Annotated in this window: 54 protein-coding genes (2 of these 54 running past the window's edge); 27 read left to right on the top strand and 27 right to left on the bottom strand. The window is 56.6% G+C overall.

All coding sequences use genetic code 11. From position 1 onward, the window contains the following. The 10 genes from radC to FDK21_RS02790 all read left to right on the top strand — a co-directional run. Positions 1-665: the 3' portion of a DNA repair protein RadC gene (gene radC / locus FDK21_RS02835; protein WP_114009275.1), read on the top strand. 34 nt of this gene lie to the left of the window's left edge; 665 of the gene's 699 nt are visible here — the last part of the coding sequence; the start codon falls outside the window, past its left edge; it ends in the stop codon at positions 663-665. 461 nt (positions 666-1,126) lie between these two features. Next, positions 1,127-2,041, top strand: a complete 915-nt coding sequence (locus tag FDK21_RS02830) for a branched-chain amino acid ABC transporter permease LivH (RefSeq protein WP_114009276.1) — start codon at positions 1,127-1,129, stop codon at positions 2,039-2,041. Between the two features lies 1 nt (position 2,042). Next, positions 2,043-3,335 (top strand): high-affinity branched-chain amino acid ABC transporter permease LivM, encoded by a 1,293-nt coding sequence (gene livM / locus FDK21_RS02825; protein ID WP_138147436.1) that lies wholly within the window; start codon positions 2,043-2,045, stop codon positions 3,333-3,335. After that, positions 3,332-4,201, top strand: a complete 870-nt coding sequence (locus FDK21_RS02820) for an ABC transporter ATP-binding protein (RefSeq protein ID WP_114009278.1) — start codon at positions 3,332-3,334, stop codon at positions 4,199-4,201. Before livM ends, FDK21_RS02820 begins: the two co-directional genes overlap by 4 nt. Next, the gene (locus tag FDK21_RS02815) at positions 4,198-4,923 is read left to right on the top strand and encodes an ABC transporter ATP-binding protein (RefSeq protein ID WP_114009279.1); all 726 of its coding nucleotides are present in this window, start codon (positions 4,198-4,200) and stop codon (positions 4,921-4,923) included. The genes FDK21_RS02820 and FDK21_RS02815 overlap by 4 nt, the downstream gene beginning before the upstream one ends. A 17-nt stretch (positions 4,924-4,940) precedes the next feature. Then, positions 4,941-5,285 (top strand): DUF6867 family protein, encoded by a 345-nt coding sequence (locus FDK21_RS02810; RefSeq protein ID WP_114009280.1) that lies wholly within the window; start codon positions 4,941-4,943, stop codon positions 5,283-5,285. A gap of 225 nt (positions 5,286-5,510) precedes the next feature. Then, entirely contained in the window at positions 5,511-6,617 is a 1,107-nt protein-coding gene (locus tag FDK21_RS02805) for a branched-chain amino acid ABC transporter substrate-binding protein (protein WP_114009692.1), read from the top strand. A gap of 136 nt (positions 6,618-6,753) precedes the next feature. Further along, positions 6,754-7,677 (top strand): DMT family transporter, encoded by a 924-nt coding sequence (locus FDK21_RS02800; RefSeq protein ID WP_114009281.1) that lies wholly within the window; start codon positions 6,754-6,756, stop codon positions 7,675-7,677. Between the two features lie 4 nt (positions 7,678-7,681). After that, the gene (locus tag FDK21_RS02795) at positions 7,682-8,722 is read left to right on the top strand and encodes a P1 family peptidase (RefSeq protein WP_138147435.1); all 1,041 of its coding nucleotides are present in this window, start codon (positions 7,682-7,684) and stop codon (positions 8,720-8,722) included. A gap of 239 nt (positions 8,723-8,961) precedes the next feature. Further along, positions 8,962-9,435: an Lrp/AsnC family transcriptional regulator gene (locus FDK21_RS02790; RefSeq protein WP_114009283.1), complete on the top strand. Its 474-nt coding sequence runs from the start codon at positions 8,962-8,964 to the stop codon at positions 9,433-9,435. Between the two features lie 6 nt (positions 9,436-9,441). Here the strand turns inward: FDK21_RS02790 and FDK21_RS02785 are convergent, their stop codons facing one another. Then, positions 9,442-10,695 (bottom strand): FAD-binding oxidoreductase, encoded by a 1,254-nt coding sequence (locus tag FDK21_RS02785; protein WP_171021920.1) that lies wholly within the window; start codon positions 10,693-10,695, stop codon positions 9,442-9,444. 370 nt (positions 10,696-11,065) lie between these two features. On the opposite strand from FDK21_RS02785, the gene rpe reads away from it, so the two are divergent. The 3 genes from rpe to FDK21_RS02770 all read left to right on the top strand — a co-directional run bounded on the left by rpe (position 11,066) and on the right by FDK21_RS02770 (position 13,830). Beyond that, positions 11,066-11,743 carry a ribulose-phosphate 3-epimerase gene (gene rpe, locus FDK21_RS02780; protein WP_138147433.1) on the top strand — a complete coding sequence of 226 codons (678 nt, stop codon included), beginning with the start codon at positions 11,066-11,068 and terminating at the stop codon, positions 11,741-11,743. Positions 11,744-11,815: 72 nt separating this feature from the next. Then, positions 11,816-13,147, top strand: a complete 1,332-nt coding sequence (gene purB, locus FDK21_RS02775) for an adenylosuccinate lyase (protein WP_114009286.1) — start codon at positions 11,816-11,818, stop codon at positions 13,145-13,147. Between the two features lie 125 nt (positions 13,148-13,272). Further along, entirely contained in the window at positions 13,273-13,830 is a 558-nt protein-coding gene (locus tag FDK21_RS02770; RefSeq protein ID WP_138147432.1) for an alpha/beta fold hydrolase, read from the top strand. Between the two features lie 70 nt (positions 13,831-13,900). Here the strand turns inward: FDK21_RS02770 and FDK21_RS02765 are convergent, their stop codons facing one another. The 3 genes from FDK21_RS02765 to FDK21_RS02755 form a co-directional block, all read right to left on the bottom strand. Continuing rightward, positions 13,901-14,122: a hypothetical protein gene (locus FDK21_RS02765; RefSeq protein WP_114009288.1), complete on the bottom strand. Its 222-nt coding sequence runs from the start codon at positions 14,120-14,122 to the stop codon at positions 13,901-13,903. A 165-nt stretch (positions 14,123-14,287) separates the two neighbouring features. Next, positions 14,288-15,079, bottom strand: a complete 792-nt coding sequence (locus FDK21_RS02760) for an aldolase/citrate lyase family protein (RefSeq protein WP_114009289.1) — start codon at positions 15,077-15,079, stop codon at positions 14,288-14,290. Between the two features lie 207 nt (positions 15,080-15,286). After that, complete coding sequence (locus FDK21_RS02755) at positions 15,287-15,610, bottom strand: DUF1476 domain-containing protein (protein WP_114009290.1); 324 nt, start codon at positions 15,608-15,610, stop codon at positions 15,287-15,289. Positions 15,611-16,218: 608 nt separating this feature from the next. Between FDK21_RS02755 and purC the strand changes: the two genes are divergently transcribed. The 7 genes from purC to grxD all read left to right on the top strand — a co-directional run bounded on the left by purC (position 16,219) and on the right by grxD (position 21,441). Next, positions 16,219-16,986 (top strand): phosphoribosylaminoimidazolesuccinocarboxamide synthase, encoded by a 768-nt coding sequence (purC, locus tag FDK21_RS02750; RefSeq protein WP_114009291.1) that lies wholly within the window; start codon positions 16,219-16,221, stop codon positions 16,984-16,986. Positions 16,987-17,091: 105 nt separating this feature from the next. After that, on the top strand, positions 17,092-17,334 hold the full coding sequence (gene purS / locus FDK21_RS02745) for a phosphoribosylformylglycinamidine synthase subunit PurS (RefSeq protein WP_138147431.1): 243 nt from the start codon (positions 17,092-17,094) through the stop codon (positions 17,332-17,334). 54 nt (positions 17,335-17,388) lie between these two features. Then, a complete protein-coding gene (locus FDK21_RS02740; protein WP_138147430.1) occupies positions 17,389-17,577 on the top strand; it encodes a phosphoribosylformylglycinamidine synthase-associated small membrane protein in 189 nt (62 codons plus the stop codon). 40 nt (positions 17,578-17,617) lie between these two features. Then, positions 17,618-18,307: a phosphoribosylformylglycinamidine synthase subunit PurQ gene (gene purQ / locus FDK21_RS02735; protein WP_138147429.1), complete on the top strand. Its 690-nt coding sequence runs from the start codon at positions 17,618-17,620 to the stop codon at positions 18,305-18,307. Further along, complete coding sequence (gene purL, locus FDK21_RS02730) at positions 18,304-20,508, top strand: phosphoribosylformylglycinamidine synthase subunit PurL (protein ID WP_138147428.1); 2,205 nt, start codon at positions 18,304-18,306, stop codon at positions 20,506-20,508. The genes purQ and purL overlap by 4 nt, the downstream gene beginning before the upstream one ends. Positions 20,509-20,788: 280 nt before the next feature. Beyond that, complete coding sequence (locus FDK21_RS02725) at positions 20,789-21,022, top strand: BolA family transcriptional regulator (RefSeq protein WP_114009694.1); 234 nt, start codon at positions 20,789-20,791, stop codon at positions 21,020-21,022. A 98-nt stretch (positions 21,023-21,120) separates the two neighbouring features. Beyond that, a complete protein-coding gene (gene grxD, locus FDK21_RS02720; protein WP_114009295.1) occupies positions 21,121-21,441 on the top strand; it encodes a Grx4 family monothiol glutaredoxin in 321 nt (106 codons plus the stop codon). Between the two features lie 330 nt (positions 21,442-21,771). Here the strand turns inward: grxD and ttcA are convergent, their stop codons facing one another. From ttcA to FDK21_RS02700, 4 genes are all read right to left on the bottom strand, one after another. After that, positions 21,772-22,656, bottom strand: coding sequence for a tRNA 2-thiocytidine(32) synthetase TtcA (gene ttcA / locus FDK21_RS02715; protein WP_246657505.1), 885 nt, complete (start codon positions 22,654-22,656; stop codon positions 21,772-21,774). Between the two features lie 226 nt (positions 22,657-22,882). Further along, on the bottom strand, positions 22,883-23,500 hold the full coding sequence (gene rpsD, locus FDK21_RS02710) for a 30S ribosomal protein S4 (protein ID WP_114009297.1): 618 nt from the start codon (positions 23,498-23,500) through the stop codon (positions 22,883-22,885). A 270-nt stretch (positions 23,501-23,770) separates the two neighbouring features. Continuing rightward, a complete protein-coding gene (gene murI, locus FDK21_RS02705) occupies positions 23,771-24,589 on the bottom strand; it encodes a glutamate racemase (RefSeq protein ID WP_138147426.1) in 819 nt (272 codons plus the stop codon). 44 nt (positions 24,590-24,633) lie between these two features. Continuing rightward, a complete protein-coding gene (locus FDK21_RS02700) occupies positions 24,634-25,371 on the bottom strand; it encodes an RNA methyltransferase (protein WP_138147425.1) in 738 nt (245 codons plus the stop codon). Positions 25,372-25,676: 305 nt separating this feature from the next. On the opposite strand from FDK21_RS02700, the gene FDK21_RS02695 reads away from it, so the two are divergent. Beyond that, positions 25,677-26,888 carry an NADP-dependent isocitrate dehydrogenase gene (locus tag FDK21_RS02695; RefSeq protein WP_138147424.1) on the top strand — a complete coding sequence of 404 codons (1,212 nt, stop codon included), beginning with the start codon at positions 25,677-25,679 and terminating at the stop codon, positions 26,886-26,888. Between the two features lie 708 nt (positions 26,889-27,596). On the opposite strand, the gene alaS is transcribed toward FDK21_RS02695, so the two are convergent. The 3 genes from alaS to FDK21_RS02680 form a co-directional block, all read right to left on the bottom strand. Then, a complete protein-coding gene (gene alaS / locus FDK21_RS02690) occupies positions 27,597-30,257 on the bottom strand; it encodes an alanine--tRNA ligase (protein WP_138147423.1) in 2,661 nt (886 codons plus the stop codon). Between the two features lie 466 nt (positions 30,258-30,723). Then, positions 30,724-31,788, bottom strand: a complete 1,065-nt coding sequence (gene recA / locus FDK21_RS02685) for a recombinase RecA (RefSeq protein WP_138147422.1) — start codon at positions 31,786-31,788, stop codon at positions 30,724-30,726. Positions 31,789-32,049: 261 nt separating this feature from the next. Then, positions 32,050-33,297 carry a urate hydroxylase PuuD gene (locus tag FDK21_RS02680; protein ID WP_281405404.1) on the bottom strand — a complete coding sequence of 416 codons (1,248 nt, stop codon included), beginning with the start codon at positions 33,295-33,297 and terminating at the stop codon, positions 32,050-32,052. Positions 33,298-33,459: 162 nt separating this feature from the next. On the opposite strand from FDK21_RS02680, the gene FDK21_RS02675 reads away from it, so the two are divergent. Beyond that, positions 33,460-34,398, top strand: coding sequence for a LysR family transcriptional regulator (locus FDK21_RS02675; protein WP_138147421.1), 939 nt, complete (start codon positions 33,460-33,462; stop codon positions 34,396-34,398). Here FDK21_RS02675 and uraH read toward each other — a convergent pair. Beyond that, positions 34,395-34,748: a hydroxyisourate hydrolase gene (gene uraH, locus FDK21_RS02670; RefSeq protein WP_138147420.1), complete on the bottom strand. Its 354-nt coding sequence runs from the start codon at positions 34,746-34,748 to the stop codon at positions 34,395-34,397. The genes FDK21_RS02675 and uraH overlap by 4 nt on opposite strands. Before the next feature lie 200 nt (positions 34,749-34,948). On the opposite strand from uraH, the gene puuE reads away from it, so the two are divergent. The 3 genes from puuE (at position 34,949) to FDK21_RS02655 (ending at position 38,399) form a co-directional block, all read left to right on the top strand. Then, complete coding sequence (gene puuE / locus FDK21_RS02665) at positions 34,949-36,367, top strand: allantoinase PuuE (RefSeq protein WP_171021969.1); 1,419 nt, start codon at positions 34,949-34,951, stop codon at positions 36,365-36,367. After that, the gene (locus FDK21_RS02660; protein WP_138147418.1) at positions 36,364-36,870 is read left to right on the top strand and encodes an ureidoglycolate lyase; all 507 of its coding nucleotides are present in this window, start codon (positions 36,364-36,366) and stop codon (positions 36,868-36,870) included. Before puuE ends, FDK21_RS02660 begins: the two co-directional genes overlap by 4 nt. 101 nt (positions 36,871-36,971) lie before the next feature. Then, on the top strand, positions 36,972-38,399 hold the full coding sequence (locus tag FDK21_RS02655) for a nucleobase:cation symporter-2 family protein (RefSeq protein ID WP_138147417.1): 1,428 nt from the start codon (positions 36,972-36,974) through the stop codon (positions 38,397-38,399). Positions 38,400-38,463: 64 nt separating this feature from the next. On the opposite strand, the gene xdhC is transcribed toward FDK21_RS02655, so the two are convergent. The 5 genes from xdhC to FDK21_RS02630 form a co-directional block, all read right to left on the bottom strand. Further along, complete coding sequence (gene xdhC, locus FDK21_RS02650; protein ID WP_138147416.1) at positions 38,464-39,297, bottom strand: xanthine dehydrogenase accessory protein XdhC; 834 nt, start codon at positions 39,295-39,297, stop codon at positions 38,464-38,466. Further along, on the bottom strand, positions 39,290-41,647 hold the full coding sequence (gene xdhB / locus FDK21_RS02645) for a xanthine dehydrogenase molybdopterin binding subunit (RefSeq protein ID WP_138147415.1): 2,358 nt from the start codon (positions 41,645-41,647) through the stop codon (positions 39,290-39,292). The genes xdhC and xdhB overlap by 8 nt, the downstream gene beginning before the upstream one ends. Continuing rightward, the gene (gene xdhA / locus FDK21_RS02640) at positions 41,644-43,104 is read right to left on the bottom strand and encodes a xanthine dehydrogenase small subunit (RefSeq protein ID WP_138147414.1); all 1,461 of its coding nucleotides are present in this window, start codon (positions 43,102-43,104) and stop codon (positions 41,644-41,646) included. Before xdhA ends, xdhB begins: the two co-directional genes overlap by 4 nt. Positions 43,105-43,333: 229 nt before the next feature. Further along, positions 43,334-44,155 carry a bifunctional allantoicase/(S)-ureidoglycine aminohydrolase gene (locus FDK21_RS02635; RefSeq protein ID WP_138147413.1) on the bottom strand — a complete coding sequence of 274 codons (822 nt, stop codon included), beginning with the start codon at positions 44,153-44,155 and terminating at the stop codon, positions 43,334-43,336. A gap of 207 nt (positions 44,156-44,362) precedes the next feature. After that, positions 44,363-45,208: a fumarylacetoacetate hydrolase family protein gene (locus tag FDK21_RS02630; RefSeq protein WP_138147412.1), complete on the bottom strand. Its 846-nt coding sequence runs from the start codon at positions 45,206-45,208 to the stop codon at positions 44,363-44,365. A 184-nt stretch (positions 45,209-45,392) separates the two neighbouring features. Here FDK21_RS02630 and FDK21_RS02625 point away from each other — a divergent pair, with 184 nt between their 5' ends. After that, the gene (locus FDK21_RS02625) at positions 45,393-45,737 is read left to right on the top strand and encodes a hypothetical protein (protein ID WP_138147411.1); all 345 of its coding nucleotides are present in this window, start codon (positions 45,393-45,395) and stop codon (positions 45,735-45,737) included. Between the two features lie 101 nt (positions 45,738-45,838). Next, entirely contained in the window at positions 45,839-46,297 is a 459-nt protein-coding gene (locus FDK21_RS02620; protein ID WP_138147410.1) for a DUF411 domain-containing protein, read from the top strand. A gap of 20 nt (positions 46,298-46,317) precedes the next feature. On the opposite strand, the gene FDK21_RS02615 is transcribed toward FDK21_RS02620, so the two are convergent. The 10 genes from FDK21_RS02615 to FDK21_RS02570 form a co-directional block, all read right to left on the bottom strand. Next, complete coding sequence (locus FDK21_RS02615; protein ID WP_138147409.1) at positions 46,318-48,249, bottom strand: beta-galactosidase; 1,932 nt, start codon at positions 48,247-48,249, stop codon at positions 46,318-46,320. After that, positions 48,246-49,106: an SMP-30/gluconolactonase/LRE family protein gene (locus FDK21_RS02610; RefSeq protein ID WP_138147408.1), complete on the bottom strand. Its 861-nt coding sequence runs from the start codon at positions 49,104-49,106 to the stop codon at positions 48,246-48,248. The genes FDK21_RS02615 and FDK21_RS02610 overlap by 4 nt, the downstream gene beginning before the upstream one ends. Positions 49,107-49,137: 31 nt before the next feature. Then, positions 49,138-49,743 carry a 2-dehydro-3-deoxy-6-phosphogalactonate aldolase gene (locus tag FDK21_RS02605; protein WP_138147407.1) on the bottom strand — a complete coding sequence of 202 codons (606 nt, stop codon included), beginning with the start codon at positions 49,741-49,743 and terminating at the stop codon, positions 49,138-49,140. Further along, positions 49,740-50,651: a 2-dehydro-3-deoxygalactonokinase gene (locus tag FDK21_RS02600; RefSeq protein ID WP_138147406.1), complete on the bottom strand. Its 912-nt coding sequence runs from the start codon at positions 50,649-50,651 to the stop codon at positions 49,740-49,742. The genes FDK21_RS02605 and FDK21_RS02600 overlap by 4 nt, the downstream gene beginning before the upstream one ends. Next, entirely contained in the window at positions 50,648-51,412 is a 765-nt protein-coding gene (locus tag FDK21_RS02595; protein WP_114009319.1) for an SDR family oxidoreductase, read from the bottom strand. Before FDK21_RS02595 ends, FDK21_RS02600 begins: the two co-directional genes overlap by 4 nt. Before the next feature lie 85 nt (positions 51,413-51,497). After that, positions 51,498-53,228, bottom strand: a complete 1,731-nt coding sequence (locus tag FDK21_RS02590) for an IlvD/Edd family dehydratase (protein WP_138147405.1) — start codon at positions 53,226-53,228, stop codon at positions 51,498-51,500. Further along, a complete protein-coding gene (locus FDK21_RS02585) occupies positions 53,225-55,312 on the bottom strand; it encodes an alpha-galactosidase (RefSeq protein WP_138147404.1) in 2,088 nt (695 codons plus the stop codon). Before FDK21_RS02585 ends, FDK21_RS02590 begins: the two co-directional genes overlap by 4 nt. Positions 55,313-55,383: 71 nt before the next feature. Next, a complete protein-coding gene (locus FDK21_RS02580) occupies positions 55,384-56,232 on the bottom strand; it encodes a carbohydrate ABC transporter permease (RefSeq protein ID WP_138147403.1) in 849 nt (282 codons plus the stop codon). After that, positions 56,232-57,152 (bottom strand): sugar ABC transporter permease, encoded by a 921-nt coding sequence (locus FDK21_RS02575; RefSeq protein WP_138147402.1) that lies wholly within the window; start codon positions 57,150-57,152, stop codon positions 56,232-56,234. The genes FDK21_RS02580 and FDK21_RS02575 overlap by 1 nt, the downstream gene beginning before the upstream one ends. 217 nt (positions 57,153-57,369) lie before the next feature. Continuing rightward, positions 57,370-57,671: the end of an ABC transporter substrate-binding protein gene (locus FDK21_RS02570; RefSeq protein ID WP_138147401.1), read on the bottom strand. The gene runs 946 nt beyond the window's last position; only the last 302 of its 1,248 coding nucleotides appear in the window; its start codon lies beyond the right edge, outside the window; it ends in the stop codon at positions 57,370-57,372.

Genomic DNA, 57,671 nt, shown 5'->3' with positions numbered 1-57,671 from the left:
ATTATGTGGGACACAGGGACAGGCTTCGTGGCAAATTTCGCGAAGCCGGTGCCGAAGCGCTGCATGATTACGAGTTGCTCGAGTTGCTTCTGTTTCGCAGCATTCCGCGCCGGGACACCAAACCACTGGCAAAAGCCCTGATCAACCGTTTCGGCTCATTCGCTGAAGTCCTCTCAGCCCCTGAAAAGTTGTTGCTGGAAATGGATGGCATTGGCCAGTCCGTTGTCACCGATCTAAAGCTCGTGCAGGCCGCCGCCGCCCGCTTTGCCTCGGATCAGGTCAAGGACCGCCCGGTTCTGTCCTCATGGCAGGCCGTGCTCGATCATTGCCGCACAGCAATGGCCTTTAACGACATCGAACAATTCCGCATTCTCTTTCTTGACAAGAAGAACGCCCTGATCGCCGACGAGGTGCAGCAGACCGGCACGGTCGATCATACCCCTGTCTATATCCGCGAAGTGGTCAAACGGGCGCTGGAACTGTCAGCCACTGCGATCATTATGGTCCACAATCACCCCAGCGGCGACCCCACCCCGTCACGGGCTGACATCGAGATGACCAAACAGGTAGCAGACGCTGCTGACCCCTTGGGCATTTCCCTCCATGACCACATCATTGTCGCCCGCAATGGTCACACAAGTTTCCGCGGTCTCGGCCTGATCTAACCTTTCAAATACTGCCCGAAACACAGATACGCACTATTGCTGCGACCAAATATCCTGCGCCGCACCCATTTTTATTTGCAATGCAGTATTTGCACGTGACCATCACCCAATTGCCAAGATTATCTAAGACTTTCGTCACAAAACACAGTGACCTTTGCACAATTTACAGCCAGCCGCGCGGATATATTCCACAAAAACCGACTATTTCGCAATCAACCTTCCAAAAGGCTGCTATTTCGACGCCATTTGTACCGAAAGCCCCATATCATTTGACCATATTTTGGGCACTTATCCCGAAAAACAGCAATAATGATCAAATTTAAGCTCGAAACATTTGTGTCCGTCCCCGCTTCTTGCTAAAAAGTTGTCCGGGACACAGATCTCAACACAAAAATAAGCATCACATTCCAAACAAAATAAGTGGTGACCAAGCCACCGAGACCTCAGGAACAGCGAGTCAAATGGAATATTTTATACAACAGCTGATCAATGGCATCACATTGGGGTCGATCTACGGCCTGATCGCCATTGGTTACACCATGGTTTATGGCATCATCGGCATGATCAACTTTGCCCATGGTGACATCTTCATGGTCGGTGCCTTTATTGCACTGATTACCCTTCTGGCCATCACCGCCATGGGCGTCACCTTTCTGCCGATTGCGCTGCTGATCGTGCTGATTGTTTCGATGCTGATGACCTCGGTTTGGGGCTGGAGCGTCGAACGCCTTGCTTACCGCCCGTTGCGCGGTTCGTTCCGACTGGCTCCACTCATCACCGCGATCGGCATGTCCATTGTGCTTCAGAACTTCGTTCAGATCGTTCAGGGCGCGCGCGTCAAGCCGCTGCCGCCCCAGATCACCGGCGGGTTCCAGTTGATGGAAAAAGACGGGTTCGTTGTTCAGCTGTCCTACATGCAGATCCTGATCATCGTCACCACGGTCTGCCTGATGGCCGGCTTCACATTGCTGATCAACAAGACCTCTCTTGGCCGCGCCCAGCGCGCCTGTGAGCAGGATCAGAAGATGGCAGCACTGCTTGGCGTCAATGTCGACCGCACCATCTCGCTGACCTTCGTTATGGGGGCGGCTCTGGCATCGGTCGCGGGCATCATGTTCCTGCTTTACTATGGCGTGATCGACTTCTTCATTGGCTTCTTGGCCGGGGTGAAGGCCTTCACCGCAGCGGTTCTGGGCGGCATTGGCTCTTTGCCGGGCGCAATGCTTGGCGGCCTGTTGATCGGCCTGATCGAGACCTTCTGGTCCGGTTACTTCTCCGTTGAATACAAGGATGTGGCAGCCTTCTCGATCCTGGCAATCGTCCTGATCTTCCTGCCATCCGGCTTGCTCGGCAAGCCAGAAGTGGAGAAGGTCTGATATGTCTGCAGCACCTCAAAGCCGCATCCAGTCCGCATTGAAAGATGCAGGTCTGGCGGCACTCGTCACCCTTGCGCTGGCCTGTATCATGGTCGGCATGAAAACCGAGACTGTCCCCGGTGGCCTCGCCCTCAAAACCGAGTGGCCCCTGGTTGCCACCATGGTTGCGGTGGTGTTTGCTGGTCGCCTGCTGATGGGCCTGTTCATCTGGCAGGGCAACAATGCCATCGCCGATGCCACCAAATCCTTGATGCCGAAAACCGACACCCTGACCAAGATCGGAACCTTAATTGGTCCGGCATTGTTGGTCTTCGCCGTCACCCTGCCCTTCTATGGCAACCGCTATGCGATTGACCTTGGCATTCTGGTTCTGACCTACATCATGCTTGGTTGGGGTCTGAACATCGTGGTTGGCCTGGCTGGCCTGCTCGATCTGGGCTATGTCGCCTTCTATGCCGTGGGGGCCTATTCCTACGCCCTGCTGGCCCAGTATTTTGACCTCTCCTTCTGGATTTGTCTGCCACTGGCCGGCATTCTTGCCGCATTTTGGGGCATCATCCTCGGTTTCCCGGTGCTGCGTTTGCGCGGCGATTACCTCGCCATCGTAACCTTGGCATTTGGTGAGATCATTCGTGTCGTGCTGCTCAACTGGTATGAGTTTACCGGAGGTCCGGACGGCATTTCGCGTATTCCGCGTCCCAGCTTCTTTGGTCTGGAATTCACTCGCAAGAACGGCTTTGCCGATTTCTTCGGGCTGGATTATTCCTCGCTGCACCGGGTGATCTTCCTGTTCTATCTCATCCTTGCGCTGGCCTTGTTGACCAACTTCATCACCATGCGCCTGCGTCGCCTGCCGATTGGCCGTGCATGGGAAGCTTTGCGCGAAGACGAGATTGCCTGTCGCTCGCTTGGCATCAACACCACCAACACCAAACTGACTGCCTTCTCGCTGGGCGCCATGTTTGGCGGCTTTGCCGGTGCCTTCTTTGCAACCCGTCAGGGTTTCATCTCACCGGAAAGCTTCACCTTCATCGAGTCGGCAATCATCCTCGCCATTGTGGTTCTGGGTGGTCTGGGCAGCCAGTTGGGTGTCGTCATTGCCTCGATCTTCATGATCGGCGGCTTTGAGGTCTTCCGAGAACTGGAAGAGCTGCGCATGCTGGTCTTCGGCCTTCTGATGGTTGTCATCATGGTTTGGAAACCGCGTGGTCTGGTTTCCAGTCGTCAGCCATCCGTCTATTTGAAAGAAAAGAAAGCCGTATCCGGCGATCTCGTTGCGGAGGGTGAAGGATGAGAAGCTGGCAAGACAACCCAATCCTCACCGTTGAGCATCTCACGATGCGCTTCGGTGGTCTGGTGGCGATCAACGACCTGTCCTTCGAGGTCGGTCGCAAGGACATCACCGCCCTGATCGGCCCCAACGGCGCTGGCAAGACCACGGTCTTCAACTGCGTCACCGGCTTCTACAAGCCGACCGAAGGCTGCATCACCATGAACAGGGCCAATGGCGAGCAATTCCTGCTGGAGCGGATGCCCGACTTCCAGATTTCCCACCATGCCCGCGTGGCAAGGACCTTCCAGAATATCCGCCTGTTTGGCGGCATGACCGTTCTGGAAAATCTGATGATTGCCCAGCATAACAAACTGATGGTCGATTCCCTCTTCACCATTGGTGGCGTACTGGGACTGGGCTCCTTCCGCCGCTCGGAACAGGACTCGATCGAGAAGGCCAAAACTTGGCTCGAACGCATCGATCTGATTGACCGGGCCGACGATCCGGCAGCGGACCTGCCTTACGGCGACCAGCGTCGCCTCGAGATTGCCCGTGCCATGTGCACCAATCCCGAGCTGCTCTGCCTCGACGAGCCCGCAGCTGGTCTTAACCCAAAGGAAACGCTGGAACTCAATCAGCTGCTTCTGTCTATCCGCGAACTTGACGACACCGCAGTTCTGCTGATCGAGCATGACATGTCGATGGTGATGCAGATTTCCGATCACGTGGTCGTGCTTGATTATGGCGTCAAGATCTCTGATGGGGACGCACAGTTCGTGCAGAATGACCCGCATGTCATCGCCGCCTATCTCGGTGTGGATGACGATGAGGTCGAGATTGCCGAAGCGGAAGCCCATATTGCCCACCAAGAGGAGACAATCTCATGAGCGAGCCACTCCTCAGCCTCAGAGGGATCAAAACCTACTATGGCAAGATCATCGCCCTTCGCGGCATCGATATCGATGTCAATGAAGGGGAGATCGTGACCATCATCGGAGCCAACGGTGCCGGCAAGTCCACCACCATGATGACCGTCTGCGGCATCGCCAAGGCTCGTGAAGGCACCATCACCTATAATGGCGAAGACATCACCCGTCTGCCGACCCACGAAATCGCTCATCGCTCGATTGCCCAGTCCCCGGAAGGCCGCCGCATTTTTGGCCGCATGACGGTGATGGAAAATCTGCTGATGGGGGCTTCGGTCATCAATTATGCGCATATGGACGAAGATCTGCGTATGGTGTACGACCTCTTCCCGATCCTCGAGAAGCGGCAAAACCAGCGCGGCGGCACCCTGTCCGGTGGCGAACAGCAGATGCTGGCGATTGCCCGCGCCCTGATGTCCCGCCCAAAACTGCTGATGCTCGACGAACCATCCCTTGGTCTTGCACCGCTGGTCGTCAAGCAGATCTTCGAGGTCATCAAGGAACTGAATGAAAAACAGGGCCTGACCGTTTTCCTCGTTGAGCAGAATGCCTTTCACGCCCTTCGCCTTGCCCATCGTGGCTATGTCATGATCAACGGGCAAATCACCCTTTCGGGTGGCGGCCATGAATTGCTGGAAAATCCAGAAGTTCAGGCAGCCTACCTCGAAGGCGGCAGACACTGAGACCAAGGAGAAACACCATGTCTTTGCTCTGGGAAAATTCCTTCTTGGCCTTTTTCTTTCTCACCGTCCTAATCGGCGGTGGTGCAGCCTGGATGTCCGGTCGGGGGATTGCCCTGTCCTGGCGTCCGCCCTTTCAAATCGCGATTTATATGCTGCTGCTGGCGCTTGTCGTTCGCTTTCTGCATTTCTCGCTGTTCGAAGGCACCCTACTCTCGCTGCATTTCTACATTATCGACTTTGCAGTCCTGCTGGCCGCCTGCTGGCTTGGTTACCGCTACACGCGGACCAATCAGATGGTCAACCAGTATAACTGGCTGTATGAGAAGGTGAGCCCGCTCAGCTGGCGGGACAAGCAGGGCTAATCCCCTGTAACGAGGTTGGAAGCGACGGCTACCCGCCGCTTCTCCGTCTCGGAACAAGACCATATTCCAATGGTTTAGCTCTAAAGACGACAAAAAAGGGATTGAATATTCAAAAAAATTCAGCCCTAATTCGACAGACCGTAAGGTTCAATAAAAAAATCACACCAGAATATTGTGGTCGACGCGATCGCAATGGAACGCACAAACATCTCACGGGAGATTTTCATGAAAAAAGCACTTTTGGCAGGCGTCGCACTTGCAGGCTCTCTGGCTTTGTCCAGCGCAGCTTATGCCGACATCATTATTGCTACCGCTGGCCCAATGACCGGTCAGTATGCATCCTTCGGTCAGCAGATGAAAATCGGCGCTGAGCAGGCTGTTGCCGACATCAACGCTGCCGGTGGCATCAATGGCGAAAAGCTCGTTCTGGAAGTTGGCGATGACGCCTGCGACCCGAAACAGGCTGTTGCTGTTGCCAACCAGATGGCAGGCAAAGGCGTGGTCTTCATGGCTGGCCACTTCTGCTCCGGTTCTTCTATCCCGGCTTCCGCTGTTTATGCTGAAGAAGGCATCGTCCAGATTTCGCCTGCTTCCACCAACCCGAAATTCACCGACGAGCGTCCAAATCCGGATGGCGGCACCTACCGTGTTTGCGGTCGTGATGACCAGCAGGGCGAAGTGGCAGGCAAACTGCTGTTTGAAGAGTTTGGCGACAAGAACATTGCTGTCATCCACGACAAAACCGCTTACGGCAAAGGCCTGGCTGACCAGACCCTCGCCAACCTTGAGAAGCTCGGCGGCAAGTCTATGATGTATGAAGCCTACACTGCAGGCGAGAAAGACTATACCGCACTGGTTTCCAAACTGAAGCAGGCCAAAATCGACGCGCTTTATGTCGGCGGCTATCACACCGAAGCCGGCCTGATCGTGCGTCAGATGCGTGAGCAGGGCATGGACACCGTGCTGATCTCCGGTGACGCTCTGGTGACCGACGAATATTGGTCCATCACCGGTGACGCTGGCGAAGGCACCCTGATGACCTTCTCGCCGAACCCATCTGACAACCCGGAAGCCGCTCCTGTTGTAGAGAAATTCAAAGCCGCTGGCAAAACCACCGAAGGCTATGTTCTTTACACCTACGCAGCAATCCAGGCTTGGGCTGATGCCGTCACCGCAGCTGGCTCCACGGATTATGACGCCGTGAATGCCGAACTGAACAAAGGCGATTTCTCCACCGTTCTGGGCAACCTCTCCTTCGACGAAAAAGGCGACGTGACCCTGCCAGGCTATGTCTGGTACAAGTGGAGCAAAGGCAAATACGACTATAAATAATCGGTTGATCAGCCTTGCTGATATCCCGACTTTCTAGTTGATCGCCACGAAGGCTCCCGAACAGTGTGTTTCGGGGGCCTTTTCCGTCCCGACCCCATCGCTCTGAGGGCCACTTCCGACACGTCAGAGAGGCACCATGCTCGCCTATCTCGCTCTCGCATCCGCCATGATGCTGACCGGCATCAATGTGGCTCTGGGCAAACTCATCATCGTGGAAATGTCTCCCGCTTCCTTCGCAATGCTCCGCTTTGTGGTGGCAAGCCTGTGTCTTGTGCCTCTGGCCATGCGCGAACGCGAAGGCTGGCAAAGCCTCAGAAGCCTGTCGCCAAGAGCCTGGGGTGAAATCGGCCTGTTGTCATTGTTCGGTGTCGTCGGCTTCACCACCCTGATGCTGATCGGCATCCAATATACCTCGGCCATCAATGCTGGCATCATCGCCTCGGCCTTGCCTGCCATTATCGCCCTTCTCAGTTGGCTGATCCTCAAGGAAGTGATTTCACGCCAAAAGGCCCTGTCGGTGTCCCTCGCGGTCCTGGGGATCGCCTGCCTCAATCTGGCCAGCCCCCACGGCGCGCCTCCAGCCGGTCTGAACAACGCCTCTAACTGGTTATTCACCCTGATCGGCAACGCCTTTATTTTGGCGGGCGTCACCTCCGAGGCGGTCTTTGCCATCCTCACCCGCCGCTACGCTGCCCGCATTCCGCCATGGACCCTGACGATGATCGTCCATCTGTTGGCGATCCCGATCACCATTCCCATCCTATTCATGCAAGACGGCGGCTGGCATTTGCCCGATACTGATTGGCACTTCTGGTTGCTCAGCCTCTATTACATCCTGACGGCAAGCGTCTTGTCCTTCTATCTCTGGTGCATTGGCATCAAGACCATTCCTGCATCCACCAGCGCCCTATTCACGGCACTGGTGCCGGTCACGGCCATGCTAATCGCCGTCTTGGTTCTTGGCGAACACCTCTCTATTGTGCAAATCATGGGTCTGCTGGCCATCTTGACGTCCCTCGCCATCGGACTCAAACCCGCCCCAACCTCACTCCGGGACTGACGACATGCTCAATCTGATCACCGACATTGAAGGCATCCGGATCGGTCATGCCAGCGACAAGACGCTCAAATCCGGCACGACTGCCCTTCTCTGCGACTGGCCTATGGTGGCCTCCTGTGCAGTCATGGGCGGTGCACCGGGCACCCGCGACACCGATTTGCTGAGCCCCGATCAGACGGTTGAAGCCGTCGACGGCCTTGTTCTGTCCGGCGGGTCTGCCTTTGGTCTTGATGCCGCTGGCGGCGTACAGGGATGGCTCAGGCAACAGGGGCGCGGCTTTGCCATCGGACCGGTCAATGTGCCCATCGTGCCAGCCGCCATCCTGTTTGACCTGATCAATGGCGGCAACAAGGAATGGGGGCGTCAGAGCCCCTATTGGGACATGGGCTGGCAAGCGGCAGAAGCCGCCAGTGACCGGTCATTCGACATCGGAACAGCAGGCGCCGGCACCGGCGCGCTGACAGCGGGCCTTAAGGGTGGCTTGGGCTCGGCCTCCGATGAAGACCAGCATGGCATCCGGATCGCCGCTCTGGTGGCCGTCAACGCCCTTGGCCGGGCCACCATGGGGGACAGTCGCCATTTCTGGGCAGCGCCCTTTGAACAGGGCAATGAATTTGGTGGGTTGGGCCTGCCCCCACACCTGACACCGGACATGCAGGCCCCCTTCACCAAAATGGACGCCATGCAGACCGGACTCTCTCTGGAAGGCCTTGAGACAGACGATCTGGGCAAACCGGGCGGCAACACCACCATCGGCATCATCGCCACAGATGCAGCCCTGACCAAGGCCCAGGCCAAGCGCCTGGCCATCATGGCCCACGATGGTTTTGCCCGCGCGCTCTGGCCCTCCCACACCCCACTTGATGGCGACATGATCTTTGCCCTTTCCAACGGGCAAAAACCGCTTCCCGCCGCAGACGACGCCTTCATCAACTTGGGCGCCCGCGCAGCAGCTGTCATGGCCCGCGCAATCGCCCGCGGCGTCTATGCCGCCAAAAGTGCACAAGGGGATCTCTTTCCCAGCTGGCAAGACAAGCATGGATGATTCAGCCCGGACAGGCCTACGGGACAGCCACAAGCAACGCGCAGGCATGACCTAGACAAAGGGCCAACGAAAAAGAAAGAAAACGCCGTTTGAGATGCCTTTTCCCTGATTTTTTTCACAATCACGGGCAATTGGAATCATAAAATTCCGCTCAAGGGACAAGGTTTGTATATTTAAATATATACAAACCCCTAGATTCTTTGTAGCGTTCGAATGAAATCTTCCCAAGAGAGCGAAATATGGAAAAATTGACACTCGATTCTGGCGATATTCGGATACTCAAGGTTTTGCAAAATGATGCATCCTTGTCGATCGCCGAAATTGCCAAGCTTGCCGGAATGTCCCAGACCCCATGCTGGCGCAGAATCAAGAAGCTGAAAGAAACAGGCGTCCTCAAGCAAGTCACCGCAATCATTGATCGCGAGTCCGTCGGGTTGGGATTCGTGTCCTACGCCTTTGTCAAACTGACCGTGCCAAGCCGCAAGAATATGGAAGAGTTCGACAAGCTCGTCGCCGTGTGGCCCGAAGTCGTAACCTGCGAGCGCATCACCGGCGCGGTGGACTATCTGGTCAAGGTGATCACCGAAGACATCAAGGCCTATGACAACTTTCTCTGCTACAAGCTGCTGAATTCAGAACTCGTCTCGGATGTGCAGTCACGCATCGTGGTTGCGACCGTCAAGGAAACGGCATCGCTGCCGCTCAGTGAGTGACCCCACTCACTTGAAGCGTTTGCTGGAAAAGGCGTTGCGATCCAGACCACCTTCTCTTCCAAGCATGAGGTCAGCCATCATGCGACCGGTCGCCGGGCCGGTTGCAAAGCCCATATGGCCGTGTCCGAAATTGAAGTAGAGACCGTCATGCTTGTCCGCCTTTTCAACCAGCGGCAGGGAATCGGGAAAACAGGGCCGTGATCCCATCCAGGGTTCTTCATCCACCGGTTTGCCAAGCGGATACAAATGCCGCGCATGATCTGTTGCACGATAGATTTGCGACGGTGTCTTGCGGCTGTCCCGATGCGCAAATTCAATGCCCGAGGTCAACCGGATGCCGCGCTCGGTCGGGGTCATCAAAAATCCGACATCCTCATCCACGATAGGCCGGTTGAGCACCGCCCCGTCACGACTTTCAAAATGCTGGTGATAGCCGCGTTTGGCCGCCAGCGGAAAGTGATAGCCCATCGGTTTGACCAGATCGAGGCTCCATGGCCCCAAAGCCACCACCACCTTCGGCGCAGTCAGATCACCGGTCTCGCCTGTCACCCGCCAGACATCACCGGCCTGCCGTAGTGTCTGGGCGTCTCCGGTGTAGAAGTCCCCACCACGCTTGATGAACAGCTCCGCATAAGCCTTGGTCACGCGCTTGGGTGAGCCGACATTGACACAGCCCTTCCAGAAGATGCCGTGATCGTCATCGCCAAAATCGATATAAGGTTCCAGCGCCTCAAGACCGCTTCTGTCCACCACCTCATAATCGACGCCAAACTCGTCTGCATAGCCGCGCGCAGTCGCCGTACCGGCAAAGGTCTTGGCGCAGTGATACAGATGGATCCAGCCTGTATGGCGAAATTCGCTGGCTATGTCGGCTTCCTTGGCAAAATAGGCATGTTCATCAGCCGAGCATTGCCGCAGGGGCTGAACCCCACGCGCATAGCGATCGATGCCCGCCGGGTTTGACAGCAGCCACATCCGAAAGAGCCAGCTCGTCAGCCGCGGCATGAAGGTCGGATGGTAATGCATGTGGATCTTGCGATTGGAGGCGAATTTCAGCACTTCAAGCGGATTGCTGGGAATGGTCAGAGGCACCATTCCGTCCTGTTCGATGATCCCGGCATTGCCGTGCGAGGTTTCTTCCCCCGGTCCGCGCCGATCCACCAGCGCCACATTCAACCCGCTCTCCTGCAGATGCAGCGCGGTGCTGATGCCGACCATTCCGGCACCCAAAATGATCACGTCATGGTTTATGTGGCTCATGGCTTTTCTCCTAAAGCTGCGACTGCGCGGCTGGTGGTCTGTGCTCCACCGGGCATCCACCTCTTCCAGTCCGACCTCACAAGTGCCAATCCTGTTCATCAGACGACAAACGGATGAAATTCAGCTGAGTGTGTCACGGAGAAAGAAGCAGGTCCAGACAAAAATGTATCCAATATCCAAAATGAGAAACAAGCTATACATACGACAAAGCTTGCCTTCTATAATCGATCTCATTATATCATCACATAGATATCATTTAGGCAACATAAGCAACAAGGACAAGGCCTTCTCTTCTTGCTCAACCTTGCCCCATATGCTAGGCGCATGACCAACACTTCTCTTTGATGTCAGACAGACAGGACCGCAGGCCATGGCACGCCCCATTCAGATCGCCCCATCCATTCTCGCCTCCGATTTCGCCCGCTTTGGCGAAGAGGTCAAAGCCATCGACGAAGCAGGCTGCGACTGGGTCCATGTGGACGTCATGGATGGTCATTTCGTGCCAAACATCACCTTCGGCCCGCACGTGGTCAAGGCGATCCGCCCTTATACCGATAAGATCATTGACACCCATCTGATGATCGCCCCGTGCGACCCGTATCTGGAAGATTTCGCCGCCGCTGGCTCTGACCTGATCACCGTGCATGCGGAAGCTGGACCGCATCTGGACCGCTCACTGCAGGCCATCAAGGCGCTTGGCAAAAAAGCGGGTGTTTCGCTCAACCCGGCCACCCCTGAAAATGTCATCGAATATGTGCTCGACAAGGTCGACATGGTGCTCTTGATGAGTGTTAATCCCGGCTTTGGCGGCCAGTCTTTCATCCCATCTACCGTGGAGAAAACCGCCCGCGTCAAGGCCATGATCGGTGATCGTGACATCGACATCCAGATTGATGGTGGCATCACCACCGAGACCGCTCCACTGGTTGCAGCTGCCGGGGCGAACATCCTTGTCGCTGGCTCTGCTGTCTTCAAAGGCCAAGGCGTTGAAGGATATCGTGAAAATATCGCCCGCATCCGCGAAGCGGCTGAAAAGGCCCAGAACTGATTTTTGTTTCAGGATGGCCGATCATTGGTTCGGCCCGCCCTTCCCTCTCACTTGCTATAGACAGGCTCGCTCATGATCCCTCGTTATTCCCGCCCCGCAATGGTCGACATCTGGTCGCCTGAAACCAAGTTCCGCATCTGGTTCGAAATCGAAGCTCATGCCTGTGACGCTTTGGCCAAACTCGGTGTCATTCCCGAGTCTGCCGCCAAGACCATCTGGGAAAAAGGCGGCGCGGCCACCTTCGATATCGACCGGATCGACGAAATCGAGCGCGAAACCAAGCATGACGTCATTGCTTTTCTCACCCATCTGGCTGAAATCGTTGGCGATGATGCCCGGTTCGTCCATCAGGGCATGACTTCCTCCGACGTGCTCGACACCTGCTTCAACGTCCAGCTGACCCGCGCCGCAGACCTGCTGCTGGCTGACATCGACGCCTTGCTGGCCGCGCTCAAGCGCCGTGCCATGGAACATAAAGACACCGTCTGCATCGGCCGCTCCCATGGCATCCATGCCGAACCTGTGACCTTTGGCCTCAAGATGGCTGAAGCCTATGCCGAGTTTGACCGTTGCAAGACCCGCCTGCTGGCAGCCCGCGAAGAAATCGCCACCTGTGCCATTTCCGGTGCGGTCGGCACCTTCGCCAACATCGACCCGGCGGTTGAAGAGCATGTGGCCGACGCCATGGGCCTTCAGCCGGAGCCTGTGTCCACGCAGGTCATCCCACGCGACCGCCATGCGCAATTCTTCGCCACTTTGGGTGTCATTGCTTCCTCCATCGAGCGCGTCTCGACCGAGATCCGTCACCTGCAGCGCACCGAAGTGCTCGAAGCAGAGGAATTCTTCTCCAAGGGCCAAAAGGGCTCTTCGGCCATGCCGCATAAGCGCAATCCGATTCTGACGGAAAATCTCACCGGCCTTGCACGCATTGTGCGCTCTGCCGTAACGCCTGCTCTGGAAAATGTCGCCCTGTGGCATGAGCGTGATATTTCCCACTCCTCTGTCGAGCGGATGATTGGCCCAGATGCGACCGTGACGCTTGATTTCGCCTTGGTGCGCCTGACCGGTGTCATCGACAAGCTGCTGGTCTATCCCGAGCGCATGCTGGGCAACATGAACAGCCTTGGTGGTCTGGTCCACTCCCAGCGCATCCTGCTGGCGCTGACACAGGCAGGCTCGTCTCGCGAAGACGCCTATCGCCTTGTCCAGCGCAACGCCATGAAGGTCTGGGAAAGCTATCACATGGCAGGCAACGCCACCGTCGATTTCCTCACCGAGCTTCTTGCGGACGAAGATGTCCGCAAATATCTCTCGGAAGAGCAAATCAAGGATCGCTTCGACCTTGGCTACCACACCAAGAATGTCGACGTGATCTTCAAGCGCGTCTTTGGTGCCAGCGAATAAGCAATTCTTGCGTGAAGACGGGCCGGGATTTTTTCCGGCCTGCCCTCCCTTCCAGCTTGTTGCTTGACAGTGCGCGCCACATCTGGTGATGACGCAGGACCAAATCAAACCGGCAGGACCCGATCATGAAAATTTCCCAAACTGACATTCTGCTGATCCCCGGCTATGGCGACACTTTGCCAGGCCATTGGCTCATGCGCTGGCGCGACAAGATGCCGACCGCCCGTGAAGTCAAGCAGGACGACGTCCATAATCCATCCAAGGATGCGTGGATGACCAATCTGCTGGCCGAAATCGAGGCCTCCAGCCGCCCTGTGGTTCTGGTGGCCCATTCGCTCGGCTGCATTCTGGTGGCCCATGGCGCTGAAAGCCTGAAAGGCAAGATCGCCGGTGCCTATCTGGTCGCCCCGAGCGACTGGGACCGAGAAGGTCTGATCGATGGCTTTGACGGTGGCGACTTCGTGCCAATCCCGAAGAATCCCCTGCCCTTCCCGGCCCATGTGGTCGGCAGCCGCAACGATCCCTATTGCGATCATCAACGCTCGCAGGAAATGGCCAAAGATTGGGGGGCGCATTTTCAGGATGCAGGCGACGCAGGCCATATCACGCTGGAAAGCGGCCATGGCCCGTGGCCCGAAGGCATGATGTCCTTTGCCGGCTTTCTCAGCAAGCTGGACGGCTAGCGCCTTTACAACAAAAAAAGCCTGCCCCAATCCCATGGAGCAGGCTTTTTTGTAAGCGAACCGTGGCCGGTCATGCCGTCGCAGCAGGTCCCTTCTTGCCAATCGCGGCATCAATACGCTTGGCCACAAACCACGACACCGGCATGGCCAGAATGGCGCCAGCAGCCACAAAACCGATAAAGAACATCGGATCGAAGTCCAGCGTCCCGGACATGGTCAGCGGCACAAGCGCGAAAATTCCCGCCAGTGTCGGGGCAATGATGATGTAAAACAGCACAGTCAGTTTCAGCATGATAGTCTCTCCCAAGGAACTGGGTGCAACCGGTCCTACTCTCCCCGAATGGCAGTTGCACACGCCAAATTCATATATGCACGATGGGTGCATAATAACTTGCACGCGCTGATCTATATCAAAGCAACCTGCGACCTTTTGGTCGCTTCTGCGTCCGGATCCGGCTCAGTCTGAGGCCAGATCTGCCATGGTCTGCTCGATACCCTGTGCTAGGAACCCCGCTTCCGACCCGACAGCAATCAACTGGAAGCCATAGCTGGCAAACAGCTTGGCATAATGGGCGTTGGTTGCATAAATCCCACACAACTTGCCATGCGCCTTGGCGGCCGCAATCACTCTTTTGAGCGCAGTGACCGTTACCTCATGGTCGAAGTCCACTGCCTTGCCCTCCAGCAATGTCAGCGACAGATCCGCCGGTCCGACAAACACTCCGTCAATCCCGTCAGTCGCCAGAATATCCTCCAGATTATCGAGCGCCTCACGGGTTTCGATCATCGCCAAGGCAAAACAGCTGTCATTGCCGTCGACCACATAATCAAACAGATTGCTAAAGCCATAGGTCCGGCAGGCCTGAAATGGTCCATAAGAGCGTTCGCCCAGCGGGGTATATTTCACCGCCTTGACCAAAGCTTCGGCCTGTTCCTTGGTGTTGATCATTGGCGCGACGATGGCTTGTGCACCAAAATCGAGCGCCCGCGACGCGGTGGCAAAATCCCCGACCGGAATGCGAACAATCGGTGCTGTGCCACAATGGGCAATCGCCCCGGTCATTTCCTGCGCATCGGAAAAGCCGATAGCCCCATGCTGCATGTCAACCAGCACGGCAGGAAAGCCCCCTTGAGCAAGAATCTCGGCAGCCTGCCGGCTGGCCAGCACACACCAGCCAAAATAGAGTGGCTCGTCCTTGTTAACCGCCGCATCGACTGCGCGACGCATTAAGGTGTGATTGTCCGTCATGATGAGCCTCCCCGTAGGATATCCGGTTCACAGGGCTTTGTGAGACAGCAGAGCAATGCCATCCAACTGGCGCGGCTGCGCGACAACAAAAGCGGTGAACCAGAGCAAGAAAAAAGGCTGATGAGTTGCTCATCAGCCTTTTCACAAAATCAAATTTACGGACCGTTGTCCAGTCACCCCCTGTGTCGCAGGGGGCACGAACAGCAATCAGGCTTCGCCCTTCAGCTGCTCGATGGCCACGGCCATCAACTCGGACATGGTACGGCGGATCTGATGCTCTGACTGATCAACTTTATACTCGGAAAAGTCGGCAACGATCTTGCGATAGACATCTTCCTCGCCTGGCTCTTCAAAGTCGGAACGCACCACTTCCTTGGCATATTCCACAGCGGCCACTTCATCGAGACCCATCTTTCCAGCCGCCCAAAGACCGAGCAATTTGTTCCGGCGAGCTGTCGCTTTGAAGCGCAGTTCTTCGTCATGCGCAAATCTGGCTTCAAATGCATCTTCTCGCTTGTCAAAAGTCGTCATATGGCTACTCCCCGATCCGACCGTTTTCGTCGCTCTGTTGCCCCCACCTATACTGAGCATAGGACAAAAGACAACAGGTGCGTCCTCTGTTTCCCACCGACTTTGGTCTGAGATTGGGCCCAGCTGGCCCAACGGACGGGGTTTCCTCCCCTTTTCGGTGAAACTCGATTATTACAGTTCCAATGTAGGGTGACTTATCCGCCTTCTCAACAGGCAATGAACGCATTTTCCAATCATCGGGCGATCATCCGCTGCTAAGCGGAGAGCAACCCATGCTTTCAGGCCAAAAACTCGCCGCAACAAGTGATTCAACGATTGTGATTTCATGCGGAATTCGCTAAGCAGCGAGCCATGGGGCCTATCAGAACGGCAGGGTTGAAGATCCATGATCAACACCCCCATATGCGCCCTCAAATAGGCTATAGTTCCGTAGCGCAAAGCCTGATTCTCCGGAACCGGAGAGTGTCCAAAGCGCTCCTGCCAGCCTGAAGACGCCCGACGTCGGTTGGCAGTCACAGTTTCAATGGGATCGGCCCACCTGACAACAGGCCCGGCTCCATACCAGCAAATCCGCCCACCTACGGGCTAAACAACATGGTAGAACGCTCATGAATCGTCGTCGCAGGATCTACGAAGGCAAAGCCAAAATTCTTTATGAAGGTCCAGAACCGGGCACCCTGGTCGCCCACTTCAAGGACGATGCCACCGCTTTCAACAACAAGAAGCATGAAGTCATTGACGGCAAGGGCGTTCTGAACAACCGCATCTCGGAATATATTTTTTCCAACCTCAACGAGATCGGCATCCAGACCCACTTCATCCGCCGCCTCAACATGCGTGAACAGCTGATCAAGGAATGCGAAATCATTCCTCTTGAGGTCATTGTCCGCAACGTGGCTGCAGGCTCCATTGCCAAACGTCTCGGCATTGAAGAAGGCACCCAGCTGCCTCGCTCGGTCATTGAATTCTGTTACAAGAATGACAGCCTCGATGACCCGATGGTGTCTGAGGAACACATCACCGCCTTTGGTTGGGCCAGCCCGCAGGAAATTGATGACATTATGGCACTGGCCATCCGCATCAACGACTATCTGTGTGGCATGTTCCGCGCTGTCGGCATCCGCCTTGTCGATTTCAAAATCGAATGTGGCCGCTACTTCGAAGGCGACACCATGCGTGTCATTCTCGCCGATGAGATTTCGCCCGATTCCTGCCGCCTGTGGGACATCGAATCCAACGACAAGCTGGACAAGGACCGCTTCCGCCGCGATATGGGCGGCATGCTGGAAGCCTATCAGGAAGTGGCCAAGCGCCTTGGCATCATGATCAACAGCAATCCTGAGCACAAGGGCACCGGCCCGGTTCTCGTCAAGTAAAGCGACCTATCAGAAGGCAGGGCCACCCCTGCCTTCTTCCATCCTACTCCGCCTCTTCTTTTCCGCCGCGCTATGGACGGTCAGGACAAAAAGGAACTCTCCAAAATGAAAGCACGTATCACCGTTACCCTGAAAAACGGCGTTCTCGACCCTCAGGGCAAAGCGATCGAAGGCGCTCTGGGTGCGCTGGGTTTTGATGGTGTTGACCAGGTTCGTCAGGGCAAGGTGATCGACATCGAGCTTGCCGACAGCACCGACAAGGCCGCAGCCGAGGCCAAACTGGCCGATATGTGCGAAAAGCTGCTCGCCAACACGGTGATCGAAAATTACCAGATCGACATCCTGTAATCCTTCAGGACTGTCATTTCGGTCTTTCGACGAGACGACAGAGACGGAAACAGCATGACCCTCAATGCCAATGACCAAGATCTGACCTCCGGCAGCCCCTCCCCGGTCAAAGCCGAAGAGACGCAGATCCTCGACCAGCGAGCGGAAGCGGCAAAAGCCATCCGCTTCATGGCCATCAAGGCAGCGATCTTCATTCTCATTCCGGTCATAGCCTCCGCGCTCGCCGTCTTTTTCCTTTTGTAGCTGGCCATCCCGTCAGCCCTTTCCTTCAGGAGCAGGACCCATGAAAACTGCGATCCTCGTTTTTCCCGGAACCAACCGTGAGCATGACATGGCAGCCGCTGTGCGCTCCGTCTCCGGCACAGACCCGATGATGGTCTGGCATGCTGAAACCGAAATTCCCGAGGCCGATTTGATCATTCTGCCCGGCGGCTTTTCCTATGGTGACTATCTGCGCTCCGGTGCCATTGCCGCCCGTTCGCCAATCGTTGCCGACCTTCTGGAAAAAGCAAAAAAAGGCGTCCGCATTCTGGGTGTCTGCAACGGCTTCCAGATCCTGACCGAAACCGGCATCCTGCCCGGTGCCCTGATGCGCAATGCGGGCCTGCATTTCATCTGCAAGGAAACTCTGCTGCGCGTCGAGCGCGCCGACACGATCTTTACCAAGGCCTATCAGCCAAATCAGGTGGTTCGATGCCCGGTCGCCCATCATGATGGCAATTTCTTTGCCGATGATGAGACCCTGAAAATGCTCGAAGGCGATGGCCGCGTGCTGTTCCGCTATTGCGATGCAGAAGGGGCAACCACCCCGGACGCCAACATCAATGGCTCGCTCAACAACATCGCTGGCATCATGAATGCCCGTGGCACCATCCTTGGCATGATGCCGCATCCGGAAAATCTGATCGAAGACCTGCATGGCGGCCTTGACGGTCGTGGCCTGTTTGAAAGCCTGTTGGAGAAGGTGGCATGATCCAGAACGAAATCCAGATCACCGACGAACTGATCGCCGCCCATGGCCTCAAGCCCAATGAATATGAGCATATTCTCGAGCTGATTGGTCGGACGCCAACCTTCACCGAACTTGGCATTTTCTCGGCCATGTGGAACGAGCATTGCTCTTACAAAAGTTCGAAAAAATGGCTCCGCACCCTTCCGACCAAAGGTCCGCGCGTGTTGCAAGGCCCCGGCGAGAATGCCGGTGTGGTCGACATTGATGATGGACAGGCCGTGGTCTTCAAAATGGAAAGCCACAACCACCCCTCCTACATCGAGCCTTATCAGGGCGCAGCCACCGGCGTTGGCGGCATCCTGCGCGACGTCTTCACCATGGGGGCCCGCCCGATTGCTGCGATGAATGCCCTGCGCTTTGGCATGCCCGATCATGAACGCACCCGACATGTGGTGTCCGGCGTCGTTGCCGGTGTCGGCGGCTATGGCAACAGCTTCGGCGTGCCGACCGTTGGCGGCGAAGTCAATTTTGACGCCTCTTACAATGGCAACTGTCTGGTGAATGCCTTTGCCGCAGGTCTTGCGGATGCTGACAAGATCTTCCTGTCCGAAGCCAAGGGTGTCGGCATGCCGGTTGTCTATCTTGGCGCCAAAACCGGCCGTGACGGCGTTGGCGGGGCGACCATGGCCTCAGCAGAGTTTGACGAGGACAGCGAAGAGAAGCGTCCTACCGTTCAGGTTGGCGACCCCTTCAGCGAAAAGCGCCTGATGGAAGCCACCCTCGAGTTGATGCAGACCGGTGCCGTTATCGCCATTCAGGATATGGGTGCCGCTGGCCTCACCTGTTCGGCCGTTGAAATGGGCGCGAAAGGCAATCTCGGCGTCGATCTGGACCTCAACAAGGTGCCAGTGCGCGAAGAGAATATGTCCGCCTATGAAATGATGCTGTCTGAATCGCAGGAACGCATGCTGATGGTTCTGCACCCAGAGAAGCGCGAAGCCGCCGAAGCGGTCTTCCGCAAATGGGAGCTGGACTTTGCCGAAGTGGGCGTCACCACCGACACTCTGCGCTTCCGCATCTATCACAATGGCGAAATGGTCGCCGACCTGCCGATCAAGGAACTGGGTGACGAAGCCCCGGAATATGATCGCCCATGGGTCGAAAGCCCGAAACTGGCCAAAATCGATAATGCCAGCGTCACCGCCCCAGCCGACCTGCTTGAAAGCCTCGTTAAGATGGTTGGCAGCCCGGATCTCTCCTCCCGCCGCTGGGTTTGGGAACAATATGACACTATGATTCAGGGCAACACCAAACAACGTCCGGGTGGCGATGCTGGTGTGATCCGCGTGAACGGCACCAACAAAGGCCTTGCCTTGACCGTTGACGTGACCCCGCGCTATTGCAAGGCCGACCCATTTGAAGGCGGCAAACAGGCCGTTGCTGAAAGCTGGCGCAACCTCAATGCCGTTGGCGCAGAACCACTGGCCACCACTGACAACCTCAATTTCGGCAATCCCGAAAAGCCCGAAATTATGGGCCAGTTTGTTGGCTGCATCAAAGGCCTTGGCGCTGCCTGCGAAGCGCTCGCCATGCCAATCGTCTCGGGCAATGTGTCGCTTTATAACGAGACCACCGGCGATGCCATTCTGCCGACCCCGGCCATTGGTGCTGTGGGCCTTTTGCCGGACGTTTCCGTCTCGGTCGGCAATGCCTTTGTCGCGGAGGGCGACGCCATCCTGTTGATCGGCGGTCATGGTGTGGAAATGGGCCAGAGCCTCTATCTGCGCGATATGCTGGGCCGGGAAGAAGGCGCACCACCACCGGTGGATCTGGCGCTTGAAAAACAGACCGGCGATTTTGTCCGCACCGCCATCCGCGCGGGTGAGATCAACGCAGCCCACGACATTTCCGATGGCGGCCTTGGCGTCGCTCTGGCGGAAATGGCCATGCGCTCTGCTCTTGGCTGTGCCGTGGAACTGCCCACAGAAGCGACACATATTGCCTTCTATGCCGAAGATCAGGCCCGCTATGTGGTCACCTGTGCGGCAGACAAGGCAGAAAGCGTGATGGCCAAGGCGAAAGAAGCTGGCATCCAGATCGACCAGCTTGGTCAGGTTGGCGGCGATGCCTTTGCCCTGATCGGTCATGGACAGATCACCGTGGACAGCCTGAAGGTCGCCCACGAGAGCTGGTTCCCAACCTTCATGGCAGGTGAGCTCTGATCGCTCAAATGGCGAAAACAAAGCCCGCCTGACCCGTAAGGTCCTATCCCGATTGGCGCGGGGCGACGAAGGAATGATCGTCGCCCCGCGCTTCATTGGGTATTGTCTGATATTTCATCTTGACCGGAACCGCTCAGTCGTAAGACCCTTGAATTGGCGAACATTCTTCCTGTCAAGCCTTGAAAGACGGACCGGACAGACCAAATTCAGACAAGATAGTGAATACGCGCAATTGCGTAATCAAATCTTCTCTGCCAAAATTGAAGACGAGGAGAGCAGCATGCCTATGGACGCAAGTGAAATTGAAAGCCTTATCAAGGAAGCCTTGCCCGACGCCAAAGTGGTGATCCGTGATCTCGCAGGAGATGGCGACCATTTTGCCGCCGAAGTGGTTTCGGAAAGCTTCCGCGACAAGTCTCGTGTTCAGCAACACCAGATGATCTATGACGCCCTGAAGGGCAATATGGGCGGTGCGCTGCATGCGCTCGCGCTTCAGACATCAGTCCCGGATTGATCCTTCAACCGGCATTCTGCCTCTGGACGATCACACCTTCCCCCCCGGCGGTACGTGATCGGACAATGAGCCCCCGAAGATACCCAAAGGACGGACATATGAGCGATATCCAGGCATGGATCGACAATGAAGTCAAAAGCAACGACATCGTGCTTTTCATGAAAGGCACCCCTTCTTTCCCGCAGTGCGGCTTTTCCGGTCAGGTAGCCCAGATCATGGACTATCTCGACGTGCCCTATAAAGGCGTCAACGTGCTGGAAAATGACGAAGTGCGTCAGGGCATCAAGGACTATTCCAACTGGCCAACCATCCCCCAGCTCTATGTGAAGGGTGAGTTTGTTGGCGGGTGCGACATCGTCCGCGAAATGTTCCAGACTCAGGAATTGCAGCAGCTGATCAATTCCAAAGTAACCGCCTGAATGGCCACCTGATACGGTTTCCAAAACGGCACGCAAAAGCCCGGTCCACATGGCCGGGCTTTTTTGTTACCTGTATCGCCTCAAAATACTGCCAGCCGCCAAAAAGCACAACACAAGGCCCATGACCATGCTTAACGGTTACCCCGTTAAGATCACCTTTTTGGAAACCGGGCATCAAAATCACAAAGATGAGTCATTTGAATCCCTTGCAATAGATTACTAACAAAGTGATTCAACTATAACTTACCAAGAGCAAGTATGGCGAGAGATCCAGTCACGAATCCGGTTTTCGGTTAAACCGCACACAAACCTTCTGCAAAACCACCTTGGTCAACGCTCATGCATGGTGAGGAAATCGCTTGTCAGCGCCGCCATGGCGCCACAGCCGTCATTGTCATCGCTATCGTCGCCGGCGCGGTCATCCTCGACAGACAGGCCAGCAAAGTCGAACAGTTTCGTATCGAGCATATGAGAGGGCCGAATGTTTGACAGAGCGCGGAACATCACCTGCGTCCGCCCCTTATGCTGCGCCTCAAAGCCCTGCAACATCGCTTTGACTTGCTGGCGCTGCAAACCATCCTGTGAGCCACACAGGTCGCATGGAATGATCGGGAATTGCATCAAATCGGCAAACTTGGCCAGATCCGCTTCCTCGCAATAGGCCAGCGGCCGGAACAGCATCAGATCCCCTTCTTCATTCTTCAGCTTCGGCGGCATCGTCGCCAAACGCCCCCCATGCAGCAGATTGAGGAAGAATGTCTCCAAAATATCGTCCCGATGATGACCGAGCAGCACCGCGTCACAGCCATGTTCCCGCGCCACACGATAGAGATTGCCGCGTCTGAGCCGCGAGCAGAGAGAGCAATAGGTATTGCCTTCCGGGATCTTCTCCTTGACGATCGAATAAGTGTCCTGCCGCTCGATATGATAAGGGATCTCGTGCTCTTCAAAAAAGCGCGGCAATACATCGGACGGGAAGCCCGGCTGCGCCTGATCCAGATTACAGGCCAACAGATCCGCATCGAGCAGACCACGCCATTTCAGATCGAGCAAGATCGCCAGAAGCGCATAGGAATCCTTGCCGCCCGACAGACAGACCAGCCATTTCTGCTTGGCGGTCGACATATTGTAATCATCCATTGCCGCGCGCACATTGCGCAGAAGCCGCTTCCTCAGCTTCTTGAAGGCAACCGAACTCGGCACCTTGCGAAACATCGGATGGCACAGATCATCCTCTTCCTCACGGCTGTCAGGATCTAGAATGGCGGATGGTGAAAGCTCGGTCATGAAGCGGATTCCCGGTCAGTGAAGTCGCGCTCGCTTTAGCAAAAGCCGGAGCGAAACACAAGGCGCAGGAGAAGGCGAGGAAAGGACCAGAACAGCAAAAAGGCCACCTGAACAGGCGGCCTTTTCGAATTCGGTAAGCGTGTTTCCAGTCCCATTAACGGGAGTAGAATTCGACCACGAGGTTTGGTTCCATGACAACAGGGTATGGAACGTCAGCCAGCTGTGGCATCGCTTTGTAGGTAGCGACCATTTTGTTGTGATCCGCTTCGATATAGTCAGGCACATCGCGCTCGGCCAGCTGGGTGGCTTCCAGAACGATAGCGAGCTGCTTGGAACGATCACGCACTTCCACAACATCGCCAACTTTCAGGCGGTAGGAAGGAATGTTGACGCGCTTGCCGTTCACTTTGACATGGCCGTGGTTGACGAACTGACGAGCAGCGAACACGGTCGGAACGAATTTTGCGCGGTATACGATCGCGTCCAGACGGGACTCGAGCAGACCAATCAGGTTCTCGGAGGTATCGCCCTTGATGCGGCTTGCTTCTTTGTAGATGCGCAGGAAGTGCTTCTCGGAGATGTTGCCGTAGTAGCCTTTCAGCTTCTGCTTTGCGCGGAGCTGCAGACCAAAGTCAGACAGTTTGCCTTTACGGCGCTGACCATGCTGGCCTGGGCCATATTCACGACGGTTAACCGGAGACTTAGGACGGCCCCAGATATTTTCGCCCATACGGCGGTCAATTTTGTATTTCTGCGAATGGCGCTTAGACATCGCGTGTTTTCCTTTTGGCTTCTTTTTGTAAGAAAACGCGCCCCTCCTAGAAACAAGACCCGAAAAAGGTCAGCTTCGACAGAGACAAGAAGATGCGCCCCTCTCGTCTCACGGGTGCGTTAAAATCAAAGGGGGCCCATCAGGAGCCCCGCAGCGATTGACAGGTGTTTAGTGGGTTTACCGGCGGGAGTCAAACACCTTGAAGGCAAAATCTCCACTTTTTGGGGCTTTTTCGCATTTTTCAAAGCCCCTGGAGAGCCCTTTTGCTCTTTATGCAGCCCGTTCAACCAAAGCCGCCCAGGCGCGTTCCAGACGCGCTTGCCCATCCCCTGTCGCCAGAAAACGGATCCGCTCGGTGATTTGTGCAGCACCGAGCCGTTCGCCCGCCAGGCAATCCTGCCATTCCTGTTGCAGCAAATGCATCACCCGTCGTGCCACCGCCGGTGCTGGATCAAGCCACAGAACGGGGTGCTCCACCACCTTCTGCAGCATGGGCAGGATCAACGGATAATGAGTGCAGCCCAGCACCACGACATCAATCGTTGCCGAATTTGGCCCCTCAAACAGAGCCGCAATGTCAGCCCGAAGGACATCGAGATCACAGAAGCCTTCCAGCACAAAACGTTCCGCAAGCCCGGCCAACCGATGACAGGCAATCAGATCAACCTCGCAGCCCTGCGCATGATCGCGCACCAAGTCCCGCGTCAACGACCGACGGATGGTGCCCGGTGTCGCCAAGACCGCGAAATGCCCGCTATGGCTCGCCCGCGCCGCGGGTTTGATGCCCGGCACAATTCCGACAATCGGGATTGGGAATACGGCCCGCAGCCGCTCGAGCGCAACGGTCGAGGCGGTGTTGCAAGCAATGACAATCAGATCGGGGGCAATATCCGCGCAAGCCGCCGCCAGCAAGACCTCCAGCCCGTCGATCAGCGCTTCGTCACGCAAATCCCCATAGGGGAAGCGGGCATCATCCGCCAGATAGACATAATCGGCATAAGGTAGGGTGGCGACCAGCGCCGAAAGCACTGACAAGCCACCAAAGCCGGAATCAAACACCAATATGCGTGGATCTTTTGCGCGACGCATGGGATTCTCCGATCCATCCTGAGACCGTTCGACCGGAATGGCCTCTAGCGATGATTGCGCTCATGACGCCGTTGCAAAGCCGCAATCACGCCACGCAACGTGCGGACTTCCTGTTCCGCCCAGTCGCCTTTTTGCATAATGGTTCGCAGGTTGCGCACCATATGCTCGCGCTTTTCTGGGGGGCGGAAGAAATTGACCTCATCAAGCGCCTCTTCCAGATGGTTGAACAAATGCACCATGTCGTCCTTGCTGGCACGCGGGACGTCCGGCGTCTCGAACGGCAAGGAACCAGCCCGCTCACCGCCCGACATGCGCCATTCATAACAGATGATCAGAACGGCCTGCGCAATATTCAGCGACGCAAAATCCGGATCCACCGGCAACGTCAGAATTTCGTTGGCCAGCACCACTTCGTCATTGTTGAGGCCCCAGCGCTCACGCCCAAACAATATGCCGACCTTACCGCCTTTTGCCACTTCCTGCCGCATGATCTGGGCGGCTTCCACCGGGTGGCGCACGGTCTTGAGCATGTCCCGCTGGCGGGCGGTCGTGGCATAGACGAAATCGAGATCGGCCAAAGCCTCTTCGAGGGTTTCAAAAATCTCGGTCTTCTCGATCACATGATCGGCGCGGCTCGCAGCGTTGCGGGCCTTCTCGCTCGGCCAGCCGTCACGCGGCCGCACGAGCCGCAAGTCCGTTACACCAAAATTGGCCATGGCGCGCGCCGCCGTTCCGATATTCTCACCCAATTGGGGCTCGACCAGAATGATCACCGGGTCCATTCGATTTCCGTCTTTCTCTTAAGAGTCTGCTTTAATGTGTTGGCCCGTGTAGTGACCGAATCCGCCCCGCATTGCAAGACCCCTGCCCCGATTGACGAGATCAGGGGAAAAATTCTGTGCGGGAAACTGCGATTTTGCGCTGATTGTCGACTAAGTATGGCCCCATCTGCCCTATGCCACGCCTTCGACCAATGCTATAGCAGCCTCACACTCACTTACCGCTTGGTCAGGGGTGGCAGCAACTTGGCCCCATCTGGAAAACTGCCGCTCATGTGACCCGGCTTCTCAAAGACGAGGTCTGAGACATGTCGAAAATCAAGGTAGACAACCCTGTCGTGGAACTGGACGGCGATGAAATGACCCGGATTATCTGGGATCTGATCAAGACAAAGCTGATCCTTCCCTATCTGGACATTGATCTGAAATATTACGATTTGGGCATTGAGGAACGCGACAGAACCGACGACAAGATCACAGTCGACGCGGCGGAAGCCATCAAGGAACATGGCGTCGGGATCAAATGTGCCACCATCACCCCGGACGAACAACGCGTCGAGGAATTCAACCTCAAACGCATGTATCGGTCGCCAAACGGCACCATCCGCAACATTCTTGGCGGTGTCGTCTTCCGCCAGCCGATCATCTGCCGCAATGTGCCGCGCCTCGTGCCGGGCTGGACCAAGCCGATCGTCATTGGTCGCCATGCATTCGGCGATCAGTATCGCGCGACCGACTTCCTGTTCCCGGGCAAGGGCAAACTGACCATGAAGTTTGTCGGTGAAGACGGCACAATCATCGAAAAGGAAGTCTATGACGCGCCTGCCGCCGGCGTGGCGATGGGCATGTACAATCTGGACGAATCCATCCGCGATTTCGCCAGAGCCTCCTTCAATTATGGTCTTAATATTGGCTGGCCGGTTTTCCTGTCGACAAAGAACACCATCCTTAAAGCCTATGACGGCCGCTTCAAGGATCTGTTTCAGGAAGTCTATGAGCAAGAATTTGAAGCAGACTTCAAGAAAAAGGGCATCCATTACGAGCATCGCCTGATCGACGACATGGTCGCTTGCTGCATGAAATGGAATGGTGGTTTTGTCTGGGCCACCAAGAATTATGACGGCGACGTCCAGTCAGACACGGTGGCGCAGGGCTTTGGATCGCTCGGCCTGATGACCTCGCAACTGATGACTCCGGACGGCAGAATCGTTGAAGCCGAAGCGGCCCACGGTACGGTCACCCGTCACTACCGCCAGCATCAGCGCGGCGAAGAGACCTCCACCAACTCCATCGCCTCGATCTTTGCATGGACCGGTGGCCTGAAGCATCGCGCCAAACTTGACGAGAATATGGGTTTGGCCGCCTTTGCTTCGACGCTCGAAAAAGTCATCGTGGAAACCGTCGAAAACGGCCAGATGACCAAGGACCTCGCTCTACTGGTTGGACCGGATCAGCATTGGCTGTCGACCACCGGCTTCCTTGATGCCGTGGACCAGAATCTCCAAAAAGCGATGGGTTAAACCAAGCGACAAATCTCAGATCTGAACAAAGTGCATCATCGGCATCCTCTCATGCTGGTGATGCATCCATCAGCGGACCAAGCGCCCCGCTGTAAAGCATGCCAATTCGATCCGGCAGGCCTTCCAAATTCCTGACCTTGCCATTCAGTGAAATCAAATCCCCCATAGAACAAAGACGTGAAATTAAAATTCACAACTATAAATGTCTGGTTTCAGCATAAAGTCCCCATTTTCCAGAATCAGAATTAATATAATCTCTGCTATATACTTGTCATTTTTAACTAATAAAAGCTGCAACCATATAGGATATTTATCTAGAAGCGAAAGTTGCACCCAAGACTATGTTTAAAAACAAATATTTTTCATAAATTACGCTGCTCGATTCAACTTGATACAGAGATTTACTATTTACCGCCCTGTCATTTTGAGATACGAGAAAAGCGGCTCCTAGTAGCCAGTGGCTACCTGATCACCCGCTTGCCCACCAACTCGATTGGTCAGGTAGCCACATTTGACCCGCCGAGCATAGCTCAGCGTCTCTCCCCAACAGCATGAAAGCCAGAAACAAGAAAAGGCCAGCACGAAGCCAGCCTTTTTGCCGTTTCATTTTTTCTTGCTTCTCAGCGCAATCGCTTGGACCCCCATATGGGCTGACAGAATCCCGAAAAACCACCCGGGATCCGTCATTGTTCAAGCAGACGCTGCCTCTTAAGCCGAAGCAATGATGTCCTTGATTGCTGCGATCGCGGCCTCTGCCTGATCAGCATCCTTGCCACCAGCCTGAGCCATGTCTGGGCGACCACCGCCACCGCGGCCGCCAAGCACTTCAGCCGCTTTCTTGACAAGGTCAACGGCGCTCAGCTTGCCCGTCAGATCGTCAGTCACCCCAACCACGACACCAACCTTGCCATCCTCGGACACGGCAATCATCACCACCACGCCAGAACCAAGGCTCTCCTTGCCCTGATCGACCAGACCTTTGAGATCCTTCGGTGAGACGCCTTCGGCAACACGGGCCATGAATTTGACACCAGCCACCTCTTCAACCGCATCTCCGCCAGCGGCACCTCCGCCCATGGCCAATTTGCGGCGGGCATCGGCCAGCTCTTTCTCCATTTTCTTGCGATCTGCCACCAATGCTTCAAGGCGATCGAGCAAGTCGTTTGGCGACACCTTGAGCACAGCGGCTGCGTCTTTCACCCGCGCGTCCTGCTCTTGCAGATAAGTCCGGGCCGCATTGCCGGTCAGCGCCTCGATACGGCGCACTCCGCCTGCAACAGCCCCTTCGGACACGATAGTCATCAAACCGATATCACCGGTGCGCTTGACATGGGTACCGCCACACAGCTCGACCGAATAGGTCTTGCCAGCTTTCTCGCCGTGCACTGCCTGTCCCATCGATACAACACGGACTTCATCGCCATATTTCTCGCCGAACAAAGCCATGGCACCGGCTTCAATTGCATCATCGACTGCCATGATGCGGGTTTCCACCGCTCCATTCTGCAGCACGATCTCATTGACCTGTGCTTCGATCGTGCGCATCTCATCCTCGTCCACCGGCTTCTGGTGCGAGAAGTCGAACCGCAGGCGCTCCGGGCTGACCATCGAACCTTTCTGATTGACATGCTCACCGAGCGTTTCGCGCAGGGCTTCATGCAACAGGTGGGTCGCGGAGTGGTTGGCACGAATAGCCGCACGGCGCTCAACAGCCACTTTCAGCTCAAGCGGGGTTTCGCGCTTGATCGTGCCTTCAACTAGTCTACCCAGATGAACGAACATGCCGCCCGCTTTTTTGACGGTATCGGAGACCTCAAAGCGCACACCTTCACCCAACAACACGCCTTTGTCGCCAACCTGACCACCGGATTCGCCATAGAATGGGGTCTGATTGAGTATGAGGGCCGCTTCGTCGCCCGCCTCGATGGCATCCACTTCAGCGCCATCTTTCACCAGAGCCACAACAGACCCTTCGGCGCTTTCGGTTTCATAGCCAAGGAAGTCAGTCGCCCCGACCTTTTCGCTGACATCAAACCACACCGCTTCGGTTGCCGCTTCACCAGATCCGGCCCAGTTGGCGCGGGCTTCAGCTTTCTGTCGACCCATAGCGGTGTCAAACCCATCCGTATCCACTTCAATGGAACGGGCACGCAGAGCATCCTGCGTCAGATCGAGCGGGAAGCCATAGGTGTCATAGAGCTTGAACGCAGTCTCACCATCCAGACGATCCCCCTGGCCCATGCCGTCGGTCGCATCATCCAGCAACTGCAGGCCGCGCGACAGGGTCTTGCCGAACCGGCTTTCTTCAAGCTTCAGGGTTTCGGTGATCAATGGCTCGGCACGGACCAGTTCCGGATAGGCCTGCCCCATTTCACGGATCAGGGTGGGCACCATTTTATAGATGATCGGATCCTGTGAGCCGAGAAGGCGGGCATGACGCATCGCGCGGCGCATGATACGGCGCAGAACATAGCCACGGCCATCGGACGCAGGCAGAATGCCATCGGAAATCAGGAAGGCCGTCGAGCGCAAATGGTCAGCAATCACCCGGTGGCTGGCAGCCGCATCGCCTTGCTCCTCAACACCGGTCAAATCCACGCTATTCTGGATCAGGGCACGGAACAAATCGGTCTGGTAATTGTCGTGCGTGCCTTGCAGAACCGCAGCAACACGCTCGAGGCCCATGCCGGTATCAATCGAGGGTTTCGGCAAATCGATGCGCTCATCCGGTGTCACCTGCTCATATTGCATGAAGACCAGATTCCAGATCTCAATGAAGCGGTCGCCATCTTCTTCAGGGCTGCCCGGAGGTCCACCCCAGATATGATCGCCATGATCAAAGAAAATTTCGGAACAGGGACCACACGGGCCCGTTTCGCCCATCGACCAGAAGTTATCGCTCGTCGGAATGCGAATGATCTTCTCATCCGGCAGACCTGCAATCTTCTTCCATAGATCAAAGGCTTCATCATCCTCGTGATAGACAGTGACCAGCAGCTTGTCCTTGGGCAGACCGAATTCTTTGGTGATCAGGTTCCAGGACAGCTCGATGGCATCTTCCTTGAAATAATCACCAAAGGAAAAGTTGCCTAGCATCTCAAAGAAGGTGTGGTGACGTGCCGTATAGCCGACATTGTCCAGATCGTTATGCTTGCCACCAGCACGGATACATTTCTGAGAGGTTACGGCACGGCTGTAGTCGCGATGCTCCAGACCCGTAAACACATTCTTGAACTGAACCATGCCCGCATTGGTGAACATCAATGTCGGATCATTGCGTGGAACCAACGGGCTGGAATCCACGATTTCGTGACCATGGTCACCGAAATAGTTCAGGAATGTCGACCGAATTTCATTTACACCGCTCATGACGCACCAATCATTGTTTCTCTTCAAGGAAGAGCATCAGCCCCCCGGCGCCTTGCTCCATATCATCCAAGATATGGCCTTCACGCCTTGTCCTTGCATCTTGCCCTTTTGCCTTGTCTCATCAACCTCGCCATGCCTCTTGGGCATGTCCCATCCGACCATGATCGGCTCAGACAGGTGCGACATTGAAGACTATCACCGAGCGGTTTTAGCGAGCCTCTTCCCCGGAGTCTATTCCTTTGGCGTCAAGTTATGGCGGTTTCTGCAGCTTGTTGGGGGAATTTTCCCGAAAAACTGATCAATAGGCGAAGGGGCACCCCTTCCGAGACCCATTCGGGCTTACTCTCGGCTCTTAAGACCTGCCAAATGAAAAAGCGGCTGATCACAAGGATCAACCGCTCTCATAGATCATCTACCACCATTCAGGCCTTTTAAAGCGCATATGGCCCGACAAGGGGATGAAACCCTATTCGTCATCGTCATCCGGAGACGCTTCTTCAATCAGGCCGGTATTCAGGCCAGCACTTTGGCGAATGCCCATCTCGATCTCGTCCGCCAGTTCCGGATTTTCACGCAGGAAATTCTTGGCATTTTCACGCCCCTGCCCCAGACGCTGGCTATCATAGGAGAACCACGCTCCGGACTTGTCGACAATACCGGACTTCACACCCAGATCGAGCAATTCACCCAGCTTGGAAATGCCTTCGCCATACATGATGTCGAATTCAACCTGTTTGAAGGGTGCGGCCACCTTGTTCTTGACCACTTTCACACGGGTCTGGTTGCCAACCACTTCATCGCGATCCTTGATCGCACCGATGCGGCGGATGTCCAGACGAACCGAAGCATAGAATTTCAGTGCGTTACCACCGGTGGTGGTTTCAGGACTACCAAACATCACACCGATCTTCATACGAATCTGGTTGATGAAGATCACCATACAATTGGTACGAGAGATGGACCCTGCGAGCTTGCGCATGGCCTGACTCATAAGACGGGCCTGAAGTCCGGGAAGCGAATCCCCCATTTCCCCTTCAAGCTCGGCGCGCGGTGTCAATGCAGCCACCGAGTCGACCACCAAGACATCGACCGCGCCGGAACGGACCAGCGTGTCGGCAATTTCCAGAGCCTGTTCACCGGCATCGGGCTGGGAAATCAGAAGATTGTCGATATCGACGCCCAACTTCCTGGCATAGATCGGATCAAGCGCATGCTCGGCATCGACGAAGGCACAAATGCCGCCACGCTTTTGTGATTCGGCCACCACATGCAGCGCCAATGTCGTTTTACCTGAAGATTCCGGCCCGTAGACTTCAATGATGCGGCCCTTCGGCAAGCCGCCAATGCCCAAGGCAACATCAAGTCCGAGGGAGCCGGTCGGAATGGAGCTAATCTCGACCACTTCCCGCTGGCCGAGTTTCATTACTGACCCCTTACCAAATGCACGATCGATTTGTGAAAGGGCGGCTTCCAAAGCCTTTGTCTTGTCCATGCTGCTTCCTTCGACCAGTCGGAGACTATTCTGTGCCATATTTGGGCTCCATTGTTCATAGCATGCACGCTTGCGCAACCATGATTAATGTACACCCTTTGTTCCATTACTCAAGGGATAAGATAAAATTTTGATTAAACATATGAAATAAGATTTGTTCTTAACATGTTCTGGCGGGAAAACTCACACTGCCCATCCTGAGGACCTGAGCTTCTCGGGCGACAGGGTGGCATGATTCGAGCCACGCTCGCCCTTTCGCCTGATGCCTTTAATAACATCCCAAGGAAGGGGCGAGTTGCTCTACCCGCGTGTTGCCGCCAGATACCATTGAACGATAGCCCGTCTTTCCGCTGCTTCCATATAGGTGACATTGGCGGGCGGCATGGCATTGGTCACCCCTGCATGCAGGTAAATCTGGTGAGCGGCCCGCGCAATATCTGCCTCACCTTCGAGATAGAGCCCGCGCGGCGCGGTGCCCACCCCGTCCCAAGCGGTGCTGCGCGCATGGCACATGGAACAGCGCCCTTGCACGATGCCCGCAACATCTTCAAAACCGCTCGCCGCAGCAAACCGTTGCTCATGGCGGGTCATTGGCCGTTCCACTTCACTCAACTCGCCATCCAGATGCTCGGCTGGCAGGAAGGAGATCCACATGGCCGCAAGGAACAGGGCTATGGTTGCCGGAATGGTCCAGACCGGATTGCCAGTGCGGGCATGTTTGGTGTTGAAATAGTGGCGGATCGTCACGCCCATCAGGAAAACCAAGCCCGCAATGACCCAGTTGTAAGGCGAGGCAAAGGCCAGAGGATAGTGGTTTGACAGCATCAGGAAGACCACGGGCAAGGTAAGATAGTTATTATGGGTCGAGCGCAGCTTGGCGATCTTGCCATATTTCGCATCAGGCACCTTGCCCGCCTTCAGGTCCGCCACGACAATGCGTTGATTGGGGATGATGATAAAGAAAACGTTGGCCGTCATAATGGTTGCGGTGAAGGCCCCCAGATGCAGCATCACGGCCCGACCGGTGAAGATCTGATTGTAGCCCCACCCCATGATCACCAGCAGCACGAACAAAAGCAGCATCAACAGGGTCGGGTTCTGATCCAGCCGCGATTTACAAAGGAAGTCATAGACCAGCCAACCGATTGTCAGGGAGCCAGCGGAAATCAACACTGCCTGCCAAATCGCCAGATCCACCTTGTTGGCGTCAATCAAAGTGAGCTCGGCTCCAACCCAATAGGTCACCATCAACAACGCCGCGCCGCTCAACCAGGTGGAATAGCTCTCCCATTTGAACCATGTCAGATGCTCGGGCATATGTTCTGGTGCGACGAGATACTTGCGGACGTGATAAAAGCCGCCCCCATGCACCTGCCATTCCTCGCCATGGGCCCCGACGGGCAGGTTGGGTGCCTTGCGCAAGCCCAAATCCAGCGCGATGAAATAGAAGCTCGACCCGATCCAGGCAATGGCGGTGATCACATGGATCCAGCGAACGGCAAATTCCAGCCAGGCCCAGATCAAAGGCTGCATCATTTCAAAATCCATCACGCTCACGCTCCAAAATCCGTGTCGAACCATCAATAGCAAGGGCACAAACGGCATCTCGCCCTTGCGCCTATTTGAACAATATTGCACCCTCTTTTTCTATGGTATGAAGAAAATCTCGGAACAGATTCAAAAAAACCAAGAAAAAGACGAGCCAGCACGATGTCCTATTTCGACAATATCCGAACCTTTGTCCGAGTCTATGAATTGGGCAGCATGTCGGCCGCGGCGCGTGACCAACGCATTTCCCCGGCCGTTGCCTCGGCCCGCATTTCCCAGCTGGAAGAGCATCTCAATGTACGACTGTTCCAGCGAACCACCCGCATGCTGAACCCGACCGAACAGGGGCGCCTGTTCTATCCGGGCGCCTGCCGTATTCTTGAATCGATCGAGGATGCCGAAGCCCTTGTTTCCAGTGTCACCTTGAAACCCCGCGGCACCATCCATGTTGCTGCCCCTTTGGGCATTGGCCGCCGGTTGATCGCCCCGGCGGTGCCCGGCTTTAAAAAAGAATTCCCGCTGATTGATGTCCGCCTGCGTCTTTCGGACCGCAAGCTCGACATTGCGGCGGAAGGGCTGGATGTGGCCTTTTTCCTCGGCGTGCCGGAAGATTCGGACCTGCGCATTCGCAAGATTGCCGATTGCAAGCGCCTTCTCTGCGCCGCCCCTTCCTATCTTGAAAGCCACGGGGAACCCTCTGGCCCACAGGATTTGTGTGGGGACAATCATGACTGTCTCAATCTGCGCTATCCCGGTGCGCCAGAATTCCAGTGGCCGCTCGAAACAGAGGAAGGGGTCAAACGCTTTGCGGTGAAAGGTCCCTTTGAATCAGACGATGGCGATGTTCTGACCGACTGGGCTCTGAATGGCCATGGAATCGTGCTCAAGCCCGAGTTCGAGGTGCTCGACCATATCCGCTCCGGTGCTCTGGTGCCGATCCTGCCCGACAACCCGCCGATCGCCATCCAGATGGCCTGCCTCTTCTCGCATCGCCGCAGGCAGGACCCGAAAATCCGCCTCTTCATCGATTATATGTCTGGCCATATCCGCACCATGCTGGCCGATCAGGCCAGAGCCATGGCAGCTGGGCAGAAGACCTAGCTGCCCCGATAAGTGGAATAGCCATAGGGAGAAAGCAGCAGCGGCACATGATAGTGGCTCTCTTCTCCCATGCCGAAGCGGATCGGGATTTCATCGAGGAAGCGCGGCCCTTCGACCTCATCGCCCATTGCTTCGAGATAGCGCCCGGCATAAAAGACCAGCTCATAGGTACCGATGGCAAATTGCTCGGCTGGCAAGATCTGTTGATCGGTGCGTCCATCGTCATTGGTGACCATTTCGACGATAAGGGTTCGCACCTCGCCCTCGATCCGATAAAGGGCAATTGGCAAACCAGCCGCCGGGCAACCCCGAGCTGTATCCAAAACATGCGTCGTCAAATAGCCAGTCATTGCCTGCTCCTCTCTTGCCTGCCACCCCTTCTTGGGGGCCTTATATCTGTAAGTCTGTGCATCATAAAGGCTGGCAAATCCAGAACATTGCTTCATTTGCAAAAATAGCTATCGGAATTTCAAGATAATGCTCGCCCATTTATTTGCTATAGAGAAGAATAACAAGAAGGGACAAGAAAGTGACACGCTATCCGCGCAACATGATTGGCTATGGTGCCAACCCGCCCAAGGCCAATTGGCCAAATGGGGCGAAAATCGCTGTTCAGTTCGTTTTGAATTATGAAGAAGGCGGCGAAAACTGCCTGTTGCATGGTGATGCCGCGTCCGAAGCTTTCCTGTCCGAGATTGTTGGCGCGGCCCCTTGGGTTGGCCAGCGCCACTGGAATATGGAATCGATCTATGAATATGGGGCGCGGTCCGGTTTCTGGCGACTGCATCGATTGTTCACAAAAGCAGGCATCCCGCTGACCATCTATGGCGTCGCCACGGCGCTCGCCCGCAGTCCGGAACAAGTTGCCGCCATGCAGGCCGCCGACTGGGAAATTGCCAGCCACGGCCTCAAATGGATCGAATATAAGGATTATAACCGCGAAGACGAAAAGGCCGACATGCTCGAAGCCATCCGTCTGCATGAAGAAGTCACCGGCAGCCGCCCGCTCGGCTGGTATACGGGGCGTTGTTCGGTCAATACGGTTGATCTGGCCACCGAAGTCGGCGGGTTCGATTATATCTCCGACACCTATGATGACGACCTGCCCTACTGGTACCAGTCCGGCCACAAGGACCAGTTGATCATCCCTTACACCCTCGACTGCAACGACATGCGGTTTGCCACGCCACAGGGCTTCAACAGCGGCGATCAATTCTTTGCCTATTTGAAGGACAGCTTTGACTGTCTTTATGAGGAGGGCATGGATGGCACGCCGAAAATGATGAATATCGGCCTTCATTGCCGCCTGATTGGCCGTCCGGGCCGGATCATGGCTCTGAAGCGCTTCATCGACTATGCCCAGAGCAAGGCGGATGTCTGGTTTGCCCGCCGCATCGACATTGCCCGCCACTGGCAGCGCGAACATCCCCCTCTGCGCCCGGATCGCCCGAGCCAGATGGATTTCGCCCGTTTTGTCAGCCAGTTTGGCGGCATTTTCGAGCATAGCCCTTGGGTGGCCGAGCAAGCCTTTGCGCTGGAACTGGGGGCTGCGCACGACTCGGCTCTTGGCCTGCATAATGCCCTCTGCCGCGCGTTCCGCTCGGCTAGCAAGGAAGACCGCCTCAGTGTTCTCAAGGCCCACCCGGATCTGGCAGGCAAACTGGCAGCCGCCAAACGCCTAACCGCCGAATCCACCGCCGAGCAGGCAAGCGCTGGCCTTGATGCCTTAACCGATGCTGAGCGCGCACGGTTCACCGAGCTGAACGAAGCCTATACCGCAAAATTCGGTTTCCCCTTCATCATCGCGGTCCGTGACCATACAAAGGCCAGCATTCTTGAGGCCTTCGAGCGGCGACTGGGCAACAATGGCAACATGGAATTCAATGAGGCCTGCCGTCAGGTTGAACGCATCGCGCTGCATCGCCTCAAGGATATGCTGCCCGTATCTGATGAGGCAACCGGACGATGAGCGACCGCACCATCCTCATCGAACCCATCTCGGCAGAAGCCTTCGCCCCGTTCGGCGACCTGATGGAAGCCACCGGCGGCCCGACCAAAATCATCAATCAGGGCTTTTGTGGCCGCTATCACGATCTGGCGGGCCTCGACATTCTGCCAGATGAGGATCAGGGCCGCTCTGGTATCAGCCTGTTTGATGCCAAGCCGCGCGACCTGCCCTATCAACTCGACATGATGGAGCGCCACCCGCTTGGCTCGCAGGCCTTCATCCCCATGAGCATGAATGGCTTTCTGGTCATTGTGGCAGAGGATGAGGACGGCAAGCCCGCTCGCCCCCGCGCCTTCATCACCAAGGCCGGACAGGCCATCAATTTCAAACGCAATGTCTGGCACGGCGTCCTGACACCGCTTTATGCGCCGGGACTTTTCGCCGTCGTCGACCGGATCGGCACAGCCGACAATCTTGAAGAAATCTGGTTCGAGCAACCCTACATGGTTTGCCCGGCCCCATAATTGACCTGCACAAGCAGGCAATCACCAACCAAAACAAGAAAAACAACAAATGCATCAAGACATTTGGAGGAAAGAAATATGATCCATAGAGGGGTAGAACAATGGATAGAAGCAGCATCGGAACGCCGGAACAACTCCGCGATCCCAACTACACACCGGCCCTTTACAAGGCCATTCCACTAGGCATTCAGCATGTTTTGGCGATGTTCATCGCCAACGTGACGCCTGCCATCATTGTCGCAGGCGCAGCAGGCTTCGGCTTCGGGTCCAATTCCCCCGACTTCCCCGAACTGCTCTATATGATTCAGATGTCGATGTTGTTTGCTGGCATCGCAACCCTGTTCCAAACCATCACCTTTGGCCCTGTTGGCGCTGGTCTGCCAGTGGTGCAGGGCACCAGCTTTGCCTTTCTGCCAATCATGATTCCGCTGGTCGCAGGCAAAGGCGTGGATGCGCTTGCCGCCCTTTATACCGGCATTTTCATCGGCGGCATGTTCCATGCCGTGCTTGGCCGCTTCATCGGCAAAATCCGCTTTGCTCTGCCGCCATTGGTCACCGGGCTTGTGGTCACCATGATCGGTCTGGCTTTGGTCAAGGTCGGCATTCAATATGCCGCAGGCGGTGTGCCAGCCATGGGCAAGCCGGAATTCGGCTCCCTGCTCAATTGGGGTGCTGCCTTGGTGGTGATTGTCGTCACATTGGGCTTCAAATTCTTCACCCGTGGCATGTTTTCGGTTTCAGCCGTGCTGATCGGCCTTGGCGCAGGCTATCTGTTTGCCCTTGCGACCGGCATGCTGACGGTCTCATCCATTGCCACCAGCTTTGAGCGTGCATCGCTCTTCTCCCTGCCAATGCCGTTCAAATATGGCTTCGAGCTGTCCTTTGCCGCCATCATCGGCTTCTGTCTGATGGCCGTCATCTCGGCCATTGAAACCGTTGGTGACGTCTCGGGCATCACCAAGGGCGGTGCAGGCCGTGAAGCCACAGACAAGGAAATTGCCGGGGCAACCTATGCCGATGGTCTGGGCACCGCGATTGCCGGCATCTTTGGCGGCCTGCCAAACACGTCCTTCTCGCAAAATGTCGGCCTCATCGCCATGACTGGCATCATGAGCCGCCATGTGGTCACCATTGGGGCAATCTTCCTGATCATCTGCGGCTTGGTGCCAAAAGTCGGCGGCCTGATCCGCACCATCCCGATCGAAGTGCTTGGTGGTGGCGTGATCGTGATGTTCGGCATGGTTGTCGCAGCTGGTATTTCCATGTTGTCTGATGTCAACTGGAACCGCCGCAACATGGTGATCTTCGCCATTTCCCTGTCGGTCGGTCTGGGCCTGCAGCTGGTGCCTGAAGCGGTCCAGCATCTGCCGGGCACGGCCAAAGTGCTGCTGACCTCGGGCCTGTTGCCTGCAGCCTTCCTCGCCATCGTGCTGAACCTCGTTCTGCCTGAGGAACTGCCAGCCGAAGCGACTGAGGAAGTCTCCGGCGGCATGGCAGGCCACGCAACCGGCTCCCTGCCGGGCGAATAAGCCAAGCAAACAAAAAGGCCCGCCTGATGAATGTCAGGCGGGCCTTTTCTTTGAGTGAGATTGTTTAAGCCGGATGATCCGCCACCGCGATGCTGGCCCGCATATCCTGCAAGATCAGCAATTCCGCCGCCACCATCGCCGCAATGACGGCAGGCCGTTTGTCGTGCGAGCCACCCGCCCCAATCGGGCAGATAAAATCTTCCAGCATCCAATCAGCATCCGACCCAAATTCCCGCCTCAGCCAGTTGGAGAAGGTCCCCCGCTTGGTCTTCGAACCGATCATCCCGACATAAAGCGCGTCGCCGCGCAACAGGGCTTCGCGCGCCAACAGGAAGTCAAGGGCATGATCATGGGTGAGAATGAGGAAAATGCTGCCTGGCCGCGCGGTGCGCACGTCCCCTTCCGGCAAGGCGGAGAGCCTTTGCTCGACATCAGCCTCCAGCACGGCCAGTTCCTCGGCCCGGCTGTCAATGACGATTGGATGGTAGGGCAGCAAAGCCAAGGCAGAGGCCAAAGCCCGGCCCACATGGCCCGCCCCGAAAATATAAATCTGGGGTTCAGCTTGCGCCCGCTGCGCCTGCTCTTGCAAGGCAGCAGAACGGGCCGCTTCATCAACCCTTTGAAAGACCAAGCGCACCCGACCACCGCAGCACTGGCCGATATCAGGCCCCAAGGGGATGTCAAGCTGAACCGTCCCCTGCCCCTGCCGCAACATCCTTCGTGCTTCGTCAATCGCCAGATATTCCAGCTGTCCGCCGCCAATCGTCCCCCACTGCCCTGTGGGTGAGACAAAGATGTCCGCCCCCACCTCGCGCGGCGATGACCCGACCAGATCATCAAGCACCACACGCACCACATCTCGGTGCTGATCGAGGAAGTCACGCAGCGTCTTAGCCATCTTCGTCTCCTGCATAATCTTGCAACCTGTCTACGGCCATCAGAATCCGTTCCGGCGTCGCAGGTGCATCAAGCCTTGGGCATTGGCGATAATCTGCCACACTGGCCACCGCCATCGACAAGGCCTCCAACACGGATGCCGCCAGCATAAAAGGCGGCTCACCAACCGCCTTGGAGCGCTTGATGGTGCGTTCTTGATTCTCTGACCAGTCGGCCAGCGAGACATTGAAAATCGCCGGAATATCGCTCGCCAGCGGGATTTTATAGGTTGAGGGCGCATGGGTGCGAAGCCTCCCGGCATCATCCCACCACAACTCTTCCGTGGTTAGCCAGCCCATCCCCTGCACGAAGGCCCCTTCGACCTGACCGATATCAAGCACCGGATTGAGCGACTTGCCGACATCATGCAAAATATCTGCCCTGTCGACCTTATATTCGCCCGTCAGCAGATCAATCGTCACTTCCGAGACTGCCGCCCCATAGGCAAAATAGAGGAAGGGCCGCCCTTCCCCCTTTTCGCGATCCCAGTGGATTTTCGGCGTCTTATAGAATCCGGCAGCGGACAATTGCACCCGCGCCAAATAGGCTTCCTTGATCAGAGCATCGAAGGCCAGTTCCTCATCGCCAATCCGCACCCGGTTCGGCAAAAACTGGATGTCTTTTTCGCTGACAGACCATTTCTCCGCCGCAAAGGTGATCAACCGCGCCTTGATCTGCTCGGCGGCATCGAGCGCCGCCATGCCATTCAAATCGGTACCGGAAGACGCCGCCGTCGCCGATGTGTTGGGCACCTTGTCGGTTGCCGTGCGGGTGATCTTGATCCGCTCAAGGTCCACCTGAAAGGCATCGGCCACCACCTGTGCCACCTTGACATTCAGCCCCTGCCCCATCTCGGTGCCACCGTGATTGAGCTGGATTGAGCCATCGGTATAGATATGCAGCAAACTGCCCGCCTGATTATACCAGGTGGCGGTGAAGGACACCCCGAACTTGACCGGTGTTAAGGCAATCCCCTTGCGCTCGATCTGTCCTTTGGCGACGGCTTCGTGGTTAAAGGCAATCACGGCCGCGCGGCGCGCCTGATAGTCGGCCCGGCTTTCCAGTTCCCCCACCAGCCGCTCAAGGATATTGTCTTCCACCACCTGATGATAAGGCGTCACATCGCGCCCCGGCCCGCCGTAAAAATTGGCCTTGCGCACCTCTAGCGGGTCCTTACCGACGGCATAAGCCACCTCTTCGATGATCCGCTCGGCGGCAATCACCCCTTGCGGCCCGCCAAAGCCGCGAAAGGCCGTGTTGGAAACCGTATTGGTCTTCATCGGATGAGAATCCAGCCGCACATGGGGGTAGAAATAGGCATTGTCTGCATGGAACAGAGCCCGGTCGGTGACCGGCCCGGACAGGTCGGAAGAATAGCCGCAGCGGGCGATATAATCCCCCCGCACCACCTCAATCCGCCCGTCTTCGTCAAAGCCCACCTCATAATCGACAATGAAATCATGGCGTTTGCCGGTCGCGGTCATATCGAGGTCCCGATCCGGACGCAGTTTGACCGGACGGTTCCATTTTTTCGCAGCCAGCGCAGCAATCGCGCAGAAGATATTCATCTGCGTTTCCTTGCCGCCAAAGCCACCACCCATCCGCCTGACCTGAATGGTCACCGAGTGAGATGGCACACCGAGCACGCGGGCCACCATATGCTGGGCTTCGCTCGGATGCTGGGTTGAGGCATGAACCAGAACATCTTCATCTTCGCCCGGCAGGGCAAAGGCAATCTGGCCTTCCAGATACATATGATCCTGCCCGCCCATCCGCATTTGGCCCTTGAGCCGCTTGGGTGCCGCCGCAAGTGCCTTGTCCGCTTCACCCCGCATCAAGGTCATCGGCTTGGCCACATAGGCCCCACCGGCTTCCTTCGCCACCAAGGCATCGGTTACATGAGGCAAGTCTTCATATTGCACCTCTGCCAGCATCGCCGCGCGGCGGGCAATGTCGCGGCTCTCGGCAATCACGGCAAACAAGGGCTGCCCCCAATAGGAGCAGACATCGGTCGGGAAGACCGGCTCATCATCGAGATGATTGGGACTGATATCATTGATACCGGGAATGTCCTCAGCGGTGATCACCCCGACCACGCCTTTAACCGCAAGGCAGGGGGCAAGATCCAGCGACAGGAGCCGGGCATGGGCCCGCTCGCTGACACCGAAATAGCCATGCAAGGTGCCGATCGGCTCTGCCAGATCATCGGTATAATCCGCCCGCCCGCTGACATGCTTGTCAGCGGAATCATGCTTGATATTCTGATGCACGCCACCCTTGATGGCCGTGGCTTTCGAGACATCCTGTTTCATTCTGCTGCCACCCCGCTTGCATCATTCACACCATGCTCCATCCAGAAGCGGCGGAACAGATTTTGCGCCACTTTCATCCGATAGTCAGCACTGGCCCGCCAATCGGAAATGGGCGAAAAATCCACCGGCAGTGTTTTCGACGCAGCCATCAGGCTCATCTCACAGAAAGGCTGACCAACCAGCAAGCCTTCGGCTGTTGTCGCCCGCTTCGGCGTCGCCGCCATGCCTCCAAGCGCAATCCGGGCTTCTTCAATCACACCATTGTCAACGCGCACATGCACGCCCATGCAGACGGTGGAAATATCCTCATCCCGGCGTTTGGAAATCTTGTAGGCGGCATTGAGGCTGCTGGCCTTGGGCAAAGGCAGGCGCACCGCCTCGACAAAATCACCCGCCTGACGATCCTGCTTGCCATAATCAATAAAGAAATCCTCAAGTGGCAGCACCCTTTGATCAGAACCACGCCGCAACACCAGCTCCGCTCCCAGCGCGATGAAGACAGGCGGCAGGTCGCCAATTGGTGAGCCATTGGCGATGTTGCCACCAATCGTGCCCATATTGCGGATCTGAGGCCCGGCAATTCGGCTCCAGAAATCCTCAAGATGTGGAAAATGGGCAGCCACCGCCTCCATGGCTTCGCTGTAACTGACCCCGGCGCCGATCACCAATTGGCCATCCTGTTCAGCAATGCTTTTAAGACCGTCAAGCCGGGTGAGAAAAAGAACCGTATCCAACCGTTTCAGATGCTTGGTGACCCACAGACCGACATCGGTGCCACCCGCGACAATCGTCGCCTCCGGTTCTTCGAGCCGCACGGCCGCCAGATCATCAAGCGAAGCGGGCAGGATTGCGCGTTGTCCCCCAACAGTCAGCTCAACCCGTGCCTCATCCCGCAACGCCCCCAGCCGCACCACATTGCGCTCACGCTCCGCCAGCAACCAGTCGCTGCCCGGATTGCCATAGTCAGATATGGCCGCCGCAGCCTTGAGGATCGGTTGATAGCCAGTGCAGCGACATAGATTGCCCTGCAAGGCCACGTCCACCGCCCGACGGTCAGGCCTTGGATTTTCCATCCAGAGAGCATAGAGCGCCATGACAAAGCCGGGCGTGCAAAAACCGCATTGGGAACCGTGATGATCGACCATCGCCTGCTGCACCGGATGCAGACCACCATCAACCCCACGCAAAGCTTCAATCGTTACCACATGGCAGCCATCGAGCGAGGGCAGGAAACGGATGCAGGCATTGACCGTCTCATAGATCAACTGGCCCTGATGAAGCCGCCCGACCAAAACCGTGCAGGCGCCACAATCCCCCTCGGCACAGCCTTCCTTCGAGCCGGTCAGCCGACGCGTCAAGCGCAAGTGATCAAGCAAAGTGGTGTCCGGTGCGACCGCATCAAGCTCTTCGAGTTGATCATTGAGCCAAAATCGTAATGTCCTGCGGATGGTAGGCATTGTCGGTTCCTTTTGCTGACCCACTTCAAGTGTGTCGCGACCAACAGAGATCATGCATCCACGACACGCTCAGCCCAACAATTCAGCAGTCATCGGCTCTGACCATTCCTTGGGCATCTTCAACCCTATTCTATGCGCACTTGTCCGGATATGCTGAAAAAGTAATGACAGCTTTAGGATAATGCAAATAATAGCGAACAGAAAGCCCTTAAACGATGCCAATTAGGCATCAAAGAAAGGTCATGTGCCGGTTCACATCCTTGTAGAGCAAATAGCGGAATTTGCCCGGGCCACCGGCATAACAGGCCTGAGGACAAAAGGCACGCAGCCACATATAGTCGCCAGCCTCGACCTCGACCCAGTCCTGATTGAGCCGATAAACCGCTTTTCCTTCAAGCACATAAAGGCCATGCTCCATCACATGGGTCTCAGCAAAAGGAATAACGCCCCCCGGCTCGAACGTGACAATGGTGATATGCATGTCGTGGCGCATGTCATCGGGATCGACAAAACGCGTTGTTGCCCATTTGCCGTCCGTATCCGGCATCGGCGTTGGTGCGATATCCCGCTCGCTGGCGACAAAGGCCTCGGGCTTGTCCACCCCGGCGACGGCCTGATAGGCCTTGCGAATCCAGTGGAACACCGCCACGTCCGTTGCCTCGTTGACAATCGACCAGTCTGATTCACACGGAATATAGGCAAAGTCCCCTTCCTTCACACTGTGCTTCACGCCATCAATGGTCAGGGAAAGCGCCCCGCTGGTGCAAAATATTCCAGCCTGAGCGGCTTTGTTGGTCTCGGGCTGATCACTGCCCCCTTGCGGTTCCAGCTCAACGATATAGTGGGAAAAGGTTTCGGCAAAGCCGGTCAGCGGCCGCGCCAGCACCCACATCCGCATGCCGGTCCAGAAGGGCAGCTTGCTACAGACAATATCCCGCATGGTGCCTTTGGGAATGACCGCATAGGCATCGGTAAAGACCGCCCGATCCGTCAGCAGATCGGTTTGTGCAGGCAGACCACCCTGCGGTGAATAATAGGGTTTGACGGACATGGGGGAACCTCCCGAAAGGCATTTCGAGCGCTCCAGTCTGCAACAGAAGTGACGCGCTCATCTTGACGCCCCATCTTGCCAACCAAATGCAAAGACAGGGCTTTCCATGATAAAACCCTGTCTTGCCGCATTTTCCAACCAGCTTCATGGCCTTTCAGCCCTGAAGCATTGTTTCGCTTTTTTTGAAAATCTCCCCTTAAAGGGCCTCTATCCGTCAAACGCCACAAACTGTTGCACCTGCTCGCCAAGTCCTTCGACCCCAAGCCGCACTTCATCACCGGCTTTGAGATAACACGGTGGAGACATGCCCATACCAACGCCCGGAGGGGTACCGGTGGAGATCACATCCCCCGCCCGCAAGGGAAAGAAGGTCGACAGATGGGCAATGATCTCGGCCACCGGGAAAATCATCTTTTCCGTATTGCCGGTCTGCATCCGCTCGCCATTGACATCAAGCCAAAGGTCAAGCTTTTGAGGATCCGGGATTTCATCACGGGTCACCAGATAGGGGCCGATCGGACCAAAGCCTTCGCAGGACTTGCCCTTCACCCATTGTCCGCCATGTTCGATCTGGAAAGCGCGTTCAGAGAGATCATTGACCACGCAATAGCCTGCCACGTGAGACAAGGCGTCTTCCAGCGCAATATGCGCGCCGCCCGTCCCGATGATCACCCCCAGTTCCACCTCCCAATCGGTCTTGGTCGAGCCTTTGGGAATCGCCACCGGATCGTTCGCCCCGGTCGCTTCGCACACCTTGGTGAACAGGATCGGAAAGTCAGGAATCGCCATGCCGGCTTCTGCTGCGTGATCGGAATAATTCAGCCCAATGCAGAAAAAGCGTTGGCTATCTGCAATGCAGGCATCATACCGCACGTCATCCGGCAGCATCGGGAACATGGTCGGATCCAGAGCCGCCAACCGCGCCAAAGCCTCGTCGGACAGCTGATCCGGCCCCAGATCCGGGATCACCGAAGACAGGTCCCTGCCCCGCCCCTCGGCATCCAGCATCCCCGGTTTCGCAGCTCCTCTTGGCCCAAATCGGAACAACTTCATCGCACGCCTCCTCACCTTGATTATTGATTGGTCTTTCAAAACACAGAACCACCATCTTGCCCTATTTACAACGGATAAGCGAAGCGACCTGTTGCGCCTTGACATCGACCCGTCGGAGCACCGACAGTGGGTATCAAGAACAGACCAAGGGAAGCCCTTCTTGCGCAAGACCGTGATAGTATTGATGCTGTTTCTGCTTGTGGTGCCGATGAGCGCCGCCACCCTTTTGGCTGCGCCCTTTCAGAGTCTTCCGCATGAAAGCATCACCTCCATGGTGAAAAGCATCATCGAGTACCATGCTGTTTCAGATGACCAGACAGCCAGCCAACAGCCAACGCCTTGCCCGGATTGTCCCATGTCAGACTGTGACCCGGATCCTGCCGGGGATTGCAGCTTTCATGCCTGCTGCTTCCTTCATCCCGCAATGCAAGTCTTCAGAGATCTGCGTCACACACCTATGGCGACCTTCAGCGACCATCACCTGTTGGCCATTTTCCTGCCGCCACCGGACGACCCACCCATTTCGTGACAACACTCCCCCAACAGTGACCGGCTCCTCCTTGTCTGTTGAAAGATGACATCGCGGCAGCCTGTTGCCATTCTCATAAGTTGAACAATATGGAGTTAGTCATGTCCCTCAAACCAATCACCCACGCGGTCTTTCTGGCATCGAGCCTGCTTTTGCCGCTGTCTTCTCACGCAGCAGAAGGCCCCAAAGTCACCGTCTACAAATCCGCTTCATGCGGCTGCTGCGGCGACTGGGCTGCGGCTCTTGAAAAAGCCGGATACCAAATCGAGACCAACAATATTGATGATCTCGACTGGGCCAAGCAGCAATTCAGCGTACCCGAAGAGATGGAGGCCTGTCACACGGCCATCATCGATGGCTATGTGGTGGAAGGCCATGTGCCTCTTGAGGCTCTGGCCAAACTGCTAAAAGAGAGACCAAAGGTCCGCGGCATCGCCACTCCGGGCATGCCGATGGGCTCCCTTGGCATGGGCTATGACCCGAAAGCCCGCTACACGGTCTATGCTTTCGGGTTACCCGGCAATCAAGCCCCGCGCCCATTCTATGAGGCGGGGCAATAAGCCTTCTTTGCGTTGATCCTTCAGCGCTTTTTCCAGCTCACACCGGCGGCGGGGATTGTCTCGCCGCCCCATTCCACCGGCTCGGAATTATAGTTGAAGACAAAGCGGTGGTTCGCCGTATCACGCAGTCGCACGCCGTCTGGCAGGGCGACAGTCTCAATACCTTCAGCGGCGCAAAGCGGTGTCAGGATTGCCCGCCAGGCATCCGCATCCGGCCAGATCGACAGATAGTGCCACTTACCACCATTCTTCACCAAAACCGCTTCACCGGATTGCGTTTTGGCCACCACCTCGAAATCGCCTTCAAGGCTTTCCAGCCACCGCCCCCCATGGCCGCCGATATCCAGCGGAACTGCCACTGATGGGGGCAGGCTCTGGGTCAGGCTGACGGTGCAATCAAGCCCCACCAGATTGGGGCCCAATGGCATCGGGAACGTCAATTCTTCGGTTTTAACCCCGCTGCGCGGCCCGAGAATAACCGTCGCATCTGTCGACGACAAAGCCAACCCTTCAAGGGTCATCAGGCCCGGCGCCAGAATGAGCTTGTAACCCGTCAGATTGCCGCGCTTGGGCAGAATATCAACCGACAATCCCAAGGCCCGCAAGGCACGATAGGTCTCGAACACCAGTCGGAAATAGTCGAAATCCGCACCCTGTGGCTGGGTATCCCACGCCCATTGCGACGGATAGTCAAAAATCAGCGCCACCGGGGCCTGTACGATGGCCGGTGCCTGCAAGGCCTCATCGGCCGCAATCTCTGCGGCGACCTGCCGTGCTTCTAAAAGGCCACGGGCTTCCACATCATCCGGGCGCAGCAAAGCTGTGTGCATCTGCTCCTGTGCGAAAGGCGCTTGCCGCCAGCGGAAATAACTCACCACTTCGGCCCCATGGGCAAAGGCTTCCCAACTCCAAAGCCGCACCATGCCATCCAGCGGTGCAGGATTGAACGGGGCCCAATTGACCGGGCCGGGCTGCTGCTCCATCACCCACCAGCGGCTCTTGCCAACGGCACGGTAAAGATCGTGATGGAAGGCCTGAAAGTCAGGGTCGCCTTGCCTCAGGAACCGCAGCTTGTGGTCCTCACTTTCCTCCAGACGATCTGATAGGAAACCAATCGGATAGCTGTCCCAACTGGCAATATCGAGATCCAGACCAACATCATAATGATCAAACTCGGTCACCCGGCCCATATAATTATGGATCAGCGGCGCGTCGGTCAGCTCACGCAAAGCGTCGGCCTGCTCCTTGTTGAACCGGACAACCTGATCGGACGAGAACCGCCGAAAGGCCATCACGTGGGACGGATTGGGCTCGGTGACAGTCATGTTGGGCAGTTCGATCTGCTTGAAGCTGTCATAGTCCATCGACCAGAAAACATTGCCCCACGCCTCATTGAGCACAGCAATGCTGCCATAAAGCTGGCTCAACCAATCGCGGAACCCCACTTGGGCAGCGTTGGAATAGGACAGAATCGTATCATGGCACCCATATTCATTGTCGATCTGCCACGCCGCCACATGCGGGTTGCGACCATAGCGTTCGCCCATCAGGCGCGCCATCCGCACCGCCTCGCGTCGATAGCCTGCATGGGAAAAGCAATAATGGCGCCGCGACCCGAACTTGCGCGGCTGGCCCTTTTCATCCACCGCCAACATGTCGGGATAACAATCGATCATCCAGCGCGGCGGCGTGGCGCTCGGCGTGCCCAGCACCACCTTCAGTCCCGCCGCCCCCAATATCTCGATTGCGTCATCCAGCCAGTCCCAGACCATCTTGTCCGGCTGAGGCTCCAGCCGCGACCAGGCAAATTCGCCGATCCGCACCCATTTGATGCCCGCCTCCACCATCCGACGGGCATCTTCCTGCCACACGGAACGGTCCCACTGTTCGGGATAATAGCAAACGCCCAGAGACCGCTGGAACGCCTTCAAACCTTCAATCGATTTTGTCATAGCTGCACCTTGTGTTCTCTCTGCCCCTTTAACGTGACATCGCGCTGGAAGACCGATCCAGCCAGTGGATGCTGAGCGATCCCCGCCTCATCCAGCTCGCAGCGGGCCGAGGTCACATAAAGTGTCTGCCCATCGCGCCCGCCAAAGGCCGGACAAGTAAGATGGGGTGCGCCAAAGGCTTCAGCAAACAGAAAGTCTCCGTCCGGGCCATAGACTGCCACGCGTGACGCCCCCCATTGCGCCACCCACAAATTGCCCACCGCGTCCACAACCGCCCCGTCCGGGTCGAGATCATCAGCGCGAAAGTCAATGAAACAGTCCGCCTCAGCCGCTGGCCAACCTTCCCCATCCAGCGCCACCCGCATCAAACGCTGGGTGCGCGTATCGGTGAAATAGGCATGTCGACCATCGGGCGCAAAGCAAATGGCATTGGAGATGGAAATCCGGTCATAGAGCCGCCGCAACTCACCGCGATAAAAGCGATAGATCGCCCCGGCATGGTCTTCGCCCTTTTTGCCCATGGTGCCAATCCAGAAGCCACCATAGGGGTCGGCGCGGCCGTCATTGGACCGGGTCAGAGCATTATCCCCTTCCAGATCGCAGACCCGTTCCTCAGCTCCGGACACGAGATTGAACAAAAACAGCCTCGTTTCGCTGGCCACCAGCAAATGGTCGTGATCGACCCAGCCGCAGGCACTGACCATCTGGTCAAAGTCCCATGCCGCAGGACCATCCCCGGTCCGGGTCAGCAATCGTCCTGCCAAAATGTCAAACCAGAAGAGCTGTCCCCGCTCCGGGTGCCAAAGCGGCCCTTCCCCGAGGCTGCATCGGCGATCGTCAAATAGATCCGCGTTCAATCCGCCTTCTCCCCTTGCCCATTATGGTGCCTTACCCCATCGCCGCATCATAGGCCGCAACCACTTGTCTGGCTCTTTCGGCCAGATCTTGCGGCGAGCGCCCCGGAACATAGAGCGCCGTTCCAATACCAAAGCCATCTGCCCCGGCAACCAGCCAGTCTCCAAAATTTTCCGGCCCGGCCCCGCCAACAGCATAGACCGGCACATCGCGCGGCAATACCGCCCGCATGGCTTTAAGCCCCTCAGAACCAACAAGCGAGCCGGGAAACAGCTTCAACCCGTCCGCCCCCGCCCGAATGGCGGTGAAGGCCTCGGTCGGCGTCATCACTCCGGGCCAGCTTTGAAGCCCCCATTCCTTGGTCACCGCGATGACATCCGGATTGCAATCTGGCGAGACCACCAGCTTGCCCCCCGCTTTGGCGACAGCGGCCACATCTTCAACACTCAACACGGTGCCAGCCCCGATCAGCGCCCGATCCGCATAGGCCCCTGCCAGTAGCCTCACACTTGTCAGAGCGTCAGGAGAATTAAGCGGCACCTCGATCATGGTGATCCCGGCTTCGATCAGCCCCTGCCCCGCCGCCTCGACCTCAGACGGCTCGATCCCGCGCAAAATGGCAATGATATTGCGGCTCATGCTGTCTCATCCTTTTTCTGCGCTCTTTGTCGGTATACGGCCATCAGGCCTGCCAAAGTCATGTCGAGGCCATTTTCCACCTCGGGCTTAACACATTCTTCGCTCAGCGCCATGTCATAGAGATGGCAAAGGCTGGCCTCCCCGATCACGCTGATCCGCTGTCCCAGCCAATAGGGCTTGGTGGCAGCCAGTTCCATACCAATCAACAGCCCGGACAGGCGGGCCCGCACATCTGCAGCTTTCAGGCCAGTCAGCAGGCTCTCGGCCCTCAGACTGAACAACCGACTGGTTAGCCGTGCCGGATGTGCCATCCCTTCGGAGACGGCCTCCAGAAACAGCTCTTCATTCAACCCTTCTTCGCCAAGGGAATGCTTCAGCACGGTATGGTTGGCGATCACCGCGAATATTTCACCAGTCATCGCCGTCTGGAACGACACCACTTCGCCCGCACTGATCCGCACCCATTTGCTGTGCGTCCCCGGCAGGCACAAAACGCCGTCGAACTCCTTGTCCTTGGCCAGATAGCCAGCAATCTGCACCTCTTCGCCGCGCATGACATCCGCGGGCCGCTCCTGTTTGAGACCCGGCACCACATGCACCCGGAATGCTGGACAGGAGACCGACCCATAGAGATCCCCCAGCGGTTCGCAAGGCACGGCACGGTAGGGCGCCTCAACCCATCCCTGTCGTGAGCCGACCATGCCGCAGGCAATCACGTCAACGGGTTGGGGGTGACCGGCCAGCTGATCTGCGATCAGATCAGCAAGGGCCGGTTCGAAACCGTCCATGGTGAGTGAACCCATACCGCTCTCCGAAGAGCGATGAAACAGCACCTTGTCTGCCTCATCCAAACCCCAGGCACGCAAATGGGTTGTCCCCCAGTCAACGGCAATCCATGACAAACTCATCCTGTTACCACCACGCCACCATCGATCACCAAAGTCTGACCGGTCATCATCCGACTGGTCTTGGAGGCCAGAAACAGAACCCCATCGATGATGTCTTCAGGCTGGATCGGTTCTTTCAGGCACTGCATCGCCAAATGATTTTCGAGCGCTTCAGGCGTCACCCACATGTCCTTCTGCTTTTGGGTCAGCACCCAGCCCGGAGCCAGTGCATTGACCCGAACGCCATCAGGGCCCCATTCGCGCGCCAAAGATCGGGTCATGCCATTGATGCCCGAATTGGCCGTAGTGTAGCAGGTCAGATTCTCATGCCCCATCATATAGGCAATGGAGGAGAAATTAATGATCGAACCACCGCCCCGCTGGCGCATGCCCTCAAACACCGCCTTGCAGGAAAAGAAGTAGGACCGCAGATTGAGCGACATATTCCAGTCCCAGTAGTCCTGTGTCACATCCTCTGCCCTGTGCCGCTCATCATTGGCCGCATTGTTGACAAGGATCGAAATGGCGCCATGGACTTCGGCGGCCTCCGCAATGGCCCCTTCCAGCTTGCCCACATCGGTAATGTCGCATGGCAGGAACAAGGGCCGGTTGCCGGTTTCCCGTTCCATCCGGTCGCAAAAGTCGGTTGCATCAGAGCGCTGAACAAAGGCCACCTTGCAGCCCTGCCGCAAGAAGCCCTCTGTCAGATAAGCGCCAATCCCCGACCCACCACCGGTGATGAATACAGACTGGTTCGCAAGATCCGAATAGGTTGCATGCATTGGTCACTCTCTTTCCCGGTTGGGCGGCCCCCTCTGCCAAGGGAGATCCGCCAACCCTTCTGATTTTTCTGATCCTGTTGGTGTTTCAGTGGCTTTCTCGGGTCACGAGACGGGTATCCTTGCCCACCAGAAAGTCCAGATCAGCCCCCTGATCGGCCTGCAAAACATGATCGATATAAAGCCGCGCATAACCACGGTCATAATGCGGAGCATCGGGCTGCCAAGCGGCGCGGCGCTTCGCCAACTCGGCCTCATCGACCAACAGCTCCAAGGCACCAGCCGAGGCACTGACCCGGATGCGATCGCCGGTCTTGACCAAAGCCAGCGGCCCACCCGCCTGCGCTTCGGGCGCCACATGCAGCACCACCGTGCCAAAGGCCGTGCCGGACATCCGCGCGTCACTGATCCGCACCATGTCCCGCACCCCTTGTTTGACCAACTTGGCCGGGATCGGCATATTGCCCACTTCCGGCATGCCCGGATAGCCCTTCGGCCCACAGCCCTTGAGCACAAGGATTGTGTCTTTGGTAACGGGCAGATCCTCCCGGTCAATATTGGCCTTCATGTCCTCGATACTCTCGAACACATAGGCCTCCGCTTCATGCTCGAGCAAGGCATCCGTTGCCGCCGACGGTTTGACAATAGCCCCGTCCGGCGCCAGATTGCCTTTCAGCATCCGCAATCCCGCAGCTGGCTTGACCGGCGCATCAAAGGGGTGGATCACATCGTCATTGTAGCATTCCGCGCCCTCCGCATAGGCGCTGATATCCTTGCCCATCACGGTCATGGCGGACCGCAAATGAGCTTTGAGGCGCTCCAGCACCACAGGCATGCCGCCTGCATAGCAGAAATCTTCCATCAAATACTGGCCCGACGGCATGCAATTGACCAGCAACGGAATATCCTTGCCAATCTCCACATCCTCCAGCCGCAGATCGATCCCGACCCGACCTGCCAGCGCCAGCAAATGAACCACCGCATTGGTCGAACCACCGACCGCTGCATTGGCCAGAATGGCATTCTCAAAGCTTTCCCGGCTAACCACCTTGGAGAGCACCAGCCCCTCTTCGACCATTTCGACAATCCGCTTGCCGGTCAAATGCGCCAACGCCATCCGTCTTGCATCGACCGCAGGCAAGGCCGCATTGGTCGGCAAGCTCAGACCCATTGCTTCCACCAAGGAGGCCATGGTCGAGGCGGTGCCCATGGTCATACAGACGCCCTTCGAGCGGCTCATGCCGGATTCAGCCGCCATGAAATCCTTCAGCGTCATTTCCCCGGCTCGCACCGCTTCGGAAAATTTCCACACATCAGTGCCAGAGCCAATATCCTTGCCCTTCCATTTGCCATTCAGCATCGGGCCGGACGAGACGACAATGGTCGGCAAATCCACCGATGCCGCCCCCATCAATTGCCCCGGTGTGGTCTTGTCGCAGCCGCCGAGCAGAACCACCCCGTCCATGCCATAGGCGCGGATGCTTTCCTCCACATCCATCGACAACAGATTGCGAAACAACATCGCGGTTGGCTTCATCTGGGTTTCGCCCAAGGACATCACCGGAAACTCGACCGGGAACCCACCGGCCTCCCAGACGCCTCGCTTGACCCCTTCAGCCAAATCCCTCAGGCCAGAATTGCACGGAGTCAGCTCCGACCAGGTGTTGCAAATGCCAATCACCGGCCGCCCATCAAACACATGATCCGGAAAACCCTGATTTTTCATCCAGCTGCGATGAATGAAACCATCCTTGTCCAATTTGCCATACCAGGCACGATTGCGCCGATCCTGCTTTTTGTCGTCGCTGTTATCGCTCATAGTCTTTGCCCTTCTAAAACCCACATCACATCGGGGAAGCTCCAGGGTAGCGTCACCCCGTGCTGCATCAGAAATGCCCCGCTGGCCTTAATCGGTCCTTGTTTTAGGGCTGGCAGGCCGCGCGACAAATGCACACCCCGATCAGCATCCAGTAGGGTCAGACGATAGTGCGCCTCGGGCTCAAGTCCGGTCAAGCGCAGTGGCCGCGGCAAAATCTGCCGCGATGTCCCCGCTTTGCCCGCAAAGACCACAAATCGGCCCCCATCGGCGGCCAATTGCTGTTCGGCAAAGATCGCTTTATCCCCATGATCGAGCCGCAAAATGTCGGCTTTTTCCATCCAGCCGCGATTGGCCTTCCACCAGCTGGTCACCCGGGTCAGCAAAGCGGCCTCATCCGCGCTCAGTTCGCGCGGATCCATCTCAAAGCCCATATGCCGCTGAGCGGCCACCCAGGCCCACAAATGGATATCCAGATCCCGCCCGGATGTGTGGCAATGGCGCGGCCCCACATGAGAGCCTGTCACCACCAGCGGCAGGAACAGAGCCGCTTCATGCTGGATCCGCATCCGCTCCAGCGCGTCATTGCTGTCCGACAGCCAGACCCGCTGGGTGTGTCCCAAAATACCAAAATCAATCCGTCCGCCACCCGACGAACAACTTTCAATTTCAACACTGGGGAAATCCGCCCTCAGACGGCCAAGCAGGTCATAGATCCCTGCCGTCTGGTCCGCATCGGGATAAGGCAGCACCCGATTGTGGTCCCACTTGATATAGTCGATGTCATTGTCCGACAGGACGGCCGCAATCTTGTCATACAGGTAATTGCACACCGCATCGTTGGCGAGGTCGAGCACGAATTGCTGCCGCCCGGCCAACTGGTCCGCATCCCCCAGCATCCAATCGGGATGGGCACGATACAGGTCTGACTCCTTATTGACCATTTCCGGCTCGAACCAAATGCCAAAGCGCATGCCCAAGCCCTGCACATGGTCGATCAGCGGCGTCAGACCATCGGGAAATTTGCGCCGATCAATCACCCAATCCCCAAGCGAGCTGGTGTCATCATCACGCCGCCCAAACCAGCCGTCATCAAGCACAAAGCGCTCAGCCCCAAGGGCGGCAGCCCGCTCGGCAATCTGCTTCAGTGCCTCGACATCATGGTCGAAATAGATCGCTTCCCAGCAATTGTAATGCACCGGACGGGGCCGATCCGGATGCGGCATGGTCAAAACTCTATCGCGCAAATGACGCTGGAAGGACACAGCCAAGCCATTCAGCCCCTCGTCGGAATAGGTGACATAAAGCGGGGCGGTTTCGACCTGAGTGACGGGAGCCCTGAAGCTGCCGCCCGCATTGCCAAACTGGATTTGTCGTCGCCCATCAGGCAATTCTTCCGCCACCAGCCGATGACCGCCAGACCAGCCATAGTGAAAGCCAAAAGCCTCACCGCTGGAGTTGATCGCACCGGTCAGCGGCACGATCAGGCCGGGAAAATGCTCGTGCCCTGAACGGCCCGTGCGATTGTCGCGCAGATGGGCGCCGGGCGTCCAAGCCACCCGGTTGGTCATGAATTCCCCACACCAGCGACCGGAAAAATCGATCATCTCGTCGGACAATTGCGGGCCGGGCAAAACCGGTGCCGCCAACCAATCAACAAGGATCGGCGCGCCTGAGGACAGCGACGCCCGCGCCACAATCATCTTGGTGCCCGCATCAATAGCAAAGCTGGCGATATAGGTAAGCCCCAGCGCCTCGTCTGCAAAGGTCAGGCTCAGCGCCCCCTCTTCGCTGTCATTCGCCGCAACAAACCGCAACCGCGGTGCAAGCAGATGCCCATCTGCCGCGCGCACCATCATCCCCGGTTGGCCGGGAAAGGTCTGGCTGGTTTCCGGGCAGATCGACAAGGCAGGCACTTCATCGAGCATGCCACCGGTCACATCCATGCCTTGCGCCTGATACAGCCCTTCCAGATCCTCGTCATCGGGCAAGCGGCGGCCCCAATAGGCGACCTCCGCCAACTGATCATTGCGTGACACCAAAACAAGGCTTTGACGATCATCGTCCAGCCGCCAACAGCGTTTCATGAGAAAATCCTGCCAAAAAATGGAAAAGGAAAGGAGAAAGCCAGCTGCCAGAATGGCAGCTGACTGAGAGCTTATTTGACCGCGCCCAAGGTCAGCCCCGCAATGAAGTGGCGCTGCATGGCAAAGAACATCACCACCGGCGGCAAGGCAGCCACCAGAGACCCCGCGCTCATCATATTGTAAGCCGCGCGATATTGGGCATTGAAGCTGGTAATCCCGGCGGTCACCGGCTGGCTGTCCGGCCCTTGGGTCAGCACCACCGCCCAGAAATAATCATTCCAGATGAAGGTGAAGATCAGCACGGACAGGGCGGCAATGGCCGGTTTCATCAAAGGCAGCACCACATGCCAGAAAATCTGCAACTCAGTCACCCCTTCCACCCTTGCGGCCTCAATCAGCTCCTTGGGCAAGGCACGGATGAAATTGCGCATGAAGAGGGTGCAAAAGCCGGTCTGGAAGGCAATGTGAAACAGCACCAGACCCGTCTTGGTGTCATACAGCCCCATATCCAGCGTCAATTCGCGCACCGGCACCATCAGGATCTGGAATGGCACGAAATTGCCAGCCACAAACATGAAGAAGACCCACATATTGCCCTTGAAGCGATAGATGCCCAGCGCAAAACCCGTCATACAGGACAAAGCCACCGCTCCGATGACGGTCGGCACTGTGATGAAGACCGAGTTGAACAGGTAGCGCGGCATGTCGGAGGCGGTGAAGACCTTCCAATAATTGCCCAACCCGTCCGTGCTCGATGGCAAGCCCCAATAGTTGGCTTGCGCAAAATCCACGTCAGGTTTGATCGAGAACAGCGCAACCGCCAGCAAGGGAGCAAGCCACATCAACAGGGCAATCGGCAACAAACCCTGATAGGACAGGGCATAGGCACGGGACTTCTTTTCTACCGGTGTCGGAAACATTACGCCCCCCTCTCGTCACGTGCCATCTTCCAAAGGAAGAAGGAAATATAAACCAGCATGATCAGGAACAGCACCACGGCAATCGCCGCGCCATATCCCATCCGGAAGCCATATTCCGACAAGGCCACTTCAAACATATAGAAGGCCAGCACCCGGCTTTCGCCAAACGGGCCGCCATTGGTCATCACCGAGATCAGGTCGAAGCTGCGCAAGGCACCGATCACCGTCACCACAAAGGCAATAAAGGTCGCCGGGCGCAATTGCGGCAGGATGATATACCACAGCATCCTCCGCCCCTTGGCTCCATCCAGCCGCCCAGCCTCGATCTGCTCCGGATCCACGGCATTCAGGCCTGTGAGATAAAGGATCATGCAATAGGCCGTCTGCGGCCATAGCCCCGCAGCAATGATGCCATAGGTTACATAGCGCTCATCCCCCAGCACGTTGATGGGGTCAAACCCGAAGAAACCAAGCATTTCATTCAACAGACCGAAGGTCGGGTCATAAAACCAGCTAAAAACCAAGCCGACCACCACCTGCGAAATAACGAAGGGGAAGAAAAACAGCGACTTGTACAGCCGGATACCAACGACCGTCTGGTTGAGAAACAGCGCGATGAACAGGCCGGCCGGGATGGCCAGCAAATAGAGCAGCAACCAAATCAGGTTGTTGCGTAAGGAGACATAGAAGGCATCATCCCAGTAAAGCTCTTCGTAATTGTAGAAACCGACAAAGGTCCGCTCTCCCAATCCATCCCATTCATAGAAGGACAGGTTGAAGGACTGAAAAATCGGAAAGATCACATAAAAAAGGAAAAACAGCACACCGGGCAACAACAGCAACAGTGGGGTCATGCTTTGTTGATTGCGATGCCACCAGCCGGATTTGGCGGTTGCATAGTCTGCAGGCACGGAAGTCATCAGCGATCCTTTCCATGATGCGGCCAGACGAGGCCGTCAGATGAGCAGTCTGACGGGGCATTCAGACGTCGGGAACAATGAGACGGACAGCAAACCGGACTGGAATGACAACATCGGTGCGCCGGGTATACGCAATCCGACCACACCACCCGGCCACGACCCAAAGGTCGGACCGGGTGACAGGGTTGTCATCTCAGTGGTTTTGCATGGCTACAATTTACTTGTAGATACGCTTGCGAGCGCGTTCCAGCTGATTGAGGATACGATCCAGCTGGTCTGGCTTGACCATGAATTTCTGGAAACCATCCATCGCAACCTTGGCCATTTCAGCCGGAGCATCACGGTCGAAGAACTGCGCCACACCATCAGCCGCATTCAGCATCGGTGAGCCTTCCTGAAGGAACTTGTCGTCGGCCACCGAGCTGTCGGCATTGACCGGCAACTGGCCCAGCTGCTTGTTGATGATGGTCTGGTTTTCAGCATCGGCCACATAGCGCAGGAAGGCCCGGGCATTGTCCT

The organism is Cohaesibacter sp. CAU 1516 (assembly GCF_005771485.1).
Lineage (GTDB): Bacteria > Pseudomonadota > Alphaproteobacteria > Rhizobiales > Cohaesibacteraceae > Cohaesibacter > Cohaesibacter intestini.
The sequence above is the reverse complement of the archived record's forward strand: the minus strand, read 5'-3'. Positions and strand labels throughout refer to the sequence as shown.

Bases quoted from the DNA above. Each gene is read 5' to 3' on its own strand.
- purQ (WP_138147429.1), top strand. From the start codon at position 17,618: ATGAAAACTGCGATCCTCGTTTTTCCCGGAACCAACCGTGAGCATGAC.
- FDK21_RS02725 (WP_114009694.1), top strand. From the start codon at position 20,789: ATGCCTATGGACGCAAGTGAAATTGAAAGCCTTATCAAGGAAGCCTTG.
- FDK21_RS02575 (WP_138147402.1), bottom strand. From the start codon at position 57,152: ATGACTTCCGTGCCTGCAGACTATGCAACCGCCAAATCCGGCTGGTGG.
- FDK21_RS02795 (WP_138147435.1), top strand. From the start codon at position 7,682: ATGCTCAATCTGATCACCGACATTGAAGGCATCCGGATCGGTCATGCC.
- xdhB (WP_138147415.1), bottom strand. From the start codon at position 41,647: ATGAAACAGGATGTCTCGAAAGCCACGGCCATCAAGGGTGGCGTGCAT.
- purB (WP_114009286.1), top strand. From the start codon at position 11,816: ATGATCCCTCGTTATTCCCGCCCCGCAATGGTCGACATCTGGTCGCCT.
- FDK21_RS02680 (WP_281405404.1), bottom strand. From the start codon at position 33,297: ATGGATTTTGAAATGATGCAGCCTTTGATCTGGGCCTGGCTGGAATTT.
- FDK21_RS02760 (WP_114009289.1), bottom strand. From the start codon at position 15,079: ATGACGGACAATCACACCTTAATGCGTCGCGCAGTCGATGCGGCGGTT.
- FDK21_RS02695 (WP_138147424.1), top strand. From the start codon at position 25,677: ATGTCGAAAATCAAGGTAGACAACCCTGTCGTGGAACTGGACGGCGAT.
- FDK21_RS02675 (WP_138147421.1), top strand. From the start codon at position 33,460: ATGTCCTATTTCGACAATATCCGAACCTTTGTCCGAGTCTATGAATTG.
- xdhA (WP_138147414.1), bottom strand. From the start codon at position 43,104: ATGCCTACCATCCGCAGGACATTACGATTTTGGCTCAATGATCAACTC.
- uraH (WP_138147420.1), bottom strand. From the start codon at position 34,748: ATGACTGGCTATTTGACGACGCATGTTTTGGATACAGCTCGGGGTTGC.
- murI (WP_138147426.1), bottom strand. From the start codon at position 24,589: ATGCGTCGCGCAAAAGATCCACGCATATTGGTGTTTGATTCCGGCTTT.
- xdhC (WP_138147416.1), bottom strand. From the start codon at position 39,297: ATGGCTAAGACGCTGCGTGACTTCCTCGATCAGCACCGAGATGTGGTG.
- FDK21_RS02580 (WP_138147403.1), bottom strand. From the start codon at position 56,232: ATGTTTCCGACACCGGTAGAAAAGAAGTCCCGTGCCTATGCCCTGTCC.
- FDK21_RS02595 (WP_114009319.1), bottom strand. From the start codon at position 51,412: ATGCATGCAACCTATTCGGATCTTGCGAACCAGTCTGTATTCATCACC.
- recA (WP_138147422.1), bottom strand. From the start codon at position 31,788: ATGGCACAGAATAGTCTCCGACTGGTCGAAGGAAGCAGCATGGACAAG.
- FDK21_RS02660 (WP_138147418.1), top strand. From the start codon at position 36,364: ATGAGCGACCGCACCATCCTCATCGAACCCATCTCGGCAGAAGCCTTC.
- FDK21_RS02815 (WP_114009279.1), top strand. From the start codon at position 4,198: ATGAGCGAGCCACTCCTCAGCCTCAGAGGGATCAAAACCTACTATGGC.
- FDK21_RS02635 (WP_138147413.1), bottom strand. From the start codon at position 44,155: ATGTCCGTCAAACCCTATTATTCACCGCAGGGTGGTCTGCCTGCACAA.
- FDK21_RS02655 (WP_138147417.1), top strand. From the start codon at position 36,972: ATGGATAGAAGCAGCATCGGAACGCCGGAACAACTCCGCGATCCCAAC.
- FDK21_RS02765 (WP_114009288.1), bottom strand. From the start codon at position 14,122: ATGCTGAAACTGACTGTGCTGTTTTACATCATCATTGCCCCGACACTG.
- FDK21_RS02630 (WP_138147412.1), bottom strand. From the start codon at position 45,208: ATGAAGTTGTTCCGATTTGGGCCAAGAGGAGCTGCGAAACCGGGGATG.
- purS (WP_138147431.1), top strand. From the start codon at position 17,092: ATGAAAGCACGTATCACCGTTACCCTGAAAAACGGCGTTCTCGACCCT.
- FDK21_RS02620 (WP_138147410.1), top strand. From the start codon at position 45,839: ATGTCCCTCAAACCAATCACCCACGCGGTCTTTCTGGCATCGAGCCTG.
- FDK21_RS02790 (WP_114009283.1), top strand. From the start codon at position 8,962: ATGGAAAAATTGACACTCGATTCTGGCGATATTCGGATACTCAAGGTT.
- FDK21_RS02605 (WP_138147407.1), bottom strand. From the start codon at position 49,743: ATGAGCCGCAATATCATTGCCATTTTGCGCGGGATCGAGCCGTCTGAG.
- FDK21_RS02755 (WP_114009290.1), bottom strand. From the start codon at position 15,610: ATGACGACTTTTGACAAGCGAGAAGATGCATTTGAAGCCAGATTTGCG.
- FDK21_RS02585 (WP_138147404.1), bottom strand. From the start codon at position 55,312: ATGAAACGCTGTTGGCGGCTGGACGATGATCGTCAAAGCCTTGTTTTG.
- FDK21_RS02615 (WP_138147409.1), bottom strand. From the start codon at position 48,249: ATGACAAAATCGATTGAAGGTTTGAAGGCGTTCCAGCGGTCTCTGGGC.
- alaS (WP_138147423.1), bottom strand. From the start codon at position 30,257: ATGAGCGGTGTAAATGAAATTCGGTCGACATTCCTGAACTATTTCGGT.
- FDK21_RS02770 (WP_138147432.1), top strand. From the start codon at position 13,273: ATGAAAATTTCCCAAACTGACATTCTGCTGATCCCCGGCTATGGCGAC.
- FDK21_RS02785 (WP_171021920.1), bottom strand. From the start codon at position 10,695: ATGAGCCACATAAACCATGACGTGATCATTTTGGGTGCCGGAATGGTC.
- FDK21_RS02590 (WP_138147405.1), bottom strand. From the start codon at position 53,228: ATGAGCGATAACAGCGACGACAAAAAGCAGGATCGGCGCAATCGTGCC.
- FDK21_RS02600 (WP_138147406.1), bottom strand. From the start codon at position 50,651: ATGAGTTTGTCATGGATTGCCGTTGACTGGGGGACAACCCATTTGCGT.
- FDK21_RS02740 (WP_138147430.1), top strand. From the start codon at position 17,389: ATGACCCTCAATGCCAATGACCAAGATCTGACCTCCGGCAGCCCCTCC.
- FDK21_RS02805 (WP_114009692.1), top strand. From the start codon at position 5,511: ATGAAAAAAGCACTTTTGGCAGGCGTCGCACTTGCAGGCTCTCTGGCT.
- rpe (WP_138147433.1), top strand. From the start codon at position 11,066: ATGGCACGCCCCATTCAGATCGCCCCATCCATTCTCGCCTCCGATTTC.
- FDK21_RS02810 (WP_114009280.1), top strand. From the start codon at position 4,941: ATGTCTTTGCTCTGGGAAAATTCCTTCTTGGCCTTTTTCTTTCTCACC.
- purC (WP_114009291.1), top strand. From the start codon at position 16,219: ATGAATCGTCGTCGCAGGATCTACGAAGGCAAAGCCAAAATTCTTTAT.
- FDK21_RS02625 (WP_138147411.1), top strand. From the start codon at position 45,393: ATGCTGTTTCTGCTTGTGGTGCCGATGAGCGCCGCCACCCTTTTGGCT.
- FDK21_RS02800 (WP_114009281.1), top strand. From the start codon at position 6,754: ATGCTCGCCTATCTCGCTCTCGCATCCGCCATGATGCTGACCGGCATC.
- puuE (WP_171021969.1), top strand. From the start codon at position 34,949: ATGATTGGCTATGGTGCCAACCCGCCCAAGGCCAATTGGCCAAATGGG.
- purL (WP_138147428.1), top strand. From the start codon at position 18,304: ATGATCCAGAACGAAATCCAGATCACCGACGAACTGATCGCCGCCCAT.
- ttcA (WP_246657505.1), bottom strand. From the start codon at position 22,656: ATGTTTCGCAAGGTGCCGAGTTCGGTTGCCTTCAAGAAGCTGAGGAAG.
- FDK21_RS02830 (WP_114009276.1), top strand. From the start codon at position 1,127: ATGGAATATTTTATACAACAGCTGATCAATGGCATCACATTGGGGTCG.
- FDK21_RS02820 (WP_114009278.1), top strand. From the start codon at position 3,332: ATGAGAAGCTGGCAAGACAACCCAATCCTCACCGTTGAGCATCTCACG.
- livM (WP_138147436.1), top strand. From the start codon at position 2,043: ATGTCTGCAGCACCTCAAAGCCGCATCCAGTCCGCATTGAAAGATGCA.
- rpsD (WP_114009297.1), bottom strand. From the start codon at position 23,500: ATGTCTAAGCGCCATTCGCAGAAATACAAAATTGACCGCCGTATGGGC.
- FDK21_RS02700 (WP_138147425.1), bottom strand. From the start codon at position 25,371: ATGGACCCGGTGATCATTCTGGTCGAGCCCCAATTGGGTGAGAATATC.
- grxD (WP_114009295.1), top strand. From the start codon at position 21,121: ATGAGCGATATCCAGGCATGGATCGACAATGAAGTCAAAAGCAACGAC.